Annotated in this window: 29 protein-coding genes and 2 pseudogenes; 18 read left to right on the forward strand and 13 right to left on the reverse strand. The window is 71.7% G+C overall.

The window, feature by feature from the left end; genetic code table 11:
- Positions 1–224 (reverse strand): annotated as a pseudogene (locus tag ACZ5D2_RS24125) (hypothetical protein); the annotation flags it as partial.
- 686 nt (positions 225–910) lie between these two features.
- Here ACZ5D2_RS24125 and ACZ5D2_RS24130 point away from each other — a divergent pair.
- The 3 genes from ACZ5D2_RS24130 to ACZ5D2_RS24140 all read left to right on the forward strand — a co-directional run bounded on the left by ACZ5D2_RS24130 (position 911) and on the right by ACZ5D2_RS24140 (position 3,208).
- A complete protein-coding gene (locus ACZ5D2_RS24130) occupies positions 911–1,831 on the forward strand; it encodes a hypothetical protein (RefSeq protein ID WP_468931858.1) in 921 nt (306 codons plus the stop codon).
- Between the two features lie 205 nt (positions 1,832–2,036).
- Positions 2,037–2,303: a PLD nuclease N-terminal domain-containing protein gene (locus tag ACZ5D2_RS24135; protein ID WP_371675480.1), complete on the forward strand. Its 267-nt coding sequence runs from the start codon at positions 2,037–2,039 to the stop codon at positions 2,301–2,303.
- A 497-nt stretch (positions 2,304–2,800) separates the two neighbouring features.
- Complete coding sequence (locus ACZ5D2_RS24140) at positions 2,801–3,208, forward strand: transposase (protein WP_468931860.1); 408 nt, start codon at positions 2,801–2,803, stop codon at positions 3,206–3,208.
- 341 nt (positions 3,209–3,549) lie between these two features.
- Here the strand turns inward: ACZ5D2_RS24140 and ACZ5D2_RS24145 are convergent, their stop codons facing one another.
- The 4 genes and pseudogenes from ACZ5D2_RS24145 to ACZ5D2_RS24160 form a co-directional block, all read right to left on the reverse strand.
- Positions 3,550–3,813 (reverse strand): ABC transporter permease subunit, encoded by a 264-nt coding sequence (locus tag ACZ5D2_RS24145; RefSeq protein ID WP_468931863.1) that lies wholly within the window; start codon positions 3,811–3,813, stop codon positions 3,550–3,552.
- Positions 3,814–3,889: 76 nt separating this feature from the next.
- Positions 3,890–4,186 (reverse strand): annotated as a pseudogene (locus tag ACZ5D2_RS24150) (DUF5994 family protein); the annotation flags it as partial.
- A gap of 227 nt (positions 4,187–4,413) precedes the next feature.
- Positions 4,414–5,583 (reverse strand): acyl-CoA dehydrogenase family protein, encoded by a 1,170-nt coding sequence (locus ACZ5D2_RS24155; protein ID WP_468931865.1) that lies wholly within the window; start codon positions 5,581–5,583, stop codon positions 4,414–4,416.
- A 213-nt stretch (positions 5,584–5,796) separates the two neighbouring features.
- Positions 5,797–6,045, reverse strand: a complete 249-nt coding sequence (locus ACZ5D2_RS24160; protein WP_371675484.1) for a hypothetical protein — start codon at positions 6,043–6,045, stop codon at positions 5,797–5,799.
- A 1,362-nt stretch (positions 6,046–7,407) separates the two neighbouring features.
- On the opposite strand from ACZ5D2_RS24160, the gene ACZ5D2_RS24165 reads away from it, so the two are divergent.
- Positions 7,408–8,580, forward strand: a complete 1,173-nt coding sequence (locus ACZ5D2_RS24165) for a type III PLP-dependent enzyme (protein WP_468931979.1) — start codon at positions 7,408–7,410, stop codon at positions 8,578–8,580.
- Positions 8,577–9,134, forward strand: a complete 558-nt coding sequence (locus ACZ5D2_RS24170) for a GNAT family N-acetyltransferase (protein WP_371675485.1) — start codon at positions 8,577–8,579, stop codon at positions 9,132–9,134. The genes ACZ5D2_RS24165 and ACZ5D2_RS24170 overlap by 4 nt, the downstream gene beginning before the upstream one ends.
- Before the next feature lie 905 nt (positions 9,135–10,039).
- On the opposite strand, the gene ACZ5D2_RS24175 is transcribed toward ACZ5D2_RS24170, so the two are convergent.
- On the reverse strand, positions 10,040–11,380 hold the full coding sequence (locus tag ACZ5D2_RS24175; protein ID WP_468931870.1) for a type I glutamate--ammonia ligase: 1,341 nt from the start codon (positions 11,378–11,380) through the stop codon (positions 10,040–10,042).
- Between the two features lie 790 nt (positions 11,381–12,170).
- On the opposite strand from ACZ5D2_RS24175, the gene ACZ5D2_RS24180 reads away from it, so the two are divergent.
- From ACZ5D2_RS24180 to ACZ5D2_RS24210, 7 genes are all read left to right on the forward strand, one after another.
- Positions 12,171–12,479: a DUF5132 domain-containing protein gene (locus ACZ5D2_RS24180; RefSeq protein ID WP_371675487.1), complete on the forward strand. Its 309-nt coding sequence runs from the start codon at positions 12,171–12,173 to the stop codon at positions 12,477–12,479.
- Positions 12,480–12,740: 261 nt separating this feature from the next.
- Complete coding sequence (locus ACZ5D2_RS24185; RefSeq protein ID WP_371675488.1) at positions 12,741–14,987, forward strand: ATP-binding cassette domain-containing protein; 2,247 nt, start codon at positions 12,741–12,743, stop codon at positions 14,985–14,987.
- A 118-nt stretch (positions 14,988–15,105) separates the two neighbouring features.
- Positions 15,106–39,156 carry a non-ribosomal peptide synthase/polyketide synthase gene (locus ACZ5D2_RS24190; RefSeq protein WP_468931874.1) on the forward strand — a complete coding sequence of 8,017 codons (24,051 nt, stop codon included), beginning with the start codon at positions 15,106–15,108 and terminating at the stop codon, positions 39,154–39,156.
- Positions 39,157–39,161: 5 nt separating this feature from the next.
- A complete protein-coding gene (locus ACZ5D2_RS24195) occupies positions 39,162–39,377 on the forward strand; it encodes an MbtH family protein (RefSeq protein ID WP_468931877.1) in 216 nt (71 codons plus the stop codon).
- 11 nt (positions 39,378–39,388) lie between these two features.
- Positions 39,389–40,636 carry a cytochrome P450 gene (locus ACZ5D2_RS24200; RefSeq protein ID WP_468931881.1) on the forward strand — a complete coding sequence of 416 codons (1,248 nt, stop codon included), beginning with the start codon at positions 39,389–39,391 and terminating at the stop codon, positions 40,634–40,636.
- A 27-nt stretch (positions 40,637–40,663) separates the two neighbouring features.
- Entirely contained in the window at positions 40,664–41,407 is a 744-nt protein-coding gene (locus ACZ5D2_RS24205; protein WP_371675493.1) for an SRPBCC family protein, read from the forward strand.
- 31 nt (positions 41,408–41,438) lie between these two features.
- Positions 41,439–41,627, forward strand: a complete 189-nt coding sequence (locus tag ACZ5D2_RS24210; RefSeq protein ID WP_364744387.1) for a hypothetical protein — start codon at positions 41,439–41,441, stop codon at positions 41,625–41,627.
- A gap of 77 nt (positions 41,628–41,704) precedes the next feature.
- Here ACZ5D2_RS24210 and ACZ5D2_RS24215 read toward each other — a convergent pair whose 3' ends face one another.
- The 5 genes from ACZ5D2_RS24215 to ACZ5D2_RS24235 form a co-directional block, all read right to left on the reverse strand.
- Complete coding sequence (locus ACZ5D2_RS24215) at positions 41,705–43,063, reverse strand: NAD(P)/FAD-dependent oxidoreductase (protein WP_371675495.1); 1,359 nt, start codon at positions 43,061–43,063, stop codon at positions 41,705–41,707.
- Entirely contained in the window at positions 43,060–44,121 is a 1,062-nt protein-coding gene (locus tag ACZ5D2_RS24220; protein WP_468931885.1) for an oligopeptide/dipeptide ABC transporter ATP-binding protein, read from the reverse strand. The genes ACZ5D2_RS24215 and ACZ5D2_RS24220 overlap by 4 nt, the downstream gene beginning before the upstream one ends.
- Positions 44,118–45,971, reverse strand: coding sequence for a dipeptide/oligopeptide/nickel ABC transporter permease/ATP-binding protein (locus ACZ5D2_RS24225; protein ID WP_468931888.1), 1,854 nt, complete (start codon positions 45,969–45,971; stop codon positions 44,118–44,120). The genes ACZ5D2_RS24220 and ACZ5D2_RS24225 overlap by 4 nt, the downstream gene beginning before the upstream one ends.
- Before the next feature lie 94 nt (positions 45,972–46,065).
- Complete coding sequence (locus ACZ5D2_RS24230) at positions 46,066–47,052, reverse strand: ABC transporter permease (RefSeq protein WP_468931890.1); 987 nt, start codon at positions 47,050–47,052, stop codon at positions 46,066–46,068.
- Between the two features lie 49 nt (positions 47,053–47,101).
- Entirely contained in the window at positions 47,102–48,574 is a 1,473-nt protein-coding gene (locus ACZ5D2_RS24235) for an ABC transporter substrate-binding protein (protein WP_468931893.1), read from the reverse strand.
- Positions 48,575–48,855: 281 nt separating this feature from the next.
- Between ACZ5D2_RS24235 and ACZ5D2_RS24240 the strand changes: the two genes are divergently transcribed.
- The 5 genes from ACZ5D2_RS24240 to ACZ5D2_RS24260 all read left to right on the forward strand — a co-directional run bounded on the left by ACZ5D2_RS24240 (position 48,856) and on the right by ACZ5D2_RS24260 (position 54,218).
- Positions 48,856–50,616: a DUF885 domain-containing protein gene (locus ACZ5D2_RS24240; RefSeq protein ID WP_468931896.1), complete on the forward strand. Its 1,761-nt coding sequence runs from the start codon at positions 48,856–48,858 to the stop codon at positions 50,614–50,616.
- 234 nt (positions 50,617–50,850) lie between these two features.
- Positions 50,851–51,243: a DUF5132 domain-containing protein gene (locus ACZ5D2_RS24245; protein ID WP_468931898.1), complete on the forward strand. Its 393-nt coding sequence runs from the start codon at positions 50,851–50,853 to the stop codon at positions 51,241–51,243.
- A 357-nt stretch (positions 51,244–51,600) separates the two neighbouring features.
- Positions 51,601–52,368, forward strand: a complete 768-nt coding sequence (locus ACZ5D2_RS24250) for a thioesterase II family protein (RefSeq protein ID WP_468931901.1) — start codon at positions 51,601–51,603, stop codon at positions 52,366–52,368.
- Between the two features lie 250 nt (positions 52,369–52,618).
- Positions 52,619–53,761, forward strand: coding sequence for an alpha/beta fold hydrolase (locus ACZ5D2_RS24255; protein ID WP_468931904.1), 1,143 nt, complete (start codon positions 52,619–52,621; stop codon positions 53,759–53,761).
- 196 nt (positions 53,762–53,957) lie between these two features.
- Positions 53,958–54,218: a DUF5132 domain-containing protein gene (locus tag ACZ5D2_RS24260; protein ID WP_371675508.1), complete on the forward strand. Its 261-nt coding sequence runs from the start codon at positions 53,958–53,960 to the stop codon at positions 54,216–54,218.
- Between the two features lie 434 nt (positions 54,219–54,652).
- On the opposite strand, the gene ACZ5D2_RS24265 is transcribed toward ACZ5D2_RS24260, so the two are convergent.
- Positions 54,653–55,126 (reverse strand): SDR family NAD(P)-dependent oxidoreductase, encoded by a 474-nt coding sequence (locus ACZ5D2_RS24265; RefSeq protein ID WP_468931908.1) that lies wholly within the window; start codon positions 55,124–55,126, stop codon positions 54,653–54,655.
- Positions 55,127–56,187: 1,061 nt separating this feature from the next.
- Complete coding sequence (locus ACZ5D2_RS24270) at positions 56,188–57,153, reverse strand: pirin family protein (RefSeq protein ID WP_468931911.1); 966 nt, start codon at positions 57,151–57,153, stop codon at positions 56,188–56,190.
- Positions 57,154–57,283: 130 nt separating this feature from the next.
- Here ACZ5D2_RS24270 and ACZ5D2_RS24275 point away from each other — a divergent pair, with 130 nt between their 5' ends.
- Positions 57,284–57,664 carry a tetratricopeptide repeat protein gene (locus ACZ5D2_RS24275; protein ID WP_371675511.1) on the forward strand — a complete coding sequence of 127 codons (381 nt, stop codon included), beginning with the start codon at positions 57,284–57,286 and terminating at the stop codon, positions 57,662–57,664.
- Positions 57,665–57,671 lie beyond the last annotated feature (7 nt).

Raw genomic sequence — 57,671 nt, forward strand, 5'->3', positions numbered from 1 at the left:
AGCACGATGTGACCGTCACCTCGCTTCAGGGTGATGCCCCGCTCCGCCAGGATCTTGTCGGCGTTCGGATAACCGAAGTCCTCGATCGCGTAACCAGGACCCTCGTCCGCGACGGAACCCATCGCCGAGGCGCCGACCGGTGCGCCCGTTCCGGCGACTCCGCCCGCGACCGCGAGCCACGCCAGGGCACCCGCCCCCAGAGCCGCGCCAACAGCGCTGAGCATCGTCTTCCGTGCCTTCATCACTGTCCTATCCGTCGGTTCGGGAGAGCCCCGAAGCAATGGGTCAAAGCGGAAGAGAAGGCCGCCGTACGGCGCGGATGGATGAACGCGTACATGAGTCCATCGCCCCGCGGAAGCCCCCCGCTCCCGGAATGAGCGTAACTGCACGTTCGGTTTTCGATAACCCCGGAAGAAGTCGGGGTTACGGACTCGGCGGCGGTAAGGGCGGCCGTCGAGAGCCCTCCATATGTAAACACTCGGCTTGAATTTTCGTCCAACGACATCGAAGTGACGTGCGCCACATCCGGGATTGCAGAGGCCTCGGAGCGTGGGGTTCCGAAAGTGTCATTCCGGAGCATCGGAATGCTTCATTCCGAAGCATCTGCATAAATTGTTTCGGAGTGCCGTATTCCAGGAATGCAGCCCGGCCGAATGATTCCCCAAGATGGGCATGGCGGCGCGAGTCCCGGGAGGCCGGACCCCAGCCATGCGGTGAAGCCGGTTCCGAGGCCCACGGGGAGCCCGCCCCGGTACGAGCACTCCCGGCCGGATCCTTCGAGCAGCCCGCCAGGCCGCTGACGACGACGGGGTCCCTGTCGGGCGGGGACCCCGTCAAAATCTCATGGCCGTCGCATCAGCAGCACATCAGGGTCCCGCACCAGCGCTTCAGTCGGCCCAACGTGGCGCTCATGGAACGAGGCTTCGCACAAGACACCCACTGGGCCGGTGAGCTGCGCTCGGCGATCGGGGTCGCGTTCCTCCTCTTCACTGTCCTGATCACCCTGGACGCGGGCCTGGGCGAGCTCGACGTGACCCGCGGCCTGCTCTGGACCGGCCTGGCCGGGCTGGTCTTCGTGATCCTGGTTCCGTCGCGGGTCTCGGTGCGTCCGGGGCTGCTGAGCAAGCGCGGAGTACTGGTGGAGGAAACAGTCCGTACCGACTCCCTGATCTCGGTCCGGTGGAACGACGGGGTGGCCCAGCGGATGGTCCTCCGCGACACGGAGGGAAGCCGGGTCGAGATCGACCCGACCGTCCTGATCCGGAACCCCGCGATGTGGCACCTCCTCGACATGGACGCCCGCACATCGATCCGGGGCGGCACCCTGCTGAGCGGCGCGGCCGCCCTGCGTGAACTGTCGGAGCGCATCGACGGCCGTGCGTGGGGAGCCCGCTCCGCTTCGTTACGCCGGTTCAGAGCGTACGCGGGCATCACCGAGCTGAAGGCCGCGCGGGCAAAGGGCTTGAAGTCGCCGGGCCGCGACCGGTCCCGCCCGGGCACCGCGTGGCAGGCGTCCACGACGAGGTACGTCAGCGGCATCGCCTGCCTGACCTTCGCCGGCGGGAAGATCTGCCACCTCGCGGCCGTGATCGACCTGCGCTCACGCCGCCTGGCCGGCTGGGCGATCACCGGCCGCACTGCGTACCTCGCAGGTCATCGACGCCCTGACGGCGGGCCGAGAGGCCCCGCGGCAGCCCCTCCGGGGCGATCATGCACACCGCCCACAGAACCCAGTGCACGAACGGGCGCTCGCAGAAGCCTGCCGCACGCAGGCTCCCCTCGCGCCGGGCCCGACGCGTCGTGCTGCAGGCCTGGCCCGCACGAAACCTGACCCACGCCGCCCGCCGTGTTTGAGATGCGGCTGCGGTCAAAGGCCGACGCATCAGCTTGAGCGCTCTGGGCCTACTGTCCGACCTCCGGATGATCGGATCGAGCGCAAAGTATGACGCATCGGGCATCTCGGTGCAGTCATGCTGGTGTCAGTTGAGGTTGCCCAACCGGCGAACTCTGAGGACCCCCAGCACGAGGAAACAATGATGAATCCGCAGCTTGCACACCAGATGACACTTGCCGCTACGGGCGAGAACGCGGTTGGAATCGCAGCCGTGGTCGTGGTCGTGGCCGTCGGTATCGCCTACGCGGTGTTGTTCATCGGGGCCCTGGTCAGCATCGCCAGGTCTGGTCTCACCGGAGCGATGAAGCTGGCCTGGGCCGCTTTCGCCGTCGTGGCCCCCTTCCTCGGGAGCGTGATCTGGTTCCTCATTGGCCGTCGCGACGCCCAACGCCAGCCGCGTACGGTCTGATCCCGGGTGATGAGCCTCGTCTCCTTGGCGAAGGCCGCGGGCTCTGCCCTCGGATCCTGGGCACTCGCATCACTTGGATCTTGAGTCCAGGAGAACGACGGTAGCCGCTGACCTGCGGGACCGTGGTGCAGGACGCGCCCGTCCTCGCGACCCGGTTGCCCTGGTCGAACAGGTCCTGAACGCCCCGGGTGGGCAAGGCCGCTTTCAGGTCGGTCACGTGGCGGCTCAGAAGCCGCATCTCAACCGCTCATGGAACGTGCAGGTCGAACAGGCTTCCCGCTGGGGTGATCTTCCCGTGGTGCGCGCATGAAGTCAGGGCCTCTCGGTAGCTCGGGGATGCGAATCCGACCGAGCAGTACCGGGAGGCCCTGCTGTCCTTGTTGTACGCGTCCGAGTCCATCCAGTTCGACTCGGCCGCACCATCGGTTGATTGCCTCGCGCACGTGTACGGCAACGCGGCCGACCATCCCGATCGGGTGCGCCGGTATCCGTCGGACATGACGGACGAGGAGTGGGCGGCCGTGCGGCCGTTGTTTCCGGTGCCGGCCTGGCTGCAGGGGCGGGGAGGGCAGCCCGAGGACTACTGCCACCGGCGGATGTTGGACGCGATCCGGTACCTGGTCGCGGGCGGGATTTCCTGGCGGGCGATGCCTGCGGACTTCCCCGCCTGGGGCCGGGTCTACGCCTTCTTCCGCCGCTGGCGCGAGCACGGGCTGAGCACCGAGTTCCACGACCGGCTGCGCGGGAAGGTCCGGATGCGCGAGGGCCGCGAGGCGGAGCCCACGGCAGGGATCACCGACGCGCAGTCGGGGCGGGCCGCAGCGACCGTGCCGGCCGCTTCACGCGGCTACACCGGCGGCCTCGTCGACTGGCCGGAGGCCGTCGCGGCACGTCCGGCAGCCTGAAATGAGGAGCCGGAAACGGAGGGCCGTCGTAGCCCTTCACCTCGCCCAATCGGGACCCGTTCATCCAGTCTTCCCGGGCCTGCGCGATATCGTCGTGTGACCGTCCGATCCAGTTCCAGAACCATTGGATCCTTCGGCATTGCCGCAGGTCAGAGCGTTACGAGTCCCTGGAAGTCAGCAAAAGTCAGCATCGGAGCACTCAACCACGGGTCTGACCAGGGGGATTTATTCCTTCCGGAACTGGATCGGCGTGGTTCCGCCGCCCCGCTTACCCGGCGACAGCCCATGGCTGCATTCGTGGCAGCCTGGGCGGATCTGGCCAGGCCCGGCAGCGTCGATGGTCACCAGGACGTCGCCACATAGTCGCGCCCATCCGCCACCAGCAGGCCCCGTTCGGGTGTGGGCGGGTCGGCGCCGTAGCCGAGGAAGCTCAGGCCGGAGACCGGGAGGATCCCGATGCCGAGTTCGAGTGCATGCGGGGAGAGCAGCGGGCCCTGGGCGTGCGGCAGGACGTGTCGGGCGAGGATCCGGCGGCTGACGCCCAGGGACCGGGCCGCCTCAACGAAGCCAGAGCGACAGGCTCGCAGCGTCTCGGCTCTCGTCACCCGGGCGAATGCAGGGGCAGGAGGCAGCTGTTTTGTCGACGCGCATCTCGCATACCGGCATGGAGGCGTCGTGCGGGGCCCGGTCGGCGGTGATGAGCACGCTTGCGGTCAGTGGCGTGCCGCCGTATTCGGATGCCGCCGCCATCAGACGTGCTGCTGCTTCCGGGCCGGTCTTGGGCGGGATCACCAGCAGGTCCCAGCGGCCGGTGCCGTAGGACGGCAGCAGAAGCTTGTGCGGGTCGATCTCCGGGGTGAACCAGCCGACCTTCACGACATGGCCGCTGACGGGCACCTTGTGCGGGATGACCGGCCAGTGCTCGGGGTTGACGGCGGCATGGGTGATGCGGCCCCACAGGGGGTCCAAGACATCAGTCTCCCGGGCGCTCTCGCGTGCGCCAGTGACGGATGTCGCGGAGCGGGCTGTTGCGACGCCGACGCTCACCGCGGCCACCAGGTCACCTTGGTCTCTGGGTCGTCAATGCCGGGTCCTGCTCAGCCGGTGCTTGTGACCCGGCCTGCGGCCGCTGACCCGGCGGTGACGGCCTCGTCCGTCCCTTCGCCGTTCGAGGTCGATCTTCCGATCAGTTTCAGAACCAAGTCTCAAGGAGCCAGGGTGAGGTCACCATGGTTGGACTTCGCGAGCGACCGCCCGATGACCATGCGCTGAATCTGGTTCGTGCCTTCGAAGATCTGAGTCAACTTGGCCTCACGCATGTACCGTTCGACCGGGAACTCGCGCGTGTAGCCGACCCCGCCGAGGACCTGAACCGCATCAGTGGTGACACGCATCGCGTTGTCGGTCGCGACGAGCTTCGCGACCGACGCCTCACGGCTGAAGGGCAGTCCCGCGTCCTTCAACCGGGCGGCATGGAGGGTCGCAGCACGCGCTGAAAACACCGCGGCCTCCATGTCGGCGAGCAGGAACGCGACTCCCTGGTGGTCGATGATGCGTGATCCGAACGTCTCCCGATCGCGTGCATAGGCGATCGCGTGGTCGAGAGCACCCTGGGCGAGACCGACCGCGACGGCCGCGATACCGAGACGGCCGGAATCCAGGCTCGCGAGAGCGATACGCAGGCCGCCGCCCTCGGCACCGATACGCCGCTCGACCGGGACACGGACGTCCCGGAGGACCATGGTCGCCGTCGTGGACCCGGTCAAGCCCATCTTCCGTTCGGGTACATCAGCGGTGAGGCCCTCGGTGCCAGCGGGGATCATGAAGCACGAGATGCCCGTGCGGTCCTCCGAGGTGCGGGCCATGACCTTGTAGTAGTCTGCGTGGCCACCGTGGGTCGTCCAGGCTTTCGCACCGTTCAGGACGTAGTGATCGCGGTCCAGACGGGCCCGGGTCCGCAGCGCGGCCGGGTCCGAGCCGGCGTGCGGCTCCGAGAGGCAGTAGGCACCCAGCAACTCGCCACCGAGCATCGCGGGCAGCCACTCCTGCTTCTGCTCCTCGGTGCCCGTCGTCGCCAGGCCGAAACACGACAGCACGTGCACGGAGACACCTACGCCGACCGAAGCCCACACGGACGCGATCTCTTCGACAACCTGCAGGTACACCTCGTAGGACAGGCCGCTGCCGCCGTACGCCTCGGAGTACGGCAAACCGAGCAGGCCGACGCGTCCGAGGAGCCTGAACACGTCACGAGGGAATGCCTCGTTCGCCTCATCGGCATCCGCTCGCGACGCGAGTTCATCGGCCGCCAGCTTCCGGACCAGCCTGATGAGGTCAAGGGATTCATCGTTCGGTAGCAGACGACGCGCGCTCATGGCACCTTCCAGCTGGCGGGGCGAAACATCGTTCGGAGACGTCTGCGGGCCAAGGCACGCAAGACGCTCTTCATGGACAGAGATCGAGACGCTCAGGGAAGGCCGGCCGCCGCGTGGGTCTCGGCGGTGGCGCGGGTGGTGTCCCTCAACCCGGACGGGATCATGTTCACGCCGGTGGCGTCACAGGTGAGCACCAGCAGCTCGGCGGCGTCGTTACGAGCTGCCGGGTACGTGCAGGTTCGGCGCCGGCGAGCGGTACGCGACCCGTGAGATGTCCACGCGTTCGACGGTGGTGGCCAACTGCCGCGCATGCCCACGCTCCGCGCGCGTGCGCGCCCGCCCGTCCGCGCCGTCACATCCCGGCGGCGCCGCGGCAGCACGAATATCGAGCCGGTCCTGCACCAGCACCCGCCCCGCGAACGTGACGTAGTCCTCGTGAAGGCATCGGCGGAGCTCGGACACTTAAGGCGCCACCAGGTCTTCTTCCTTGCGCGGTCAGGCAGATCAGCCCGTCCGACGAGGAGAAGACCGTCCTCTTGCCACACGTTCACCCGCTCGCCGCGACGGCCTTCTTCGAACGGTGTCGGATCACTTCCGTCCGGCGGGGCAGCACCTTCGGACCAAGCCCCTCCACCGCCTGCCGACAACACACCGGACCGGCATACCGGGCCTCCCGCACCCGGAGCAGCCGCAGCACCTCATCACAGCTCATCCGACCCACCTCTCGCGCCAGCTGATCAACCAGCTACCGCAACGAGACGGGCATCACGCCGGACACGGGCGACCCCGCTAACCTCACCCAACGGGGACACGCACCCGAGGTGAAGAACGTCCCCGGCCGGCCCGACACCGACAAGCTGGATACGGTCCGGCTGCCCAAGGTCGCCTGCGGCATTTGGCCAGTGCGGTGATCGAGTCGATCGAGCGTGCGGCGGGGACGGTCGCGTTCTGTGTGTACTCCGCAGTGCCGACGGCGAGGTGCTCAAGATGAGGAGTGGTGTCGCGGCGTGTGCACGGCCGATGGGCACGCCGGCTCGCTGACGTGCGCGTCGAAGGAGTCCCGGCGGGCGTCGAACTCGTGGTGCGCGGTCGAGATGGCTCAATCCGCCGTGTCCGGCGACGACGTTCGCCGAGCAGGTCGAGGGGCCGACGAGCCCGCAGCATCCGGTGGTATCTGATCGTCAAGGTCATGGAGGCTCACACCGACGCCGTTCGGGTGGTTCTGTATGCCGAGCGGTCACTCAAGGCGCGCTGCAACTGCCCGGCGGCACCTTGCGGGAGTGGGATCGGGGGACCCGTCAAGGGCCCTCTGCCTCCCCAGTGTCGGCAAACATGTTCGTGCAGTACGCGTTCGACACCTGGTTGGACCGGGCGTTCCCCACCGCCCAGTTCGAGCGCTGTACCGATGACGCGGTGGCGTGCTGCGTCAGTGAGCGGCAGGCCGGACAAGGGCTGGCCGCGCTGGGAGACAGGCGTGATCGTCGGCCTTTGCGTTGGTCAGCGCGAAGGTGGCAGGCCGCGCAGGGTGCAGAGCAGGTGCAGGTGCACGCCGCGGAAGTGCATAGAGTGCGGCGTGGAGGGAGTCCAGGTCAGGCGTCACAGCCGGCCTTTGGACTCCCTCGCTTCATCTCATGCGTGCCAGCAGGCCCTTGGCATCATTCATCCAGTCGGAGCGGGAGTTCACACGTGAGGCTTCAGACCACTGACGTGCGCCAGATCGCCGAACCGCGTCGGACGGCCGACCATGGCAGAACCGGCCACCGCGCCCCGACCGCGCAGGCCACTGTCCACGCATCCACCGCGCCCCTCCGCGACCACCCCGCCCTGCGCGCCGCGCTCGCCGCCGCCATCGAGGACACCATCATCTACGACCTGGACGGCATCGGTCGCCAGTACGCCGCCCTGTGCGCCGAACTGCCCGGCGTCGCCCTCCGGTTCGCGATGAAGGCCTGCCCGGTGGACGAGGTGCTCGGCCACCTCGCCCGGCTCGGCTCCGGCTTCGACGCGGCGAGCCCGCAGGAGATCGCCCAGGCGCTGCGCACCGGGGTGGCCCCCGGGCTGATCCACTACGGCAACACCGTCAAGTCCGACCGCAACATCGCCGAGGCCTACCGGCTGGGTGTACGCGACTACGCCACCGACTGCCTGGAGGACGTCGGCGCGATCGCCGAACACGCCCCCGGCTCGCGGGTGTTCTGCCGACTGGCGACCACCGGCGAGGGCGCGCTGTGGGGCCTCAGCCGCAAGTTCGGCTGCTCGCCCGAGGACGCCCTGCGGGTGCTCGGCGCCGCCCGGAGCGCCGGGCTGGTGCCCTCCGGCCTGTCGGTGCACGTCGGCTCCCAGCAGATGACCGCCGAGGCCTGGGTTGCGGCGGTCGACTCGCTGGCGGCGGTCATGGAGGCGCTCGGCCGGCGCGGCATCACCCCGGACCGCATCAACCTCGGCGGCGGACTGCCCGCCCTCGGCGTCCTCGACCGGCGCGGCCGGCCGTTGGAACCGCCGCTGGACAAGATGTTCGTGGTGATCCGCGAGGGCATGGAACGGCTGCGTGCCGTCAACGCCGCCCCGCTGGACTTCCTGCTGGAGCCCGGTCGCCACCTGGTCGCCGACCACGGAGCGATCCGCGCCCACGTCGCCCGGCTCTCTTCCCGACATCGGCTCGACGGCACCCGCGAGGACTGGCTCTACCTGAGCTGCGGCAAGTTCAACGGCCTGTACGAGATGGACCAGTTGCAATACCGCCTGGAGTTCCCCACCCATTCCGGCGGGCAGTTCGTCGACGCCATGGTGGCCGGCCCGACCTGCGACAGCGACGACGCGTACGCCCAGGAGGACGGCCTGGTACGGGTCCCGTGCGCGATCACCTCCGGCGACCCGGTGTGGGTCCACTCCTGCGGCGCGTACGCCGCCGCCTACGCCACCCGGGGGTTCAACGGCTTCGCGCCGCTGCCGTACACCTGCGTCGGAGGCCCGGCTCCGGACGGAGGAGACGCATGACCGACACCCGGCTCCGGCTGTTTCGGGAGGAGGACTGGGACGAGGTGGTCGCGCTGGAGGAACGCGCCTACGCCGCGAGCGGCCTGTCCGAAGGGCGGGAGGCGCTCCGCTCCCGACACCGCGCCTCGCCCTCGACCTGCTTCGTACTGGAGCACGCGGGTGGCTTCGGAGGCTATCTGCTCGCATTGCCTTACCCACTGTTCCGCTGCCCGGACCTGAGCCTGGCCGAGGAAGGCGCGGCACAGGAGAGCAACGGGGGAAGCAACCTGCACACCCACGACCTGGCGATCGTCGAGCGGGCGCGCGGCCGGGGCCTGGCCCGCCGGATGCAGCGGCATCTGGAGGAGACCGGGCGGGCGGCCCGCTACCGGACCCTTTCTCTGGTCGCCGTGCGCGGCTCCGAGGCGCTGTGGTCCCGGCTGGGCTACCGTGCCCGGCCCGAGATCGGGCTGCCCGCGAGCTACGGTACCGAGGCGGTCTACATGGCGAAGCCGCTGGAACCCGCTGATACCGGTTCGACTCTCGGATCCTCTCCCAGAGCCGAAGTGGGCTGATGCGGATGTCCTCCGTATCCGACGAGTTCCGCCGCTCTCAACCGGCCGTCAGGGCACTGCTCTTCGTCCACGGATTCCAGTACGCCACCTGGGTCTTTGGACACTTGCCGAGTCGTGAACGCGTTCGTCCTGCCCGGACAGGCCGGCCGCAGCAGCAGCAGCAGCACAGCTGATCAAAATGCCGGGGTAATCGCCGGTCTCGGCAGCAGTACCGCCGACGCCACCGCGACCATCCCCGGCGCCCTCGCCACCGTCGGCACTCCACCCGAGGCCACGGCTGTCTTTCGCCGAGGACCTGCTCGACCACCCTGCCGGGACGGTGAGACGTGGTACCTCAAAGGAGCTGACTCCCCTCTCGGTGGGGTCGGCACCACTACCCACGCCGGAAGTCCCACCGAACGCACGAGTCGTCGAGCGCTGACAAGCGGGCCTCGCCTCTCGCCACGCGCGACAAGCGTCCACACACCGAGGTGGCCGGCAGTCGCCTCGGGCAGGAACGTGGCGAGGGTCGTACGAAATGAACTTCGCCATGCGGAGCGGCCGTCGCTCACGCGGTCCGGAGCGTGGGCGCCACGTGTGGTGGGTGCGGGGCTGCCGCCGCAGAACGCCTGGTGTGTTGCCCGGTACCGGGGTCTGGTGCACACGTACGACGCCCCCAGCTCGCGCAGGTCCCCCGCGGCCTATGTCGGCAGGTGTGGCGCTCGACGGCAACGGCGCGTGGCCCGATCCCCTCACCTCGGATGACGCCGTGCCTGCGACCACTTCGCCACAGGCACAGGCACGGTCAAGGATCTGCTCCGCGCCATCCGGGGCCGCATCCTGCTGAGCCCCGTGAAGCTTGACGGCGACCAGCAGGCCTTTGACCAACTCATGGACCAGGAGCCGAGGAGCAGAGCCCGTGCTCGTCAGTAGCGCCAGCGGACGGCCTCGATGACGTCCGCATCCGTGTGCATCGCGAACAGCTCCGCCTCCGCCCGCCGGACGGCCAGCACGGCCTCGTACAACTCGGGACCGAGAGCCTGCCGCAGCAGTGCGGACTTCTCGTAGGCGTCGATCGCCTCCGGCAGGCTCGCCGGGAGGCGCTCGGCCGCGCCGAGGGAGGCGGGGTCGCTCGGGGTTTCGGGCGGGAGGGGCAGGCCGGCGTCCAGGCCGGCGAGTCCGGCGGCCAGCACGCCGCCGATCTCAAGGTACGGGTTGGCGGCGGCGTCGAAGCACTTGAACTCGGCATTGGCCTGCCCGGCGGCGGAGCCGGTGATCAGGCGCAGCGCCGCCTCACGGTTCTCCAGACCCCAGCAGCGGTAGGCCCCGGCAAAGCGGGAGGGGACCAGCCGCAGGTAGGAGGCGACGCTGGGCGCGCCGAGGGTGAGCAGGGCGGGAAGCTCGGCCAGTACGCCCGCGAAGAACTGCTCGGCGTCGGGGTGCAGCCCGTGGCGGCCGGGGCCGCCGTGCCCGAGGTTCCGGCCCTCTCGCCACAGGCTGAGATGCAGGTGGCCGCCGTTGCCGACCGAGCCCTCGGTGAAGACGGGCGCGTACGAGACCCGCAGGCCGTGCCGGGCGGAGACGGCCCGGATGGTGTGGCGCACCAGCATCGTGGTGTCGGCCGCCTCGACCGGCCCCTCGGCGGCGACCGAGACCTCGAACTGCCCGGCGGCGTACTCGGGGTGGAGCTGGAGTACGGCCAACCCCTGGGCGGTGAGGGCGCGCAGCACCTCCCGCAGGTAGTCGGAGTGCTCGATGAAACGGGTCATCCCGTACGCGGGCCCGACCGACGCGGGGGCCTCGCACGCGTCGGCCACCACCCACTCGACCTCGATCCCGGCCCGCACCGACAGCCCGCGCCGCTCGACGGCCTCGGTGACCTGGCCGGCGAATCGGCGCTGGCAGCCGGGGTGCGGGGTGCCGTCCTGGGTGTAGCGGTCGGCCGGGGCCCAGGCCCAGCCGGGCTGGGCGGCGAGCGGCGTGAGCCGGTCGAGGTCGGGGACGAGCCGCAGGTCGCCCACCGGGCCGGTACTCGAAGGCGCAGTGGTGATGGAGTCGTCGACCAGGGCGACGTCGAAGCAGGGTACGGCGCCGACGCCGTACTCGGCGGCGTGTTCGAGCTGGGCGAGCGGGACGGACTTCACCCGGGTCAGCCCGGCGTTGTCGACCCAGCCGAACACCACCCCGTCGATTCCGTCGGCGGCGAGCTGGGCTCCGGCCGCCCGGGCCTGGGCGGCCCGCTCAGCTCGGGGGTACGTGGTGGCCATGCCGATCATGCTGGCGTTCGCGGCAGCCGGTGCGCCAGTGGCCGGCCGGGAGTTCACTCGTCCGTGAACGGTCGGACCTGCGACGTGACTCAGGACGCGTGCGCGGGAAGTCTCTCCGGTCGCTGAGCTTTTCAGGGCGGGCTGGGTGAGGTGAGTCGGGGGGGCAGTGCGGTGGCGGTGAGGCAACCGCCGACAGGTGGGGCCGGAGGTGGATCCTGCGTAACGCGCGGCTGTGCGGTCGAGGCCGTCGGGTGTGTCGGAGGCAGTGTGGGTCATTGCTCTGCGCGTGAGTGACCGGACGGCGGCCTCGACGGGGTTCAGGCCGGGCGCGTACGGCGGCGGCCGGAACACGGTGAGTGCCGGGGCCGGGACGTGCGGGCCTTCCGCGAGGCGGTGCCGGGAGGAGTCGCGCTGGCTTCTCCCGCCCGGCGCCGGAGGGTGGCGCGCGAACTCGGAAGTCACCATGAAGCAGATCACCGGTAATGGGTAAATCAGAAAAGAATTTCGCTCGGTGAGTTCGCCTCTGCAATTCGTAGCGGTCAGAACAGGGATGGCACTCGCATGAGTGAAACCCGCCGAGACCGTTTGGCCTCGGCAGTCATGACTGGGCTACGGTGATCGACGAGCGGACGGTTTACCTCATCGACAAGGAATTCAACCCGGCGGGGAGTCCGGCACGGGATATCGAGGATTCCGGAAATGGGTGCTTCCGCCTTCCCCGCTGTGCGTGCTCCGGAGTGCGCAGTGCCCTGGGTCCTCTGTCATACATCTGCGTAGAAGTTGGAGCATCATGCCGCCCGTCGTTCCGCCGTTCCTGATCGGTCTCATCGTCGCGCCACTGGCCAAGCGTGTCCTCAAGCCACTGATGCGCGGTGTCGTCACGACGTCCGTCGGTCTTGTCATGGAGGTGAAGAAAGCGGCCCGAGAGGCCGGAGAGAACATCCACGACCTCGCGGTCGAGGTGGCTGCCGAGATGGTGGCGGCGCAGATCGCCTCCGGCGACGACCAACGGCCTGCCGAGGGTGCAGCCTCGAACGCCGAGAAGGACGAGGCCAGGACTCCGAAGATCCGCGCGACCGTCGGTGCCGCGAAGGCGTAGTGACGCCCTGATGCCCGCCCGCCGCCTGGGCGCGTCTTCCTGCCGACCTCGGAAGACGGGTCCTCGCGGCGGTCGGCCGTGGGCCTTCCGGCCGCGCCTCTTCCTCTCTCTCGGACTTTCCGCTCCGTCGCAGTGAATCCGTCGTGCGCCGAATTCCGTCGCGCCCGTTGACGGATTATCCGCGACCTCCGCAAACAGGTGATTGTACGCATGTCATCGCTACTGGGTGCCGCAGCCGGATTCCGGTCCGCGGAATGGGATGTGAACCCGCGCTCGGTCACTCCGGGCCGTCAGCGTTGGGACGTCAAGCTGGTGCTCGGACGGCCACGGACGGCCGAGTTCCTCGCCGCCGCGCTGCGCCGCATTCCCGGGATCACCGAGGCCCGGGCCAACCCGGTCACCGGTGGGGTGCTGGTCCGGCACGATGCACGGCTGCGCGCCACGGACGTCGGCCGGATCGTCCGCAAAGCCGTCACCCTGGTCGCGGAGGATCCGACCGGAGCGGGACGTCCGACACCGGTCCGACCCGTCGCCGCACCGGCCCCGCAGGCGGACCGCGGCCTGGTCGTGCGACCGGTGCTTGCCGTCGGCGGCGGGGTCGCGGCCGGGGTCGCGCTGATCAAGGGGTCGGCGCTGAGCAGGCAACTGGTGGCAGTGGGCGGGGTGGCCGCGTTGACCACGGCCGTCCTCCGGAAGGCCTGGCGCGGAACGGTCGACGCGCCCCAGGAAGCGGCCGGGCCCGGCGTCGAACGTCATCCCCTGCTGGAGATCGTCGGACCGCACCGACGCCGTCTCTACGGGGCCGTTGCCCTGTCCGTCGCCTGCCAGGTCTCGGAGATGGCGCTCGGTACCTTCCTCGGCTGGACCGGACTGGTCCTCATCAAGGGTGAGGCAGCTCCACTGGCTCGCCTCGGCCTGACCACCGCGTCCACCCAACTCTTCGGACTGGCTGGGCTGATGGCCGCCGCCTGTGCCGCCGTGGCGGGCCTCTCGTACGCCTCGAACCTCCAGTGGCGCCGACTCGGCCAGGACATCGAGCACGACTGGCGCAACCGGACGTACGCCCACGTGCAGCACCTCGAACTACGGCACCTGGAAGGCGAGCGGACCACCCGGATCGCCGGCGCGCTCACCGACGACGTCCGTCAGCTGGGCACCTTCTTCGCCACCTCGGCGGGCGACCTGCTGCACCTCGGCACCAGCCTGGCCCTCCTGGTGCCACTGTTCCTGCTGCTGGCGCCACAGATCGCCTGGATCGCGTTCCTGCCCATCCCGGTCATCGCCTGGCTGTCGTTCCACTACCAGGACAAGGTCGCGGCCGACTACGCAGTCTCCGGCGAGCACCGGGCCAAGCTGCACAGCCAGCTGGTGAACACGCTGGACGCCGGTGCCACCGTCAAGAGCTTCTGCACCGAGGATTACGAGGCCGAGCGCATCGACCGGCTGAGCGGGGAGGTCCAGGACAGCAGCCAGCGGACCGACCGGAGCACGATCCGCCACGCCGAGATCGTACGGGTCTGCACGACCAGTTCGATGGCCGGAACCCTGCTGATCGGCGGCCGGTCGGTACTCAACGGCAGCCTGCCGTTCGAGGTGTTCAGCCCGCTCATCGGGCTGCCCCAGATGGTGTTGCTGCGGATGAACCGGCTCGGCGGCATCGTCGACCAGTACCAGCGCACGCTTGTCGCCTACGACCGGGTCCGGCGGCTGCAAGTCCTCCCCCGCGAGGCCGACGGCGACGGCGGAGCGCTCGACGCCCGCAAGGTGCGCGGCGAGATCGTCCTCGACGACGTGACCTTCGCCTATCCCGACCGGCCGCCGGTGCTGGAGGGGCTCTCGCTGGCCATTCCCGCCGGGCAGGTCACCGCTCTCGTCGGTTGCACCGGCTCCGGCAAGACGACCGTCGCCAAGCTGCTGATGCGCTTCCTGGAAACGGAGTCGGGCAGCGTGCTGCTCGACGGGCGGAATGTCCGCGACCTGCCGAGGCAGGATCTGCGCCACGCGATCGGGTTCGTCGCGCAGGACCCTTTCCTCTTCGACGGCACCATCGCCGACAACATCCGCTACGGCAGCTTCGGCGCCTCGGACGAGGCCGTGGTCGAGGCGGCCAGGATGGCCGAGGCCCACACCTTCGTCGCGACGCTGCCGGACGGCTACGACACGGTGATCGGCGAACGCGGCGCAGCCCTCTCGGGCGGCCAGCGGCAGCGGATCGCGCTGGCGCGCGCGATCCTCAAGGACGCGCCGGTGGTGATCCTCGACGAAGCCACCTCCGCCGTGGACAACGAGACCGAGGCCGCCATCCAGCGCACGCTCCGTGTCTTCGCGGCCGACCGGACGATGGTGATCATCGCCCACCGGCTCTCCACGGTCCGCCACGCCGACCGGATCTACGTCATGGACACGGGCGGCGTCGTGGCCGAGCAGGGCACCCACGATGAACTCCTCGCCCTGCACGGACTCTACGCATCCCTCTGGCAGCTCCAGGCCGGAGAGCTCGTCGCCTGACCCCACCAGCCGTACCGCCGGCCGCCCGCCACGTGACGTCACCGCGGCCGGTGCTCCCTGGCGCGCCCTCCCCCACCCTCCCCCCACGTCTGTCCCACTCCCGGAGGTATTCCCCCCCATGCCCCGTCTCGACGGCGACTCCCTTCCCCTGACAGCGGCCCAGCGCGAGATCTGGCTTGCCGAGCAGAGTTCCCGGACGCCGATCCCGGGCTACCGCGTCGGCGAGTGCCTGGAGATCCACGGGCCGGTGGACCGGGAGCTGTTCGAGACCGCGCTGCGCCGGGTGGTCGGCGAGGTCGACGCCCTGCACGTGACCTTCGTCGACGGCGGCGAGGGCCCGCGCCAGGTCCTCAGGGAGAGCTGGGACTGGGCTCCGGCCCACCTCGACCTCAGCGGGGAGCCCGACCCCCGGGCGGCGGCCGTGGAATGGATGGAGCGGGACCTGCTGCGCCCGCTGGACCTCGCTCGTGACCCGCTGTTCGGCCACGCGCTGATCAAGGCGTCGCCGACGGAGTACCTCTGGTACCTGAACTACCACCACGTGGTGCTGGACGCGATCAGCAGCTCCATGCTCCGGCAGCGGGTCGGCGAGGTCTACTCGGCACTGGCCGAGGGCGGCGCCGTGCCGCCCTGCCCGTTCGGCTCGCTGCGGGACCTGGTCGACAGCGACGCCGCCTACCGCGCCTCCACCGACTTCGCCGCCGACCGCGCCTACTGGACCGAGCGCTTCGCCGACCTGCCCGCCCCGACCCGGCTCACCGACGCCTCCGCGACCGACCCGCACCGCGCCCTCCGGCTGGCCGAGGAGCGGGAACTGCGCCGCCCGGACGCCCTGCGGGCGGCGGCTGGACGTTCCGGCGTCCGGTGGTCCCGGCTGGTGGTCGCGGCGACGGCGCTCTACGCCCACCGGCTGACCGGCAACCAGGACGTGGTGCTCGCCCTGCCCGTCACCGCCCGTCGGGGCGCCGACCGCGACCTGACGGCGGTGCCGGGCACGACGTCCAACGTGGTGCCGCTGCGGCTGGCGGTGCGGCCGGACATGCCGTGGCGCGAACTCGTCGCCCAGGCGGCGCGGGAGGTCGAGACGGCCGTCGCGCACGAGCGCTACCGCAGCGAGGATCTGCTGCGGGACCTCGGCGCCCCCGGCAGTATCGGGACGGCGTTCCCGCTGATCGTCAACATCATGGCCTTCAACTCCAGGCCGAGCTTCGCCGGGCACCCGGCGTCCGTGCACCACTTCGTGTCCGGGTCGACCACCGACCTCGCCGTCTGGGTCTTCGACTACCGGGACGGCAACCCGCCGCTGCTCCGGCTGCACGGCTCGCCGGAAGCGTACGGCGACGACGACCTCGCCGCGCACCAGCAGCGGCTGCTTGCCCTGTTCGACACCGTCGCGGACTGCGACCCGGACGAGCCGGTGGGGCGGATCGAACTGCTCACCGCCGAGGAGCGCCGCGAGCTGGCGGTGCTCGGCGCCGGCCCGGTGGCGCCGGCCCCGGCCGCGAGCCTGCCAGAGCTGTTCCGGGAGCACGTCCGGGCGACTCCGGAGCTGGTCGCGCTGGTGTGCGGCGACGTCTCCCTGACCTACGCGGAGTTGGACGCGCGGGCGAACCGGCTGGCGCACGCTCTGATCGCGCGGGGTGCGGGGCCGGAGCGGCTGGTGGCGGTGGCGCTGCCGCGCTCGGCCCAGCTGGTGGTGACGATCCTCGCGGTGCTGAAGACCGGCGCCGCGTACGTTCCGGTCGACCCCGAGTACCCGGCCGCGCGGATCGCGTACCTGCTCGACGACGCGCGGCCGATGCTGGTGGTCACCGACTCCCGCAGCGGGGACCGCCTGCCGGACAGCGGTCCGGTCGACCGGCTGGTGCTCGACGCCCCTGAGACGGCCGCCCTGGTGGCGGATTGCCCGGCGGCCGACCCGATGGTGGCCGTCGACCCGGGTCACCCGGCGTACGTCATCTACACCTCCGGTTCCACCGGCAGGCCCAAGGGCGTGCTGCCGACCCACGGCGGCCTGCTCGACCTGCTCGCCGACCTCCGGCAGGTGCACTTCGCGCCGGTGCTGAAGGCGCGGCAGCGGCTGCGGGTGGCGCTGACCACCTCGGTGTCCTTCGACGCCTCCTGGAACCAGTTGTTCGCCCTGTTCGAAGGCCACGAGCTGCACGTCCTGGAGCACGCGACCTGGACCGACCCCGACGCCTTCGTCGGTTATGCGGCGCGTTGCGGACTGGACTACATCGAAGCCACCCCGTCCTATCTCCACGTGCTCGTCTCCCACGGGCTGTTGAATGACCCGCAGTGGCGCCCGGCACTGGTCGCGGCGGGCGGCGAGGCCGTACCGGAGCGGCTGTGGGAGCAGCTGCGGGCGGCGGAGGGGGCATCCTGCCTCAACCTCTACGGGCCGTCGGAATGCACCGTCAACTCGGTGGTCGGGCAGATGGGTTCGAGCGCACGCCCGGTGATCGGCCGGCCCGTCACCAACGCCCGGCTGTACGTGCTCGACGGTGCCCTGCGGCCGCTGCCGACCGGCGCGGCGGGTGAGCTGTACATCGCGGGCGCGGGGCTGGCCCGCGGCTACCTCGACCGGCCGGGGCTGACCGCCGGGCGGTTCGTCGCCGACCCGTTCGGGCCGAGCGGGTCGAGGATGTACCGCACCGGGGACCTGGTGCGGTGGGGGTCGGACGGGAACCTGGAGTTCCTCGGCCGCACCGACGACCAGGTCAAGATCCGCGGCTTCCGGGTCGAGCTCGGCGAGATCGAGGCCGTCCTCGCCGAGCACCCGCAGGTCGCCCGGGCCGCCGTGATGGTGCGCACCGAGGGAGAATCCCGGCTGGTCGCCTACGCGGTGCCCGAGCCCGGTGCCACCGTGACCGACACCGCCCTGCGCGACCACCTGCAGGACCGGCTGCCCCGGCAGCTGGTGCCGGCCGCGTACGTGCTGCTGGACGCGCTGCCGCTGACCCCGAACGGCAAGCTCGACCGGCGGGCCCTCCCGGCGCCCGAGCGAGCGCCCGCCGCGCCGGGCCGGGCACCGCGCACCGCGACCGAACACCTGCTCGTCGGGCTGTTCGCCGAGGTGCTCGGGGTGTCCGAGCCCGGGCTGGACGACAGCTTCTTCGACCTCGGCGGGCATTCCCTGCTGGCCACCCGACTGGTCGCCCGCGCCCGCTCGATCCTCGGCGTGGAGCTGCGGCTCGGCGACCTGTTCGACGCGCCGACGGTCGCGGAACTGGCGGCGGCGGTGGACGTCGCGGGCCGGGCGCGGCCGGCTCTGCGGCGGTGTGAGCGGCCCGAGGCGGTTCCGCTGTCCTTCGCGCAGCGCCGGCTGTGGTTCCTGCACCGCATGGAGGGCCCGAGCGCCACGTACAACATCCCGCTGGCGCTGCGGCTGTCCGGGAACCTGGGCCAGCGGGCCCTGGAAGCCGCTCTGGCGGACGTGGTCGAACGGCACGAGAGCCTGCGCACCGTCTTCCCGGTGCTCGACGGCGTGCCCTGCCAGCGGGTGCTGGACCCGGGCGCGGCACGGCCGCGGCTGCGGGTGACCGAAGTGGGCGAGCGTGACCTGCCGGAGCGGCTGGCGGAGGCGGCCCGGCACGGCTTCGAGCTCTCCGAGGAGTCGCCGCTGCGCGCCGAGCTGTTCCGGCTCGGCGCCGAGGAGCACGTGCTGCTGCTGGTGGTGCACCACATCGCCGGTGACGGCTGGTCGACGGGGCCGCTCCTGCGGGATCTGACGAGTGCCTACGCGGCCCGTGCCGAGGGGGCGAAGCCGGAGTGGTCGCCGCTGCCGGTCCAGTACGCCGACTACGCCCTCTGGCAGCGGGAACTGCTGGGCGACGGCGCGGACCCGGGCAGTCTGCTGAACAGTCAACTCGCCTACTGGCGGGATCAGTTGGCGGATCTTCCTGAGCAGGTCGAGCTGCCGTTCGACCGGCCCCGGCCGGCGGCGATGTCCTACCGGGGCGCCCACCTGCCGGTGCGGATCGACGCCGAGCTGCACCAGGGCCTGCGCGCGCTCGCCCGGGACGGCGGGGCCAGCCTCTTCATGGTGCTCCAGGCCGGACTGGCCGCCCTGCTGGGCAAGCTGGGCGCGGGCACCGACGTACCCGTGGGCACGCCGATCGCCGGACGCACCGATGAGGCCGCGGACGACCTGGTCGGCTTCTTCGTCAACACCCTGGTGCTGCGCACCGACCTCTCCGGCGACCCGTCGTTCACCGAACTGCTGGGCAGGGTGCGGACCGACGCGCTGGCCGCGTACGCGCACCAGGACGTGCCCTTCGAGCACCTCGTGGAGGCGCTGAACCCGACCCGGTCGCTGGCGCACCACCCGCTGTTCCAGACCATGCTCGCCCTGCAGAACGCGCCGCTGGGCACGTTCGACCTGCCCGGACTGCGGGTGGCGAGCGGCCTGGTCCACACCGGGACGGCCAAATGCGACCTGACCTTCATCCTGGCCGAACAGCCAGGTGAGGACGGCCTGTCGGGCGTGGTCGAGTACAGCACCGACCTGTTCGACGAGGCCACCGTGACCGGGATCGTCGAGCGGTGGCTGCGACTGCTGCGCGCCGTCGTCGCCGACCCCGGCCGGCGGATCGGCCAGGTGGACGTGCTGTCCGCCGACGAGCTCCGCGCGCTGTTCCCGGCGCGTACCGACCGGAGCGAGGGGGCGTCGGAGAGCGGCCTGACCGCGCTGTTCGAGCGACAGGTACGGGCGAACCCGGCCGCCGTCGCCCTCACCGACGGCGAAGTCACGCTGACGTACGGCGAGTTGAACGCCCGCGCGAACCGGCTCGCGCACGCCCTGATCGACCGGGGGGTGAGGCCGGAGCAGCGCGTGGCGCTGGCCCTGCCGCGCTCGGCGGAGCAGGTCGTGGCGGTGCTCGCCGTGCTGAAGGCGGGCGGCGCCTACCTGCCGGTGGACCCGCAGTACCCGGCCGCCCGGATCGCCTACCTGCTCCAGGACGCCCGGCCCGCGCTCCTCGTGACCACGAGCCGGACCGGCGACCTGCCGGGCGCGGACCCGGTGGACCGGCTGCTGCTGGACACCGCCGACCTGGACGGGCTGCCGGACACCGACCCGGAGGTCTCCCTCGACGCGGGCCACCCCGCCTACGTCATCTACACCTCCGGGTCCACCGGCAACCCCAAGGGCGTGGTGGTCACGCACCGGAACGTGGTGCGGCTGTTCGGCACGACCGAGGAGCTGTTCGGCTTCTCCGCAGAGGACGTCTGGACGCTCTTCCACTCCTACGCCTTCGATTTCTCGGTGTGGGAGTTGTGGGGCCCGCTGCTGTACGGCGGCCGTCTGGTGGTCGTGGACCACGAGACCAGCCGCTCGCCCGGCCGCTTCCTGGAGCTCCTCGCCCGCGAGCGGGTGACCGTGCTCAACCAGACGCCGTCCGCGTTCTACCAGCTGATGCAGGCGGACGCGGAGGCCCCGGAGACCGGCCGCCCGCTCGCGCTGCGCACGGTGGTGTTCGGCGGTGAGGCGCTGGAGCACGCCCGGCTGGCGAGCTGGTACGAGCGGCACCCGGACGACGCGCCGCTGCTGGTCAACATGTACGGCATCACCGAGACCACGGTGCACGTCACGTACGCGGCGCTCGACCGGTCCGGCGGCGCCGTCGGCGGGATCGGCACGGCCATTCCGGACCTGCGGACGTACGTGCTGGACGCCCACCTGCGGCCGGTGCCCCCGGGCGTGCCCGGCGAGCTGTACGTGGCGGGCGCCGGGCTGGCCCGCGGTTACCTGAACCGGCCCGGCCTGACCGCCGGGCGCTTCGTGGCCGACCCGTTCGGACCGCCGGGATCGCGGATGTACCGCAGCGGCGACGTGGTGCGCCGCGCGGCGGACAACAGCCTGCACTACGTCGGCCGGGCCGACCAGCAGGTGAAGGTGCGCGGCTTCCGGATCGAGCTCGGCGAGATCGAGGCGGCGCTGGCCGAGCACCCCGGCGTCGCCCAGGTCGCCGTCCTGGCCCGGCAGGACCGGGCCGACGACACCCGGCTGGTCGCGTACCTGGTGCAGGCCACGGGCGCCGTACCGAGTCCGGCCGACCTGCGTGGGCACCTGTGCGAGCGGTTGCCGGAACACATGGTGCCGTCGGCGTTCGTCGTGCTGGACACGCTGCCGCTGACCGCCAACGGCAAGCTGGACCACCGGGCCCTGCCCGCCCCCGACCTCGCCCCGACGGCCACCGCCCGCGCGCCGCGCACCCCGCAGGAGCAGGTCCTCTGCGAGCTGTTCGCCGAGGTCCTGGGCGTGGCGTCGGCCGGTGTCGAGGACGGCTTCTTCGACCTGGGCGGGCACTCTCTGCTGGCCACCCGCCTGGCCGCCCGGATCCGCGCGACGCTCGGTGTGGAAATGCCGCTGCGCACCCTGTTCGAGGCGCCGACCCCGGCCGGCCTGGCCGCCGCACTGGTGGCGGCCGGACCGGCGCAGACCGCCCTGGCACGGCGTGAACGCCCCGAGGCGATCCCGCTGTCGTTCGCGCAGCGGCGGCTGTGGTTCCTGCACCAGCTGGAGGGCGCCGGCGCGAACTACCACATCTCCCTGGCCTGGCGGCTGTCCGGGGATCTGGACCGGCGCGCCCTGGAGTCCGCCGTGGCGGATGTGGTCGAGCGGCACGAGAGCCTGCGCACCGTCTTCCCGGCGGTCGACGGAGTGCCGCACCAGCAGGTGCTGGACGTCGAGGCATCCCGCCCGCGGCTGCTCGTCAGCCGGACCACTGAGTCCGAGCTGCCGAACGTCATGGCGGAAGCGAAGGCCCGTCGGTTCGACCTGGCGGTCGATGTGCCACTGCGTGCCGGGCTGTTCGAGCTGGCGGCGGACGAGCACGTGTTCCAGGTGGTCCTCCACCACATCGCGGGTGACGGCTGGTCGCTGGGCCCGCTCGCGCAGGGCCTGACCAGCGCCTACGCGGCGCGCCGCCGCGGCGAGGAGCCGCAGTGGGAGGAGCTGCCGGTCCAGTACGCCGACTACACCCTGTGGCAGCACGAGCTGCTCGGCGACGCGGCCGACGGGGACAGTCTGTTCGCCCGCCAGGCGGCCTACTGGACCCGGCAGCTGGCCGATCTGCCCGAGCAGCTCCAGCTGCCCGGCGACCGGCCCCGCCCGGCGGTCGCCTCGCACCGGGGCGGTTCCGTGCGTGCAGGGCTGGACGCCGAGCTGCACCGCGGGCTGCGCGAACTCGCCCGCGCCCACGGCACCAGTCTGTTCATGGTGCTTCAGGCCGGGCTGGCAGTGTTGCTGAGCAAGCTCGGCGCGGGCGACGACATCCCGGTCGGCAGCCCGGTCGCGGGCCGTACCGACCAGGCGCAGGACGAGCTGGTCGGCTACTTCGTCAACACCCTGGTGTTCCGTACCGACACCTCGGGCGATCCGACGTTCGCCGACCTGCTGGGCCGGGTCCGGGAGACCGCGCTGGCCGGGTACGCGCACCAGGACCTTCCGTTCGAGTACCTGGTCGAGGCCCTCAATCCGGTCCGGTCGCTGGCGCACCACCCGCTGTTCCAGGTCATGCTGGTGCTACAGAACGCGCCCCGGGCCGACTTCGCGCCGTCCGGGCTGCGCGTCGGCGACATGCCGTCGACGTCGACCACCGCCAAGCTCGACCTGATCTTCACCATGTCCGAGCGGCACGCGCAGGACGGCTCCCCGGAGGGGATCGACGGGTGCGTCGAGTACACCGGCGACCTGTACGACCCGGCCACCGTCGAGACGATGATCGAGCGGTGGGAGCGGCTGCTCCGCGCCGTGGTCGCCGACCCGCAGCGGCGGCTCAGCCGGTTCGGCCTGCTCACCGCCGAGGAGCACGGTGAGTTGGCGGCGCTGGGTACCGGCCCGGCGGCCCAGGCCTTCACCGAGAGCCTGCCGGAGCTCTTCCGGGCTCAGGTGCGTGCGACTCCGGACGCCGTCGCGCTGGTGGGGCCGGAAGCATCGCTGACCTACGCGGAGTTGGACGCGCGGGCGAACCGGCTGGCGCACGCTCTGATCGCGCGGGGTGCGGGGCCGGAGCGGCTGGTGGCGGTGGCGCTGCCGCGCTCGGCCCAGCTGGTGGTGACGATCCTCGCGGTGCTGAAGACCGGCGCCGCGTACGTTCCGGTCGATCCGGAGTACCCGGCCGCGCGGATCGCGTACATGCTCGACGACACCCGACCGGTCCTGGTGGTGACCGACACCCACACCCGGGGCCGGCTGCCGGACACCGGTCCCGCCGGATGGCTGGTGGCCGACGACCCGGAGACGACCGCGCTGGTGGTGGGGTGCCCATCGACGGACCCTGCGGTGGCCATCGACCCGTGCCATCCGGCCTACGTCATCTACACCTCCGGTTCCACCGGCAGGCCCAAGGGCGTGGTGGCGACGCACGGCGGCTTGCGCAACCTGTTCGCCGACCAGTGTCCGCTGGTCTTCCGGACGGGGAAGCGGATGCGGATGGGGCTGACCACGTCCGTGTCGTTCGACGCCTCCTGCGACCAGATGTTCGCCCTGTACGCCGGCCACGAGCTGCACGTCCTGGACGAGGCGACCTGGACCGACCCGGACGCCTACCTCGAGTACGCGGCGCGGGCCGGGCTGGACACGGTCGGCGGTACCCCGTCCTACCTGCAAGTCCTCGTCGACCACGGCCTGTTGGACAACCCGCGGTGGCGTCCGTCGCTGGTCGGGCTGGGCGGGGAGACCGTTCCGGACCAACTGTGGGAACGGTTGCGGGCGGCCGACGGGGTGTTCGCCCTGAACTACTACGGGCCGGCCGAGTGCACGGTGGACTCGACCTTCGCACCGCTGGAGTCGAGCCCGCGCCAGGTGATCGGCCGCCCACTCGGCGGTGTCCGGTTGCACGTGCTCGACGCCGCGTTGCAGCCGGTGCCCGCGGGTGTGCCGGGCGAGCTGTACATCGCCGGTGCGGGGCTGGCGCGCGGCTACCTGAACCGGCCGGGCCTGACCGCGGGACGGTTCGTGGCGGACCCGTTCGGTCCCGGCGGTTCGCGGATGTACCGCACCGGTGACCTGGTGCGGTGGGGATCGGACGGGAACCTGGAGTTCCTCGGCCGCATCGACGACCAGGTCAAGGTCCGGGGATTCCGGATCGAGCTCGGCGAGATCGAGGCGGCACTGGCGGAACACCCGCAGGTCGCGCAGGCCGCCGTGACCGTCCGGCAGGACCGGGCGGGGGACACCCGCCTGGCCTCCTACCTGGTGCCCGCCACCGGGGCGGAGCCTCGGCCGGAAGACCTGCGGGCCCACCTGCGCGAGCGACTGCCCGACTACATGGTGCCGGCCGCGTTCGTCTCCCTTGACGTACTGCCGCTGAACGCCAGCGGCAAGCTGGACCGGCGCGCACTGCCCGAGCCCGAGTACGCGGGGTCGCGGGCCGGCCGGGCCCCGCACACTCCTCAGGAACACGTGCTGGCCGGGCTGTTCGCAGAGGTGCTGGGCCTGCCTCAGGTCGGTGTCGACGACGACTTCTTCGACCTCGGCGGGCACTCCCTGCTGGCCACCCGGTTGGTGGCCCGGGTCCGTGCGGCCCTGGGCGTGGAACTGGCTCTGCGCACCCTGTTCCAGACCCCGACGGTGGCCGGGCTGGCCGCCGGGCTGGGCGGCGCGGACCGGGCCCGGCTCGCCCTGGGGCGGGCGGAGCGGCCCGTGGGGGCACCCCCGGCCGAAGGCCGGGGGATGGTGCCGCTGTCGTCCGCTCAGCGGAGGCTGTGGTTCCTGCGCCAACTGGAGGGCGCCGACTCGGTCTACAACATGCCGCTCGCGTGGCGGCTCTCGGGGCCACTGGACCTGGCTGCCCTGGAGGCGGCGCTGGGCGACGTCGTCGACCGGCACGAAACCCTGCGCACGGTCCTCCCGGCCGTGGACGGAGTGCCCCACCAGCAGGTGCTGGCCACCGCAGAGGCGTGCCCGAGGCTGTCGGTCACCACGGCCGACGAGACGGTCCTGCCGGAACTGCTGGCGGAAGCCGCGGCGCGCGGATTCGACCTCGCGGCCGAACCTCCGCTGCGCGCCGAGGTGTTCGAGGTTTCGGCGGACGAGCACGTGCTGCTCCTGGTGATGCACCACATCGCCGGTGACGGCTGGTCGCTGGGCCCGCTGGCCGCCGACCTGGCCACCGCGTACGCGGCACGCCGACAGGGCGAGGAACCGGGGTGGGCACCGCTGCCGGTGCAGTACGCCGACTACACCCTGTGGCAGCAGGAGCTGCTCGGCGACCCGGCCGACCAGGACAGCCTCTTCGCCCGCCAGCAGGCCTACTGGACCGAGCAGTTGGCAAACCTGCCGGAGCAGATCCGGCTCCCCGCCGACCGCCCTCGCCCCGCGACCCCCTCCTGCTCCGGCGGCCACCTCGCGATCGAACTCGACGCCGAACTGCACGCCGGGCTGATCCGGCTGGGCCGGGAGCGCGGCGCCAGCGTGTACATGGTGCTGCAGGCCGCCCTGGCATCGCTGCTGGACAAGCTCGGCGCGGGAACGGACATCCCGGTCGGCAGCCTGATCGCGGGCCGGACCGACGAGGCCCTGGACGACCTCGTCGGATTCTTCGTCAACACCCTGGTGCTCCGCACGGACACCGGTGGCGACCCGACCTTCGCCGAGCTCCTTGGCCGGGTCCGCGAGGGCGCGCTGGCCGCGTACGCGCACCAGGACCTGCCGTTCGAGCACGTCGTCGAGGCCCTCAACCCGTCCCGGTCGCTCGCCCGTCAGCCGCTGTTCCAGGTGCTGCTCGCGCTGCAGAACGTGCCCCGCACCGAGTTCGCGCTGGACGGTCTGGCCGCTGAGATCGTCCTGGTGCGGACGCCGACGGCGATGTTCGACCTCGGTTTCCACCTGCTGGAGCGCGGCGGCACCGGCGGGCCGGCCGAGGGCATCGTCGGGCGGGTCGAGTACAGCACCGACCTCTTCGACCCCGCCACGGTGGAGGCACTGGTCGCCCGGTGGCTGCGTCTGCTGGCGTCGGTGGCCGCCGAGCCGGACCGGCCGCTGAGCCGGATCGACGTCCTCACCGCCGAGGAACGGCACGAACTGCTGGTCGTACGCAACGACACCGCCTGCCCGGCTCCCGATGCCGGCCTGCCCGCTCTGTTCGAGGCGCAGGTACGGGCGACCCCGGAGGCTCCGGCGGTGGTGTTCGAGGACACCGTGCTGACCTACCGGGAGCTGAACCGAAGGGCCAACCGCCTGGCGCACGGACTGATCGCGCGCGGGGTGGGGCCGGAGCAGGTCGTCGCCCTGCGGCTGCCGAGGTCGATCGAGCTGGTGGTCGCCGTCCTCGCGGTCCTCAAGACGGGTGCGGCGTACCTGCCGGTCGACCCGGACTATCCAGCCGCCCGCATCGCGTACATGCTGGACGACGCCCGGCCTGCCGTGGTGCTCGACGACCTCGCGGCCGTCACACCGGACGGGGACCTGCCGGAGCACGATCCGGCCGTCGCCGTGGACCCGCGGCACCCGGCCTACGCCATCTACACCTCGGGCTCCACCGGCAGGCCCAAGGCCGTGGTGATGCCCGCCGCCGGGCTGCTGAACCTGCTGGCGTGGCACCACAGGTCCGTCGGTGGCGGACTCGGCACGCGTACCGCGCAGTTCACCGCGATCAGTTTCGACGTCTCGGTGCAGGAGACGCTCTCCGCGCTGCTGTACGGCAAGACCCTCGTGGTGCCGACCGAGGAGCAGCGCCGCAGCGCCGAGCTGTTCGCCCGCTGGCTGGACCGGCACGGGGTCGAGGAGCTGTTCGCGCCCAACCTGGTGGTCGAGGCGCTGGCCGAGGCCGCGGAGGAGGCCGGGCTGGAACTGCCCGGCCTGCGGCTGGTCGCCCAGGCCGGTGAGGCGATGCGCCTCGGCGGTGCCGTGCGCCGCTTCCAGACCCGCCGGCCGGGCCGGGAACTGCACAACCACTACGGGCCCGCCGAGACCCATGTGATCACCGCCTACCCGCTGCCGGCCGACCCCGCCGACTGTCCGCTGCCGGTGCCGATCGGCCGGCCGATCGCCAACTGTCAGACATACGTGCTGGATTCGGCGCTTCGACCGGTCGCCCCCGGCGTGCTGGGTGAGCTGTACCTCGCCGGGGCGGGACTCGCCCGCGGCTACCTGAACCGGCCCGGGCTCACCGCGACGCGGTTCGTCGCCAACCCGTACGGTCCGGCCGGCGCGCTGATGTACCGCACCGGTGACCTGGTCCGCTGGCAGGCCCACGGCGAGCTGGAGTTCGCGGGCCGGGTGGACCACCAGGTGAAGATCCGCGGGTTCCGGGTCGAGCCGGGCGAGATCGAGGCCGAGCTGGCCGCGCACCCGGGTGTCGCCCAGGTCGCGGTGCTCGCCCGGGAGGACCGGATCGTCGCGTACGTCGTCCCGCCGGCCGGGGCCGGGGCGACCGCGGCGGCGCTGGCGGCGTACCTGCGCGACCGGGTGCCGGACCACCTGGTACCGTCCGCGTTCGTACTGCTCGACGCGCTGCCGCTGACGCCGAACGGGAAGCTGGACCGGGCGGCGCTGCCCGCGCCCGAGCCGGGCCCGGCCGCCGGCGGCCGGGCGCCGCGCACGCCGCAGGAGCAGATCCTGTGCGAGCTGTTCGCCGAGGTGCTGGGCGTGCCGCGGGTCGGGGTCGACGACGGCTTCTTCGACCTGGGCGGGCATTCCCTGCTCGCCACCCGGCTGGTCTCGCGGGTCCGGGCGACCCTCGGGATCGAGCTGGAACTGCGCAGCCTGTTCCAGGCGCCGACACCCGCCGGGCTAGCGGCCGGGCTGCACGACGCCGGCACCGCGCGGCAGGCCCTGGTACCCCGGCCCCGCCGCGATCCGATGCCGCTGTCGTTCGCCCAGCGCCGGCTCTGGTTCCTCCAGCAGTTCGGGGCGCCGAGCGCGACCTACCACATGCCGCTCGCCCTGCGGCTGTCCGGCGACCTCGACCGGGCCGCGCTGAGCGCCGCGCTCGCGGACGTGGTGGCCCGGCACGAGACCCTGCGCACGGTCTTCCCGCACACCGCCGGAGTCCCGTACCAGCGGGTGCTGGACGCCGGCGAGGCAGCCGTCCCGCTGACCGTACGCGCGGCCGGCGAGGCGGAGGTGCCCGCCCTGCTGCGCGAGGCGGCGGTACAGGCGTTCGACCTGACCTCGGAAGTACCGCTGCGGGCGGAGCTGTTCGCGCTCGCGCCGGACGAGCACGTGCTGCTGCTGGTGATGCACCACATCGTCGGGGACGGCTGGTCCATGGGCCCGCTGGCCCGTGACCTGGCCACCGCCTACACCACCCGGCAGGGCGGTGGGGCTCCGGCATGGCCGCCGCTGCCGGTCACCTACGGCGACTACACCCTGTGGCAGCACGAGATCCTCGGCGACGAGCACGACACGGACAGCGTGTTCGCCCGCCAGGTCACCTACTGGACCGAGGCGCTGGCCGGGCTGCCCGAGCAGCTGCAGCTGCCTGCCGACCGACCGCGCCCGGCCACCATGTCGTACGGCGGCGACCTGCTGGAACTCCGGATCGACGCCGAACTGCACGCGGCACTGCTGGAGTTGGCCCGAAGGTCGGGTGCCACCCTGTTCATGGTGCTGCAGGCCGCGCTCGCCGCGCTGTACACGCGGCTGGGTGCGGGCACGGACATCCCGATCGGGTCTCCGATCGCGGGGCGTACCGACGAGGCGCTGGACGGGCTGGTCGGGTTCTTCATCAACACGCTGGTGCTGCGGACCGACACGAGCGGTGATCCGAGTTTCGCCGAGCTGCTGGGTCGGGTGCGGGAGACGGCGCTGTCGGCGTACGCGCACCAGGACGTGCCCTTCGAGCACCTGGTGGAGGCGCTGAACCCGTCCCGCTCGCTGTCGCACCACCCGCTGTTCCAGACCGGGCTGGTCGTACAGAACGCGCCGGGCGGCGACTTCGAGCTGCCGGGTCTCCAGGTCTCCGGGGTGACCGTGCCCACCGGGACCGCGCGGCTCGACCTGACCTTCGGGTTCGGGGAGGAGCACGGGACCGACGGCGCGCCGGCCGGGATCGGCGGTGCGGTCGAGTACAGCACCGACCTGTTCGACCGCTCGACGGTCGAGGCCCTGGTCGCCCGGTGGACCAGGCTGCTGGCCGCGGTCGCCGCCGCGCCCGAGCAGCCCATCGGCGGGATCGACCTGCTGTCCGCAGAGGAGCGCTGTGAGCTGCTGCCCGTTGTCCAGGGCGGGGCGGCCGGGGTGAGCCTGCCGGAACTGTTCGCGGCGCAGGTGACGGCGACGCCGGACGCGGTCGCGCTCGTCTGCGGTGGTGTCGAGGTGACGTACCGTCAACTCGACGTTCGCGCGAACCGGTTCGCGCACACGCTGATCGCCCGGGGCGTCGGTCCGGAGCAGACCGTGGCCGTGGCGTTGCCGCGGTCGGTGGAGTCGGTGGTGGCGGTCCTGGGCGTGCTGAAGGCCGGGGCCGCGTACCTGCCGGTGGATCCGGGGTACCCGGCGGCGCGGATCGCGTTCATGCTGGACGACGCGCGGCCGGCCGTGGTGGTCGACGATCCGGCACTGGTGACCGAGGCTTCCGGTCGGCGGGAGACCGATCCGGATGTCGTGGTGGACGCCCGGCACCCGGCCTACGTGATCTACACATCGGGCTCGACCGGCCGGCCGAAGGGCGTCATGGTGAGCCACACCGGCGTGTCGGGCCTGGTGGCGGCGCAGGTCGACCGGCTCGGCGTGGCGCCGGGCAGCCGGGTCCTCCAGTTCGCCTCGCCCAGCTTCGACGCGTCGTTCTGGGACCTGTGCGGCGCCCTGCTCACCGGTGCCGCCCTCGTCCTGGCCCCGTCCGAGGCCCCGCTGGAGGCCCTGACGGACCGCCGGCTCGACGTCACCCACGTGACGCTTCCGCCCTCGGCGCTGGCCGCGTTGGAGAGCTCCGACCTCACGGCCACCACCCTGGTGGTGGCCGGTGAGGCCTGCACGTCGGAGCTGGTGGCCCGGTGGGCGCCGGGCCGGCGGATGATCAACGCGTACGGTCCGACGGAGACGACGGTGTGCGCGACCATGAGCGACCCGCTGTCCCCGGGGCGCGGTGTACCGCCGATCGGCCGATCGGTCGCGGGCTTCCGGGTGTACGTCCTCGACGAGCGACTGCGCATCGTGCCGCCGGGAGTGGCGGGGGAATTGTACGTCGCCGGCCCCGGTCTGGCGCGCGGGTATCTGAACCGGCCCGGGCTGACGGCCGGGCGGTTCGTCGCCTGCCCGTTCGGGGCCGGTGAGCGCATGTACCGCACCGGGGACGTGGTGCGCCGCCGGACCGACGGCGAGCTGGAGTACGTCGGCCGTGCCGATGATCAGGTGAAGGTGCGCGGCTTCCGCATCGAGCCCGGCGAGGTCGAGGCGGCGCTGGCCGAGCACCCCGCCGTCGCCCAGGCCGCCGTCCTCGCCCAGGACGACCGGCTCATCGGCTACGTCGCGGCCCGTCCCGACGTGGCCTCCCACAGCCCCCTGCCGGGGGGACCCCCAAGCCCTGCGGAGCTGGCGGCGTACCTGCGTGGCAGGCTGCCCGACTACCTGGTACCGGCTGTCTTCGTGGTGCTGGACACGCTGCCGCTGACTCCGAACGGGAAGCTGGACCGGGCGGCGCTGCCCGCGCCCGAGCCGGGCCCGGCCGCCGGCGGCCGGGCGCCGCGCACGCCGCAGGAGCAGATCCTGTGCGAGCTGTTCGCCGAGGTGCTGGGCGTGCCGCGGGTCGGGCTCGACGACGACTTCTTCGACCTGGGCGGGCACTCCCTGCTCGCCACCCGGCTGGCCGCGCGGGTGCGCTCGGTGCTCGGAGTGGAGGTGGCGCTGCGCGCGCTGTTCCAGGCGCCCACCGTGGCCGGCCTGGCCGAGGCGCTGGGTGGGGCCGGCCACGCCCGCCCGGCGCTGACCACGCACGAGCGGCCGGAGGCGGTGCCGCTGTCCTTCGCCCAGCGCCGGCTCTGGTTCCTGCACCGCATGGACGGCACCGCCGCGACGTACCACATCCCGCTGGCGCTCCGGCTGACCGGGACGCTCGACCATGCGGCGCTGGACGAGGCGCTGGCCGACGTGGTGGCCCGGCACGAGAGCCTGCGGACGGTCTTCCCGGAGGTCGACGGCGTACCCCGCCAGCTCGTCCTCGACCCGGCCGAGGCCCGGCCCCGGGCGCGGCTGACCGAGATGTCGGAGGCCGAACTGTTCGAGCAGCTGGCCGAGTTCGCACGACAGCCCTTCGGCCTGGAGGCCGAAGCGCCGCTGCGGGCGGAGCTGTTCGTACTCGCGCCGGACGAACACGTGCTGCTGCTGGTGATGCACCACATCGCCGGTGACGGCTGGTCCACCGGCCCGCTGGCCCGCGACCTCGCCGAGGCGTACGCCGCCCGGCGCGAGGGGCGCGCGCCGCAGTGGCCGGTCCTGCCGGTGCAGTACGCGGACTACACGCTGTGGCAGCGCGACCTGCTCGGCGACGCCGCCGACCCTCAGAGCCGGTTCGCCGAGCAGCTCGACTACTGGAAGCGTCAGCTGTCCGACCTGCCGGAGCTGCTCCAGCTGCCCGCCGACCGGCCGAGGCCGGCCGTCGCCGGCTGGCGCGGGGACCACGTCGGCCTGGAGCTGAGCCCCGAACTGCACGCAGCTCTGGTGGAGTTGGCCCGGAATTCAGGCGCGAGCCTGTTCATGGTGCTGCAGGCGGCGCTGGCGGCGCTGTACACGCGGCTGGGTGCGGGCACGGACATCCCGATCGGGTCTCCGATCGCGGGGCGTACCGACGAGGCACTGGACGATCTGGTCGGGTTCTTCGTGAACACGCTGGTGCTGCGCACCGACACGAGCGGTGATCCGAGTTTCGCCGAGCTGCTGGGTCGGGTGCGGGAGACGGCACTGTCGGCGTACGCGCACCAGGACGTGCCCTTCGAGCACCTGGTGGAGGCGCTGAACCCGTCCCGCTCGCTGTCGCACCACCCGCTGTTCCAGACCATCCTGGCGGTGCAGAACGCTCCGATGGGCCGGTTCTCCCTGCCCGGTCTGGACGTCGCCGCCTACGCGGTGGCCACCGGAACCGCCAAGTTCGACCTCGGTGTGAGTCTCGTCGAACAGTTCGGTCCGGACGGCAGCCCGGCGGGGATCGTCGGCGCGGTGGAATACGCCACCGACCTGTTCGACCGCTCGACGGTCGCGGCGCTCGCCGGGCGCTGGACGCGCCTGCTGGAGGCGGTCACCGCCGACCCGGACCGGTCGATCGGACGGATCGAGCTCCTCGACGCCGACGAGCGGCACCGTTTGCTGGAGCGGGGCAACGCGACCGCCCGCGAGGTGGCGGCCGTCCCGGTGCCGCAGGCGTTCGCGGCTCAGGTCGCGGCGACCCCGGACGCCCTCGCGCTGGTGTGCGGCGACGCCGAGTTGACGTACCGGCAGCTGAACGTCCGGGCGAACCGGTTCGCGCACGCGCTGATCGCCCGGGGCGTCGGCCCGGAGCAGACCGTGGCCGTGGCCCTGCCGCGCTCGGTGGAGTCCGTGGTGGCCGTCCTGGGCGTACTGAAGGCCGGGGCCGCGTACCTGCCCGTGGATCCGGCGTACCCGCCGGCGCGGATCGCGTACATGCTGGACGACGCCCGGCCGGCCCTGATGGTCGACGACCCGGCGCTGGTGACCGATGTGTCCGCCTGGCCGGACACCGATCCCGTGGTCGCGCTCGACGTCCGGCACCCGGCCTACGTGATCTACACCTCGGGCTCGACCGGCCGCCCCAAGGGCGTCGTGGTCGGCCACGGCGGCGTCGCGAGCCTGGTCGCCGCACAGATCGAGCGGTTCGCGATCGAACCCGACAGCCGGGTGCTCCAGTTCGCCTCGCCGAGCTTCGACGCCTCGGTGTCGGAGATCTACACCGCCCTGCTGCGCGGCGCGGCCCTGGTGCTGCCCCCGACGGCGGACCCGGTGGCTGCGCTGGCCGACCGGGACCTCGCCGTCACCCACGTGACCGTGCCCCCGTCCGTCCTCGCCGCCCTGCCGGAGGGCTCGGTGCAGGTGCCGACGCTGGTGGTGGCGGGTGAGGCGTGCCCGCCGGAACTGGTGGACCGCTGGGCGCCCGGACGCCGGATGATCAACGCGTACGGTCCGACCGAGACCACGGTGTGCGCGACCATGAGCGCCCCGCTGTCCCCGGGGACGGGCGTCCCGCCGATCGGCTGTCCGATCGCCAACACCCGGGTGTACGTGCTGGACGAGCGGCTGCGGCCGGTGCCGACGGGCGTGGCGGGTGAGCTGTACGTCGCGGGCGCGGGACTGGCGCGCGGCTACCTGAACCGGCCGGGCCTGACGGCCGGACGGTTCGTCGCCTGCCCGTTCGGGTCCGGTGAGCGCATGTACCGCACCGGAGACCTGGTGCGCTGGCTGGGCGACGGCGAGCTGGAGTACGTCGGCCGTGCCGACGACCAGGTGAAGGTGCGCGGCTTCCGCATCGAGCCCGGCGAGGTCGAGGCGGCGCTGGCCGAGCACCCCGCCGTCGCCCGGGCCGCCGTCCTCGCCCAGGACGACCGGCTCGTCGGCTACGTCGTCCCGCACCAGGACGAGGCCCGGGACAGTGGCCTGGAAGCGGACCACGTGGGCGAGTGGCAGGACATCTACGACGCCCTGCCCATCACCCCCGAGGAAGCCGGCTTCGGTCAGAACTTCGTCGGCTGGAACAGCAGTTACGACGCGAGTCCGATCCCCGTCGAGCAGATGCGCCAGTGGCGGGACGCCACCGTGGCCCGCATCCTGGCCCTGCGCCCCCGCCGGGTGCTGGAGGTCGGCGTCGGCACCGGACTGCTGCTCTCGCAGATCGCACCGCACTGCGAGACCTACTGGGCGACGGACTTCTCCGCCACGGCGGTCGACGCGCTGACCGCGCAGGTCGGCCGACAGGACGACCTGGCCGAGCGTGTCGTGCTGCAGACCCGCCCGGCGCACGACACCGAGGGCCTGCCGGCCGGGTGGTTCGACACCATCGTGATCAACTCGGTGGTGCAGTACTTCCCGTCCGCCGACTACCTCGCGGACGTGATCGGGAAGCTGATGCGGCTGCTCGCCCCCGGCGGCACGCTCTTCGTCGGCGACGTCCGCAACCTGCGGCTGCTGCGCCCGCTGGCCACCGCGGTCCAGCTGCACCGCACCGGTGCCGACGGTGACCTCGCGGCGGTGCGCCGCGCGGTGGAGCAGGCCGTCAGGGTGGAGAAGGAACTCCTGGTCGACCCGGACTTCTTCACCGTCCTGCGGGAGCACGGCACGGACATCGGCGCGGTGGCCGTGGAGGTCAAGCGCGGCCGTCACCACAACGAACTGATCCGCTACCGCTACGACGTGACGCTGCACAAGGCCCCGGTCGTTCCGGCGGCCCCGGGCCGGACGGTCGAGCTGGAGTGGGGACACCGGCTCGCGGGACTGGCCGAGCTGCGCGAACTCCTCGCCCAGCCGCCCGCCGACGTGCTGCGGATCACCGGAGTGCCGAACCGCCGGGTGCTGCGCGAGGCCGCCCTTTCCCGGGCACTGCAGAACGGCGACAGCTCGCTCGCCGAACTGCTGGAGCGGCTGCACGGACCGGAGGAGAGCGAACTCCCCGACCCGGAGGACTTCCAGGTCATCGGGCTGGAGTTCGACCGCTGGGTGGGCGTCACCTGGTCGGCCACCGTGGCCGACGCCTTGGACGTCGTCTTCGCCGGCCCGCGGGCGCATCACGGCTCCCCGGCCGAGCCGTACCGGTCGGCCCGGACCACCAGCACGCCGCTGTCGTCGCTGACCAATTGTCCGACCGGCAGCCGGGGCACCGGCGCACTCATCGGCGAACTCCGCGAATGGCTGCGCGGGCGACTGCCCGACTACCTGATCCCGTCGGCGTTCGTGGCGCTGGATTCGTTGCCGCTGACGGCCAGCGGCAAGCTCGACCGCCGCGCGCTGCCCGCGCCCGACCTGGGGCAGGCCGGAGCCGGGCGGGCGCCGCGGACCCCGCAGGAACAGCTCCTCGCCGAGCTGTTCGCCGAGGTGCTCGGCCTGGCCCAGGTCGGTGTCGAGGACAGCTTCTTCGACCTGGGGGGACACTCACTGCTGGCGACCCGCCTGGCCTCCCGCGTCCGGGCGACCCTCGGCGCGGAGCTCGAGGTCCGGACTCTGTTCGAGACGCCGACCGTGGCCGGACTGGCGGCCTGCCTCGACGGCTCCGGCACGGCCCGGCCCACGCTGACCGCCCGGCCGCGACCCATGGGGGCACCCCCGGCCGAAGGCTGGGGGAAGGTCCCGCTGTCCTTCGCCCAACGCCGCCTGTGGTTCCTGCACCGGATGGACGGCCCGAGCGCCACCTACAACATGCCGCTCGCGCTGAGCCTGACCGGCGAACTCGACCGCCCGGCCCTGCACGCCGCGCTCGCGGACGTGATCGCCCGGCACGAGAGCCTGCGGACGGTCTTCCGCGAGACGGACGGTGTGCCGTACCAGGTCGTGCTGAGCGCTTCACAGGCGCACCCGGAACTGCCGGTGGTCGAGCTCGACGAGAGCCGGCTGGCCGAGCGGCTGGCGCAGACGGCCCGGCGCGGCTTCGACCTGGCAGCGGAGCCGCCGGTCCGGGCGGAGCTGTACGCGCTCGCCCCCGACCGGCACGTGCTCCTGGTCGTGGTGCACCACATCGCCGCCGACGGCTGGTCGATGGGGCCGCTTTCCGACGACCTCGCGGCCGCCTACACGGCGCGCTGCCGTGGCGAGGAGCCGCAGTGGTCCCCGCTGCCGGTGCAGTACGCCGACTACACCTGCTGGCAACGCGACCTGCTCGGCATCGCCGCCGACCCGGACAGCCTGTTCGCCCGGCAACTGGCCTACTGGAAGGACGAACTGGCGGGCATTCCGCAGCAGGTGCGGCTGCCCGCCGATCGGCCCCGGCCGCCGGTGGCCTCCCAGCGGGGCGGCCGGGTCGTGGTCCGGCTGGACCCCGAACTGCACCAGGCACTGCGGGACCTGGCCGCCGAGCGCGGCGCCAGCATGTTCATGGTGCTCCAGGCCGGCCTCGCCGCGCTGCTCACCCGGCTCGGTGCCGGTACGGACATCCCCGTGGGCAGCCCGATCGCCGGCCGTACCGACCAGGCGCTGGACGACCTCGTCGGCTTCTTCGTCAACACCCTGGTGCTGCGCACCGACACGAGCGGCGATCCCGGCTTCGCCGAACTGCTCGGCCGGGTGCGGCAGAAGGCGCTCGCCGCGTACGACCACCAGGACGTGCCGTTCGAGTACCTGGTCGAGGTGGTCAACCCGGCCCGTTCGCTGTCGCACCACCCGCTGTTCCAGATCATGCTGGCCCTGCAGAACGCGCCGGTGGGCGAGTTCGCCCTGCCGGGCCTGGAGACCGGCCACCTGGAGGCGTCGACCGGGACCTCGCGGGTCGACCTGACGTTCAGTCTGACCGAGCAGTTCCGCCCGGACGGTCCCCCTGGGCCTGGCGGCCCGGGAGGTGCCCCCAGCCCCGACGGCCTGGTCGGCGCGGTGGAATACGCCACCGACCTGTTCGACCCGGCCACCGTGGAGCTGCTGTTCGAGCGCTGGGCGCGGCTGCTGCGCGCGGCGGTCGCCGACCCTGACAGGCCGATCAGCCGGATCGACATCATGTCGGGCGAGGAACGCCGCCGGCTGCTGTCCCGGTCCACCGGCGCCGCGGTCGAGCTGCCCGAGGCCGCGTTGCCGGAGCTGTTCGCCCGCCAGGTGCGCGCCACCCCGGACGCGGTGGCCGTCGTGGCGGGCGCCACCGAGCTGACCTACCGGGAACTCGACCAGCGGTCCAACCGCCTCGCGCGGGCACTGATCCGCCAGGGCGTACGACCGGAGACACCGGTCGCGGTGCTGCTGGACCGCTCGGCGGACCTCGTCGTGGCGCTCCTGGCGATCATCAAGGCGGGCGGCGCCTACACGCCCCTCGACTCGCGCTTCCCGCAGTCCCGGATCGACCTGATCCTCCAGGAGGCCGGGGCCGCCCTGGTGCTCACCGAGGACGTGCTGACCGCCTCGATCGAGGGCGAACCCGACGCGTCCGACATCCAAGTACGCTGCGACCAGCGGCAGTTGGCGTACGTGATGTACACCTCCGGCTCGACCGGCCGGCCGAAGGGCGTGGCCGTCACCCACCGAGACGTGGTGGGCCTCGCGCTCACCCCTGAATACCACGGCGGCGGACACGAGCGGGTGCTGATGCACTCCCCGACCGCCTTCGACCTCTCGACCTACGAGCTGTGGGTGCCGCTGCTGGGCGGCGGCCGGGTCGTGGTCGCACCGCCCGAGCGGCTCGACCTCGACCTGCTGCAGCACACGATCAGCACGCACGGGGTGACCGGACTGTGGCTGACGGCCGGGCTGTTCCGCCTGGTCGCCGAGGAGCGGCCGGCCCTGCTCGCGGGGGTCCGCGAGGTGTGGACCGGCGGTGACGTGGTCTCCCCGGCCGCCGTCGCCCGGGTGCTGGAGGTCTGCCCCGGCATCGAGGTGGTCAACGGCTACGGGCCCACCGAGGCCACGACCCTGGCTACCCGCCACCCGGTGCACAGCCTCCCCGAGCACGCCGCGACCGTGCCGATCGGCGGGCCGATGGCGAACATGCGCGCCTACGTCCTCGACGACCGCCTGCGGCCGGTGCCCACGGGCCTGGTCGGCGAGCTGTACCTCGCGGGGACGGGCGTGGCCCGCGGCTACCTCGGCCGACCCGGCCTGACCGCGGAGCGCTTCACCGCCGACCCGTACGGGCCGCCCGGGAGCCGGATGTACCGCACCGGCGACCTGGCGTGGTGGCCGGCCGAGGGCACACTGGAGTTCGCCGGACGGACCGACCACCAGGTCAAGCTCCGCGGTCTGCGGATCGAGCCCGGCGAGATCGAGGCGATCCTCGCGAGCTGCCCGGGCGTCGCCCAGGCGGCCGTCGTCGCCCGCGAGGACCGGCCCGGCGACAAGCGGCTCGTCGCCTACCTGGTGCCCGGCCCCGAGAGCACGCCCGAGACGGGCGAGCTCTCCGGGCGACTGCGCCGTGAACTGCCCGACTACATGGTGCCGTCGGCGTTCGTCACCCTGGACACGCTGCCGTTGACCGCCAACGGCAAGCTGGACCGGGCCGCCCTGCCCGCCCCCGAGTACGGGGCACAGGGCACCGGACGCGGCCCCCGGACGCCGCGGGAGCAGCTGCTGTGCGGCCTCTTCGCCGAGGTCCTCGGCCGGGAACAGGTGCACATCGACGACAACTTCTTCGATCTGGGCGGGCACTCGCTGCTGGCCGCCCGCCTGGCCTCCCGCGTCCGCGAGACCCTCGGCCTGGAACTTGGCCTGCGCATGCTGTTCGAGGCGCCGACCGTGGCCGGACTCACCGAGCGCCTGGTCATGGACGACCCCGCCGACGCGCTGGACGTGGTGCTGCCGCTGCGTTCGACCGGGACCGGCACGCCGCTGTTCTGCATCCACCCCGGCGGCGGCATCAGCTGGTCGTACAGCGGGCTCCTGAACCACATCGGCCCCCAGCACCCGGTCTACGCGATCCAGGCGCGCGGCCTGGGCCGGCCCGAACCCCTGCCGACGTCCTTCGAGGAGATGGCTGCCGACTACGCCGACCAGATCCGCAAGATCCAGCCCGAGGGCCCGTACCTGCTGCTCGGCTGGTCGGCCGGCGGGCTGATCGCCCACGCGATCGCCTGCGAGCTGCAGGCGCGCGGCGAGCGGACCGCGCTGCTGGCCATCCTCGACGCCTATCCGGTGAAGGACGTGCAGTTCGAGGAGATGCCCGTGCCCACCGAGCGGGACGTGCTCGTCGGTGTGCTCGACGTCGACCCGGACGAGCTGGGCGACCGGGAGCTGACCTACGCCGAGGTCGCCGAGGTCCTGAACCGGCGGGGCAGCGCGCTGCAGGGCCTGACGGAGCAGCAGATCGAGGTCATCGTCCACATCATGATCAACAACGCGAGGCTGGCGGTCGACTTCGTCCCCGCCGGGTTCGACGGCGACCTGCTGCTGTTCAACTCCACGATCGACCGTGACGGGGACGACGCCGGGCCCGCGACCTGGCGCCCGTACATCGCGGGCCGGATCGAATCGCACGAGATCACCACCCGGCACAACCGGATGACCGAAGCCGGCTCACTGGCCCAGATCGGACCGGTCCTGGCCGCCCGCCTCGCCGAGGTCACCGGTGACACCCCAACCCACCACCAGGAGGACTGATTCCCATGACCAACCCGTTCGACGACGAAAACGGCACCTTCCTCGTGCTCACCAACGACGAGAACCAGCACTCGCTGTGGCCGCAGTTCGCGGGCGTCCCCGACGGCTGGAGCGTCGCCCACGGACCCGACACCCACGCCGCCTGCCTGGAGTACATCGAGCGGAACTGGACCGACATGCGGCCCAAGAGCCTCGCCGACGCCATGAACGCCCAGCGGTAGCGCGTCTCGCAGTGAACCTGACCGACACCACCGACGAGGCCCGCGCCGGCGCGGGCCTCGCCCGGTCCGATGACCTCGCCGCGGCCCTGCTCACGCCCGAGGCCCGCCGGGACCCGTACCCGTTCTACGCCCGCATGCGCCGCGAGGACCCGGTCCACCGCAGCACCCGGGGCATCTGGTACCTCACCCGGTACGCCGACGTCGAGGCGGCCCTGAGCGACCTGCGGCTGTCCAACGACCGGGACCGGATGACCCGCGCCTACAGCGCCCTCGGCGGCGACCTCAAGGCCTTCAGCCGGCTCACCGACCGGCTCGGCCGGGTGATGAGCAACACCGACCCGCCGGACCACGCCCGGCTGCGCAGGCTGGCCAACCGTGCCTTCACCGCGCGGCGCGTCGAAGCCCTGCGCGACGGCATCCAGCGGATCGTCGACCGGCTCATCGACGAGGCGGTCGCGGCCGGGCCGGCCACGGACCTGATCGAGGCGGTAGCCTCCCCGCTGCCGCTGTCCGTCGTCTGCGAGCTCTTCGGCATCCCGCCCGAGGACCTCCCGCAGGTCAAGACCTGGTTCCACCGCTTCGGCCGGCTGAGCGAGGACATCGACAAGTCCGAGGCGGCGATCGAGCAGTACGAGGAGTACCTCGCCCGGCTCGTCCGCCGCCGCCGGGCCGACCCCGGCGACGACCTCATCAGCGCCCTGGTCGCCACCCAGGCGCAGGACGACCGGCTCACCGACTCCGAGCTGCTGTCCACCTGCTTCGTCCTGATCACCGCCGGCGACGAGACCACCACCCACCTGGTCGGCAACGGCATGCTCGCCCTGCTGCGCCACCCCGACCAGCTGGCCCGGTTGCGCGAGGACCCGATGCTGATCCGCACGGCCGTCGACGAACTCGCCCGCTACGACACGCCGACCCAGGCGATCGTCCGGGTTGCCGCCGAGGACGTCGAGATCGGCGGGCGGACGCTGCGCGAGGGCGAGCTGGCCTACCTGTTCCTCGCCGCGACCAACCGGGATCCCGAGCGCTTCGAGGACCCCGACCGGCTCGACCTGACCCGCCCGGGCAACCGGCACCTCAGCTTCGGCAACGGCCCGCACTTCTGCCTCGGCGGCCCGCTGGCCAAGCTCCAGGCGGAGGTGGCCGTCGGCACGCTGGTCCGTCGGCTCCCGCACCTGCGGCTCGCTGACGGCGCGGTACTCGACTGGCGGCCCAACCCGCTGCAGCGGCGGCTCACCGCGCTTCCGCTCACCTACTGACCCATGAACGACGAAGGAGAAGTGACCATGGCCCGAGAGCTCAAGGTCCGCCGGGAACAGGACCTGCCCGCCACGCCCGAACAGGTCTGGGACGCGGTCGCCACCGGCGCCGGCAACCTCGGCTGGCTCTACCCGATGGAGGTCGAGCCGCGCGTCGGCGGAAAGGCCACGCGCGGCGACAGCACCGTCGTGGCGTGGGAGCCGCCGCACCACTTCGCGGTTCGGGCCACCCAGGACGGCGGGTTCTCCAACACGCTCACCTACCGCATCGAGCCGGCCGACGGCGGCGCGAGCCATCTGCGGATGGGAATCCACTGGGTGCACACGGGCGTCGTCGACGACACCTGGAACTGGGACACGAAGGCGGACGCGGCCGAGAAGCACGTCGACTTCTACCAGCACTCCCTCCCCGAGTACCTGAGGCACTTCGCCGGCCGCCCCGCCGTCTACGTCAAGGCCGCCCGTGGCAAGTCCACCGAAGACCCCGCCGACTTCGCCGCTCTGTGCCGACGCCTCGGCCTCGACGACGGCGCGGCCGTCGGCGACCGGTTGTCGCTCGACCTCCCGGGTACGGACGGCGGTTCGACGGAGGTGGTCGTGGACTGGCTGAGCCCTGACTTCGTCGGCCTGCGAGGCCCGGACGCGCTGTACCGGTTCTTCAACGGCAGCTCGTGGAACTGGCCGATCTGGCTGGGCCACCACCTGTTCGCCGAGGACGTGGACGAACAGCAGGCCACCAAGGCGTGGACCGCCTGGCTCAACGGCGCCTGACCCCTCGCACGACACAACTGAAGGACCACTGGTGGAAACACTGCTCTACGCCGCCGAACTCGTCCAGGAAGACGGCACCTACAAGCTCGTCGTGCAGGACGTGGTGCGGGACACGGTCCAGGTCACCCCTGTCCCCAAATCCGCGGTCGACCGGCTCCCGACCTTCCTGTCCGTGCTGACTTCCAAGCTCGGCTCCACACCCGCGCGCGGCCGCTGGTAGATCTCTTGCGACGTCACGCGGCCGGTGCCGTCCGGTGCGGCAACTCCCGGACGGCACCGGCCCCGGCGCATCATGCGTCAGCCCATGACGGTCCGGGAGGCGGCCCCCTCGGCCATGGGCCGTTTACGGGAGAAGGCACCGAGGTTGACGACGATGCCGGTGTGTTCGCCGGTGTACCGCAGCGGATCGCGGTCGTGGTCGTGGCCGGCCTCGACGCGGTCGACCAGGGTGGCGAGGAATCGGCCCGCCAGCGGAGCGTTCTTGAACTGGTTGCCGCTCGTGCCCATCGCGACGTAGAAACCGGGCAGATCGGTGCGGTCGTAGAGGGGGGCCCAGTCGTCGGCGGCGTCGTAGACGCCGGCGATGCCGGTCGGCCGGTTCGGAACGCGGAGAAGCGGGAATCGGCGTGCGGCCCTGGTCACTTGGGTGTCGAACCTGGTGGGCGTCGGGTGCGGGCTGCACAGGTCGGGGTCGTCGAGCCATTCCCTCGGGTCGCAGGCGGGCAGCGTGCTGCCGATGAGAAGGTGTCCGCCGCGGGGGCGCAGGTAGGTCCCGAGGTCGGTATCGGCCACGATCAGGCCGGGCGTGGTCCCGGCGCCGCCTTGGCCGGACGAGGCTGTGTCGCCCTGGTCAACCGGTGCGGCCACCTGGTGGACTTCTTGGCGCAGCGGGCGCACTCCTACGGTGAACTCGGCGCCGACCTCGGCCATCCGGTTGAACGCGCCCGACCAGGGCCCGGCGGCGTTGACCACCACCGGCGCCGTGATCGCGGTGCCGTCGGCGAGCCGGATGCCCGCCACCCGGTCTTCGCGACGCAGGACACCGACGACCGCGCGACGGAAGAGGAAACGCGCTCCGAGGCGGCCCGCAGCGTCCGCGAGATTCTGTGCCGCGAGCTGTGGATCGTCGACGAAGCCCGCGTCGGGTGTGAACAGCGCGCCGAGTTCACCTTCGGGGCCGGAGAAGAACGCCTCGTCCCGCAGCGGCTTGGGAGGGCCGTAGCGTCCCGCGTCGATGCCGGGGATCCGGCTGCGCAGCGTCGCGGCATCCCAGCGCTCGTACGGCACGCCGGCACGCTCGAACAGGGCGATCACCTCCGGCGTCCCGGAGTCCGGCGCGTCGAGGAACACCGCTCCGGTCCGCCGGAACGCCGCCAGGCCCGGGCCGCGCACGGTGCCCAGGTACTCCTCCCATCGTGCCCAGCAGTGCTGGGACTCCCAGGCGGTGGCGACACCGTCCCAGGTCGAGTAGTTGAAACGGATGATCGCGCTCGATGCGCTGGTGGATCCGTGGCCGACGCCGCCGGCTTTGTCGATGACCACGACGCGCCGACCGGTGCGCGCCAGCTCCAGTGCCACCGCGGCACCGATCACACCGGCCCCCACGACGACCGCGTCGGCGCCGGACGGAAGCCTGTCCGGTTCCCTGGCCGTCATGACGGCAGGTCCCCGGGGGTTCGCGGAGCCCGGTCACCGTTCGCGTCCTGGTGCGCGCTGACGGCGTGGGGCGGGCAGGCGTCGGCGGGATACGGGAAGTGGCACGCGGCGCGGTGCGGCTGTCCGGCCGCCTCCTGCTGGGGGTCCCGCGCGGTGCAGACATCCCGTCCCGGAAGCCGGTTCGGCCCGACGGGGCAGCGCGGATGAAAGCGGCATCCGGTCGGTGGCGACGCGGGATCGGGTACCTCTCCGGGCAGAAGCGGCTCCCCGACCGGTCGTCGTCCGGGGTGCAGGCTCGGCACGGCGGACAGCAGCGTCCGGGTGTAGGGATGCCGTGGGCTGCGCAGCAGGTTCTCGGTGGCGGCGGTCTCGACGATCCGGCCGAGGTACATCACGGCGATACCGTCCGACACATGGCGGACGGCTGCGAGGTCATGGCTGATGAACAGCATGGCGAAGCCCATGCGCCGCTGCAGGTCCCGGAGCGTGGTCAGGAGCGCCGCCCGGACCGACACGTCGAGAGCCGAGGTGACCTCGTCGGCGATGAGTACCGCCGGATCGACGGCGAGCGCACGGGCGACGGCCACGCGCTGGCGCTGGCCGCCCGAGAGCTCCCGCGGCACCCGGTCGGCGCAGCCGGCGTCGAGACCGACCAGTTCCAGCAGTCCGCCGATGCGCTGTTCGCGGCTGCGGCGGTCCAGCCGGACGAAGGCCCCGGCCGCTTCGGCGAGCGACTGACGGACCGTCATGCGGGGGTCGAGTGCCGTGTCCGGGTCCTGGAAAACCAGTTGGACCTGTTGGCCCAGCCGGCGTCGACCGACCGCCCGGCGGCCTCGGTACTCCCGTCCGCCGATCGTGATCCGCCCGGCGCACGGGCTGTCCAGCCCGACGACCGCACGTGCCAGAGTGGACTTTCCCGAACCGGACTCGCCGACCAGGCCGACCGTCGTGCCCCGGGGAACCTCCAGTGACACCCCGTCCACCGCCGTGACCGGCCCGAACGGCCCGTGGTGGCGCACGGTGACGTCGTACAGCGCCAGCCCTGCCTCTTCCCTCACTGCTCCACCTCTTCGGTCTCACGCTGTCCGCGGAACGGTGCCGGGGCCAGCGGCCGCCAGCAGGCGACCTCGTGCTCCGGGTCGAGCGGGGACAGCACGGGGCTCTCCACGGCACACCGGTCCACTCGATGCGGGCAGCGGTCATGGAACGGGCAGCCCGGGGCCGTGCCGCACGGATCGGGCGGCCCTCCTTCGATGGTGTGCAGGGGGTGGTCGCGGTCCGTGGCCAGGTCCGGGACCGAGGCGACGAGCATCCGCGTGTACGGGTGCTGTGCGCCGGTCGCCAGCTCACGGGCCGGAAGGTTCTCCACGATCGTTCCCCCGTACATGACCAGAACCCGGTCGCAGGCGCCGGCCACGAGGGCGATGTCGTGGCTGATGATGAGGATCGCGGTGGCGTCGTCGCGGCGGATACGGCGGAGCAGGTCCATGATCTGCCGCTGCACGGTGACGTCCAGGGCTGTCGTCGGCTCGTCCGCGACGATGAGGTCGGGCCGCATCATCGAAGCGGCGGCGATCGCCACTCGCTGGCGTTGACCGCCGGACAGCTGGAAGGGTCGGGAGCGCAGCAACCGGCGCCCGCCGGGGAGCGCGACCCGGTGAAGCTGGGCCAGGGCCTGCTCGACGGCCAGGGCACGAGGGGTGCCGTGGTGTGCGCGTACGGCCTCCATCATCTGCGTTCCGATGCGGAGCGACGGGTTGAAGGCCGAGGCCGGATTCTGGAAGATCATCGCCATTCCCGTCGCCAGCTGCCTGCGTCGCTCTTTGCGTGACAACGACTCGGCGTCCGCGCCGAGGAACCGGTGGGTGCCCCAGGTCGTGCAGGCGCCGTCCGGCAGCAGGTCGGCGATGGCGAGCGCCGTCAGTGACTTGCCGGAGCCGGACTCGCCGACCAGGCCGACCATCTCACCGCGCCGCAGGGCGAGGGAGACACCGCGGACGGGCCGGACCACTCCCTCCGCCGTGGGAAGGGTGACCCGCAGATCTTCCACCTTCAGCACGTGGTCCGCGACTGCCGGAAGGCCGGTGCGTGCCGGGTGTGGCGCGGATTCTTCCGGCTGCCGTGGGCGGACGCGTCGCGCGGCGGCTCCGGCCAGCATCTCGCCGAGCAGTTGGAAGGCCACGGCTGCGTAGACGATGGCGATGCCGGGTGCCACGGCGGCCAACGGTTCGGTGTAGATGCGGTCCAGGCCCTGGCTGAGCAGGAGCCCCCAGTCGTACGAGGGGGGCTGCACCCCCAGTCCGAGGAAGCTCAGTCCCGACAGGGCCACGAGTGCCGAGCCCGCGGCGACCGTGATGTTGAGCATCAGCGGTTCGGCGATGTGGGGCAGGACATGACGCAGGAGGAGCCGGTGGCGGCTCAGGCCCAGCACGCGCGCCGCCGCCATGAAGTCGGTTCCGGCCACTTTGGCGGCAATGGTCTGGGTGATCCGCGCGAAGCCCGGAGCACAGGCGACGGCGAGTGCGCACACCGCCCCGCCCGCGCCCGCGCCGAAGAGGGCCGCGAAGAACATCGCGACGAGGAGCGCGGGGAAGGCCAGCAGGAGGTTGATCAGGGCTCCCAGCAGGCGGCGGGCGCGTCCGCCGACGACGGCGGTGAGCGCCCCGAGTGTGATCCCGGCCGTCGCGCCGAGGAGTGTGGCCGCGACGGCCGGCAGCAGGGAGAGCCAGGTCGCGGAGAGCAGCCGGGCGAGCAGGTCGCGCCCGAGGTGGTCCGTACCGAGCAGATGACTTGCCGTGGGCGCCCGCAGCACCGCCGACGGGTCCGGACGGTCGGCGGCCTGCCCCCACAACACCGCCCCCGCGACGGCCAGTACGGCGAGTGATCCGAGCATCGCCAGGGTGATCACGCCCATCGGTGTGGACCAGCCCGACCGGGTCGCACGAGACCGGCCGGCGGTGGCACGCGGCGTGAGCGGAGAAGGGGAGGACAACACCATCGGATCACGTCTCCCGGATGACGGATCGGGGGTCGAGCAGCGCAAGGGCCAGATCGACCAGGAAGTTCACCGCGAGGACGGCCGAGCCCAGCACCAGGACCGACGCCTCGACGACGGCGTAGTCCTGCGCGGCCACGGACTGCGCCATCGCCGACCCGATGCCCGGCCAGGCGAACACCTTCTCGACCAGTACCGTTCCGGCGATCAGGGCTGGTAGCAGGTTCCCGGCGACCGTCAGCGACGCGGTCAGCGTGTTCGGTGCCACATGGCGCAGGTAGAGCGGGACGGCGGGCAGCCGTTTCGCACGGGCGGCACGCAGATAGTCCGTCGCGAGCACCTTGAGCGTCTCCACCCGGACGATCCGCAGGAGTACCGCGGTCGGAGCGAGGGCCAGCGCGAGCACGGGCAGCACGTAGGACCGGGGACCGAGGTCGCCGGCCACCGGAAAGATGCGCAGGGCGACCGCCAGTCCCGCGGTGAGACCCGCCGCGAGCACGAAGTCCGGCACGCCCGCCATGACGGAGGTGGTGGCGGTGAACGCCAACTCCGCCCGGGGCCGCCGTCCTCCGCGTGTCCACACCGCCGCGAGCAGCCCCCCGGGGAGGGCGACGACGAGTACGCAGGCGAACGCCAGGACAGCCAGCAACAAGGTGGCCGGCAGACGTGCCCTGATCAGCTCGGCCACCGGCTCGCCGGTCACCAGGGAGACCCCGAGGTCCCCGTGGGCCAGATGCCTCAGATACCGCCAGTACTGTGCCGACAGGTCATGATCCAGGCCGAGGTCCTGTCGTTTCGCCGCTACCAGGTCCGGCGGGGCGTCCACGCCCAGCGCGGCCCGGACGGGGTCACCGGGCACGAGCCGGATCATCGCGAAGGAAGCGGTGACGACCACGAAGAGGGAGACCGTCAGCCGCACCGCGCGTCGGCAGCAGAACACCACCCACGGGTGGCGCCGGGCCAGGGCACCGAGCCGTGTGGACACGGTCGTCATGGGAGACCTCCTCGACTGGTGGTGGGGCCGTGTGCCGCTTCCGCCGCCGCTATCTGTGCAGGCGGATGCTGGTCGGTACGACCTGGCCGCCGGGTGCGACGGCGAAGGTCGTCCGGTAGCCGTACACCGTGCTCGTGCCGTCGGCGACGGGCAGCGCGTCGGCCGAGCGGAACAGCGCCGCGGCGGCCCTGTTCCAGTCCGCGCAGCTGGCCGTGCCCGGCGCGCGCAGCGCGAGGGCGACGAAGCGGTCGTAGGTGCGGTTGACGACGTGTGCGAAGTTCAGTCCCTGCGAGGGCGGCGGACCGGAGAAGTACGGGACGAGTTGCGCGGGCAGCGGCGGACCCGGCGAGCTGCCGACCACGACGTCGAAGTCCCCGCTCTGGTACATGGCCTGTACCACCGCGTTGCGGCTCTCGCTGACGAGGTCGACGTCCGCGCCCAGCGCCTCCCAGGTGGCGGCCATCAGTTCGGCGACCGACGGAAGGGTGGAGCCGAAGTCGGCGCTGCTGAGCAGCCGCAGCCGTAGCGGCCGGCCCTGTTTGACCAGCCTGCCCCGTGCGTTCTTCGTCCAGCCCGCGGTGCCCAGGGCTTCCACGGCACTGTGTGGAGGCAGGTTCCGGGCGGCCACGTCGGTGTGGCAGACGGAGCCCGCGGCGGTCAGATGACTCGCGGGCGTTCCGTCGCCGCCGATCGCCACATTGGCGAGGCCCTTGCGGTCCAGGGCCCCCACCAGTGCCTGACGCAGCACGGGATCGCTCAAGGGGCGGCCGGACCGTTCGTTGAAGAAGGTCAGCCCCACCACGGTCGGCACCTGCGCGGTGGCCAGGCCGTGGCCGGTCAGCCGCGCGCGGTCCGGGCCGGTCACCGTCGCGATGTTGACGCCGCCCGTGAGCAGCAGATTGGCCACCGTGGACTCCTGCGGCACCACCGACACCACGATCCGCTCAGGCTGGCCCGCAACCGCGTTCGTCGCTCCGCCCGGTCCCCACGCATACCCCTTGCGCCGGGTGAAGAGGTACGGGCCACCCGAGGAATAGCCGCTCAGCACGTACGGCCCGGTGCCCTGCGTGCTCCTGTCCAGAGCGCCGGGATCCGCCAGGCCGGCGGGGCAGACGACGGGCAGCATTCCGATCGTCCGCACGACGAAGCTGTAGGGCGACGCCATCCGCAACGACACCGTCCGGGCCGCGTCGTCGGCCGACACCGTGAACGGCACACCGGGCAGTGCCGCCCGGGCGCCGACGAGCCGGTTACGGGGATCGCTCGCATAGCTCAGTGACCGGGCCACCCCGGAAGCCGTGAGGATCGTCCCGTCGGAGCAGGTCACACCCCTGCGCAGGGTGAAACTCGCCGAAGTGGCTCCGGCCCGCCACTTCTCGGCGAGGCCCGACACCACCTGCCCGTCCGGCGCCATGGTGACCAACGAGTCGTAGGCATAAGGAGCCAGGGCAGAGCCGAACTGCGAGTACGGGTGGAAACTCGGAGTCTCGGATGCGGTGGCGATCGTGACGGTTCCCCCCACGACGACAGGGGTGCGGGTCGATGACACGTCACCACCACCGCAACCGGCCAGCACTGCTGACGCGACGGCTGCGGACGCCACCGCGGCCGACCGGGCCCTGGGAAACGACACGGTTCGGCGGTGCATGCCGTTCATCGTGCCATCGGGATCGACGGCGTCGGACCGCCTTTTCCCGGCCGGACACGAACGGGGCGGACGAATTCCCCCGTCCGAGTGAGACCCCCGAATCGCGGTTGATCTCCGTGCCCGATGTGGCGTCACCCGGCGCGCACACTGGCACCATGGTGAACCATTCATCGGACCTCCCGGACGGCTCGGCGGCGCAGGAGGCCGACCGGCTCGCGACCTCGTACTGGGACTTCCTGCTCACACGTGAGCCGTCGTTGCGGACCCGCCGCGGGCTGCCGGTCGAGTCGCTGCCGGGGGTGTCCGCCGCGGAGGCCGACGAGCGCGCCGGGTTCGCGGCAGGGGTGCTGGACCGGCTGGACACGCTGCGGCCCGCGGTGCTGCCCGGTCCCTCCGCCGACACCGCGGGCTTCCTCCGGGCGCTGGCCGAACAGGAAGCGGAGGCGGGACGGTTCCACTGGCTCACGCCCACCGCCACGCCGTACCAGCTCTTCAGCCTCCAGCAGTACGGTGACACGGTCTTCCGCCCGTACCGCTTCGAGGACCGGGCCGACGCGGACCGGTATGTGTCCCTCGTACGGGACCTGGCCCGCTGCGTCGCGACGGTCGGTGACAAGGCCGCCGGGCAGGCGGCACGGGGCTTTCGCATCCCGGCCCCGGCGCTGGCCGGGGTCCGCACCACCCTCACCCGGCTGCGGGCGTCGGCGACGCGGTACGTCCGGGCGGACGCCGAGCGGCTCACCCGGCTCGACGCGGCGAGCCGGGGCCACCTGAACGACGCGGTGGCGGGGCTCGTGGCCGCCGAACTGGAGCCGGCGTTCGACTGCCTCCTCGCCCTCGTGGACGACCCGGACTACCTCAGGGAGGCGCCGGAGACCGTCGGATGGGCCCACTACCCGGAAGGCGAAGCGGCGTACCGGGCATTCGTCAGGACGTACACGTCCGGCGACACACCACCCGAACGCCTCCACGAACTCGGCCGGGAGCACTGCCGCGAACTCAGCGAGCGGATGCGGGAGATGCGAGCCACGCTCGGCTTCGCGGGGACGGAAGCGGAGTTCCACGAACGGCTCGCGAGCGAGCCCCGCCTGTACGCCGCCACCCCGGAGGAGGTCGAGGCCCGCTACCGCGGACACCTCGACCGCCTCACGCCGCTGCTGCCACGCTGGTTCACGGTCCTGCCCGATGCCCCGTACGGCGTGGCCCGCCTCGACCCGGCGCTGGAGGCGTCGATGACGTTCGGCTACTACGACCCGCCGACCGCCACGCAACCGGTGGGCCGCTACCGCTACAACGCCTCGGACCTGGCACACCGGTCACTGCTCGGCGCGGCCGCGCTGATCTACCACGAGCTCGCGCCCGGACACCACTTCCACCTCGCCCGTCAGACCGAGAACATCGCGCTGCCCGACCTGCGACGCGAACTGGTGGCCTTCGCCGGGTTCCAGGAGGGCTGGGCGGAGTACGCGGCAGGGCTCGCCTGGGAGATGGGGCTGTACGACGACCCGTGGGACGCGTACGGACGCCTGGCCCATGAACGGTTCACCGCGCAGCGCCTCGTCGTCGACACCGGCCTCAACCTGGGGACCATGACGCTGGAGCAGGCGCGCACCTTCATGCGTGCCCACGCGGCGGCCGAGTCCGAGGAGCAGATCGCGACCGAGTTGCTGCGCTACGCGACCGATATGCCGGGACAGGCGCTGACGTACCGGGCGGGCCATGCGGAGTTCACGGCATTGCGGGCAGCGTGTGAACGCGGCTCCGACGCCGCGTTCGACGTGCGCGCCTTTCACGAGGCCGTGCTGGCCGGCGGCACGCTGCCGTTTCCCGCGCTGCGCCGACGGGTGGCGAGAGAACTGCACAGCGCATCCGGCCGTCAGCAGAGGTACACGTGGTCACCCGAAGAAGGCGGGTGACGTCGGGTTCCGGCCGTCGAATGGTCTGAACAGGCCGTTATGGGCAGGCCGTTCTACTCGAATGAGTGAAGGCCACGGCGGAACCGGTAGCCGTGCATTCACCCTGGATACTCTCTGTAATGAGGGGTGCGGGTTCGATGATGCGGAATCCATGCATCTCATCGCACTTTCCCTGTTCACCTCCAACTGCCTTTCCGCCATCGTTTTCTCGGCAGAAGAGAAGGATGCCCTGCCATGCTGCCTGTAGTACCTCCTTTCCTGATCGGCCTGATCGCCGCGCCCCTGCTCAAAAGGCTGGGTAAACCCCTCATGCGAGGGATCGTCAAAACGTCGGTGGGCCTGGGAATCGAAGTCAAGAGGGCCGTCCACGAAGCCGGCGAGGGAATCCAGGATCTCGCGGCCGAGGCGACCGCCGAAGTGCTTGCCGTCCAGATGGCGCACGGAGCCGAGCACGGCACCGACACCAGCGCCCCGCAGGGCGGTATCGCGGGCCGGGCCGAGGCGGGCACCGGGTCGACGCCCCCGGCCGCGGCGGCCGCAGCGGCCCACGCGGCGCAGGCCGGCAGCGAGAGCAAGGCCGCCGGCAAGGTCCGCGGCGCCGGTTCGACCGCCGCCAAGGTGCACTGAGTCGCCATTCCCGGCACGCCGGATGTCACGGTCCGCCGCGACATGAGTGTTCTCCGCGTGCCGTCGGCTGCTCTGCGGGCATCTCCACGCCGCCTTTTCGTCTGCGCACGCCGTTCGGCGGCGTGGAAAGCATGGCTGGAGAAGAAGGACCCTGATGGAGGCTGGTCAGATGTCTGCGACCGGAACACCCCTGTATTCCGCCGAACTCATCCAGGAAGGCAGCGACTGCACACTCGTCGTGACCGATCGCCTGGGTCACACCGCGCAGACCGCATATGTGTCCAGAAGAGTGGTGGAGCAGCGTCCCACTTTCCTCTCCAAGTTCAACTCCTCACAGCTGGGTGGTCTCCGGCGGCCATGACGACATACGACGCCAAGAAGTGGTTCCGTGTCCACCGGCGCGTGGCGGACCCCAGGCTCCGACTGGTGTGCTTACCGCACGCCGGCGGCACGGCACAGCTGTTCCACGGCTGGCCCGCGCTGCTGCCGGAGGACGTCGAGGTGCTCGCCGTGCGGTACCCCGGCCGCCAGGACCGGCTCGCGGAAGCCTGCATCGACGACATGGCCACCCTGGCCGACGCGATCGAGGACGCGCTGCGGCCCTGGCTCGACCGGCCGCTGGCGCTCTTCGGGCACAGCATGGGCGCCTGCGTCGCCTACGAGCTGGCCCTGCGGCTGGAAGCCCGCGGCCTCGTCCCCGAGCACCTGCTGGTCTCCGCGCACGAGGCCCCCCAGCGGGCCGAACGCACCGCACTGCACAGCGCCGACGACGAGACCCTGATCACCCGCGTCCGGCACCTCGGTGACCTGCACTCCGAGGTCTACGACATCCCGGAGCTGCGTGACCTGCTGCTGCCCGCCCTCCGGGCGGACTACCGGCTCATCGAGGGCTACCACCTCCCGCATCCGACTCCGGTCAAGGCACCGATCACCGCGTACATCGGTCAGGACGATCCGAGTTGCGTGCCCGACCGGGTCCTCGCCTGGTCCGACCTCGCCGCCCCGGGTTTCTTTGAGCTGCGCTCGTTCCCCGGGGACCACTTCTATCTCGTGCCCCGGGAGACCGAAGTGGTCGCGGACGTGGCAGCACGCCTCGCGCGCGCGTACGGCGCGGGCCAGGCCTGACGGTGGTACGCCCGTATCGGGAACCTGGACGGCCACGGCACACACACGGCAAGGGCCGGACGGCGTGTGTGGCGGTACCCGGCCATGCTGGCACCCCGGGCCCTGGCGGCTGCCGTACCGCTGTGACGGAAGGCGGGGCCCGGCATCGCGCATGGCGCCCGCGGGGTTTTCAGGGGACGATGCTTGTGCCGGGCGCTGAGACGCGCGATGTCCCTGGCAGCGTCCACGAAGGCTGGGACGGTGAAGAAACATGCGACCGGGCACACATGTCACCGACGCGATACTCCGGCTGCTCAGCCGAGACTGGGCCGGGCTGGGCATCGCCCTGCTGCCGGCGGCCGCGGGCGCATGGTGCGTCACCCTGGGAACCGGCTGGCGGGTTCTCGGCGGTGTGCTCTGCGCCGTGGCCCTCGCGCTCGGTCTCGGGTCTCTCCGCCATCTGGTGCATGTGGCCCGGGTGCGGGTGAGGTATCCGCCACCCGGGCGAATGATCGACGTGGGCGGCTACCGCATGCACGTCCTCGCCGAGGGGGATGCCGGACCGAAGCCCACCGTGGTCTGGATGCCGGGCGGCCATGCCGGTGGCTACGCCATGTACCGGCTGCACACGCTGACACGGGAACGGACGCGTTCGGTCCTGGTGGACCGTCCGGGCTCCGGCTGGAGCGACCCGGGCCCGTTCCCCCGCACGACGGCAGCCGAAGCCGTCGAACTGCTCACGGCGCTGGAGCAGGCCGGCGAGAGGGGACCCTACATTTTCGTGGGGCACTCCTTCGGGGGACTGCTCATGGCCAACGCCGCCAGGCGTCGTCCCGACCTGGTGGCCGGTCTGGTGCTGCTCGATCCCACTCCGCCCGATGCCGTCGCCTTCGGCCCTTCACTTGCGACCCTGCGGCATGCCGCGAGGGACCAGACCGCCCTCGCGCTGCGCCACCTCTTCGGCCTCCACGCCCTCGCGCCCAAGAACGAAGCGCACTCTCCCGAGGACCCGGCGCGGGTTCTCGCCATGGTCGAGACCAGGACCAAGGCGAACTGCGCCGCGGCATCGATCCTGCGAGAGCTGTCACCAGGTGGCATCACCCGAGTCGGCTGGCAGACGGTCGTACACGATGGCGAGCTCAGCCCGCTCCCCCTCCTCCTCGTGGCGCCACGCGACCTGACGGGCGGTGACAAGATCTTCGACACGGTCGACGATCCGGAGGAGAGCGCCCGAGTACGGCACTTCTTCCTCACCGTGAGAGAACGCTTTCTCTCAGCATCAAGCACTGCCCGGAGGGTCTACACCCCGGAGGGAACCGGCCACGATTTTCCGGACCACGTACCCGAATTCGTTGTGCAGGTGGTGGGCTCACTGCTGGACGAACACGCGCCGGGCGCACCGGACCCGCTGTGATCCCCTTCCGCAGCCGTGGATCTGCTCCGGCGGACCTCCGCCCGAATGAATGAAAGGCGTCGGCCTCCTCGGGCATATCGGCCGAGGTCCGACTACAGTGCTTTCGGTGGGGTGAAATTCAGGCCCAGCGCCACCGGCCGGTGGTATTGGCACACGCGGCGGCAGCCGTGCTGTGTAAACAAGAGAGGCTTCGCACATGCTCCCTGCAGTTCCTCCCTTCCTCATTGGCCTGATCGCTGCCCCTCTGGTCAAGAGAGTGGCGAAACCGCTGGTGCGGGGCATCATCAAGACGTCGGTCGGCCTGACCATCGAAGTCAGGCGCGCAGCCATCGAGGCGGGCGACGAGATCCAGGACCTCACCCGTGAAGTGGCTGCCGAGAAACTGGCGAGTTCGGCTCGCGTGCGTCGTGCGAAAGACAACGGCGAGGTAACGACGCAGGGGGTCATGGCCGGCTGAGAACTGGTGGTCCTCGAACAGTCGGGTACGGGCCGCCCTGGTATTTCCGTGAGACTCGAAGTGACCGACCCAAGAACTCGGCCACAGGATTCCGTGCACAGGCGGATGCGTGACGAACGCAGCTTTCGCACCGCGCGGCTCGGGGCCAGGGTCACCTCGGCAGCGACGGCTGAGTTTCAGTCAGCCGTCGTGCCTCTTTGATCTTTTCGTTTCTCAATGGAACACACCCGCCATCAGCTCGACTTCTCGCGAGGACCTTCCCGAGTTCAGTCAATGTCTCTTCGTCGAGCAACGGAGGATTTGTCTCAAGCAAGCCCTCGTGCCCGCCGCCCGCGCAATACCCAGGCCCCGAGACCTTCTACGTAACCATCGGGGCTGGCGCTACGCGATCCGCGCACGGGAGTCCCCTGTTCGGATTCCCGTCTCGCCCGTTCCTAACGCATCACCAGGCCGCCGTCGACCGTGAGCACCTGGCCCGTGAGGGCGGCGGCGTCCTCGCCGACGAGCATCGCCACCACAGCTGCGGTGTCGTCGGGGGTGAGCGGCCGGGGCAGCGCCTGGCGCGCCGCGATCTCCTCGAACTCCTCCGCCGGCACGAGGCCGGTAGCCGGAGTGCGGGTCAGCCCCGGGGCCACGGCCGTGACTGCGATCCCGTGGCCGCCGAGCCCGACGGCGAGGGCGTGGGTCATGCCGATCAACGCCCCTTTGGACGCCACGTACGCGAGCATGTGCGGGCCCGGGGGACGCCAGAACGTGTTGGACACGATGAAGACCACCCTGCCGAAGCCCCGCTCACGCATCCCCGGCGCGAACGCCTGGGTGAGCAGCAGCGCCGACTCGACGTTCACTGCCTGGACCTGACACCACAGGCCGAGTTCGAAGTCCTCGAACGGCCCGAAGGCGACCATGGCAGCCGATGGACCAGAACATCGCACCTGCCGTAGCGGTCCAACACCAGTTGCGCGGCCCGGCGCACATCGGCCGGATCACCCAGATCGACCGGGTCGTCGCCCGTGCGGTCGACCGCGCGGGCGATCGCACCAGCGCCGCCGGTCACGACCGCGACCCGCCGGCTCCCAGCCGTCTCAATGGACACTGCTCAGCGCTCCTCTCACTGCCGTACCCATCGGCACCCAGGCTGCCCACCTCAACGACCAGCCGCCACAGAGAACCCGTCCGCTGACACAACAAGCCAAGCCTCTTCACGCCCCATCGTCCAAGACCTGCTGCCGGCTCCAGCGATTGCCGCCCGCCATCAAGCTGTTCGGCTCGCAACCCGAGCTGGTCGTGCTCAGGCGGCCGCTTCGATGGGCTCGAGGACGGCCTCGACGTCGACCATGACCCGGGATCTGCTCCTGAGGCATCCGCTGCGCCTCCCTGGCGAGGCTTCGCTCAAATGCCGTTTCGGACGGGGTTTCGGCACTTGGAGCCGAAGTCGAGACGGTTGAACCCGTTCCTCCACCGTAATCGGCGTGGATCAGGCTCGCAGGTCATGGCAGCAGCTCAGTGCAGCGGACCCGCGCTCCTCGTCCTCGTGCACAACCCGCCCGTGCGGCAGGTCTGGACTCTGGCCGCGGTGTGCCAGGCCTGGGCCTCGCAGATCCCCCACACCTGCATCCTCACACCAGCTTCCACGACAGACCGACAGCGGGCTGCGGCCTCGGAGGAGCACCTACCTGGAGCTGCCCGCGGCAGCCGAAAAGTCCGGGGACCAGACCTCTCGGCATGAGGTTCCCCTGCCGAGAGGCGCGCCCACGCTCCCTCTCCAGGAATCTGACCACTCGTCAGTAGAGTCGGCAAAGGGTCAGCATTCGTCCGACTAGACCTGACCACAGCCTGCTTCACATGGCACTCGACCTCAAGACCAGGAAGCACTCCCAGAGGCCTCGCCAACGTCCGACGAGCCTCCGGAAGCGGAGTGGCGTCATGACCACTACACCGAGCCCCGCCTTCAGGACGTACATGCAGTTCAGCGCACTCTTCCCCTAGGCTTCAAGCGAGTTGGAGGAAGCTCAGGGGCCGGAATCGGAGGGCCGTCGTAGCCCTTCACCTCGCCGTAGCGCGTCCCGTTCATCCACTCCTCGCGGAAGCCTGCGATATCCTCTTGGGACCGTCCGATCCAGTTCCAGAACATGACGATCTCCTCCTCGAACGGCTCGCCCCCCAGCAGCATCAGGCCCGCGTCCGAGAGGGCGCGCAGGGGGAGTTCGGTGCGGCCGCAGCCCAGGTAGAGCATCGAGCCCGGGAGGACGGGGACGTCGTCGACGCGGGCCTCGCCCGACATCAACAGGACCGCGTACTCGAAGTCCGGGTCCAGGGGGAGGCGGGTGTCGGTGCCGGCCGCGAGGGTGAGGTCCGCGCCGACGATGGGGGTGTACGCCGTGCCGGGCGAGGTCGCCGTGTCGAGGGTGCCCAGGATCACGGTCGCGGTGAGGCCCGGGGCCGTGACCGTCGGGAGGTCGGCGTGGTGCTGGAAGTGGGGGTCCACGTCCCGGTGGGCGTCCGGCAGGGCCACCCACAGCTGGGCGCCGTGCAGGAAGCGGGCGTGCGGGCGGGGGCTCTCCTCGGAGTGGCTGATGCCCCGGCCCGATGTCATCAGGCCCAGCTCGCGCGGGCGGATCGTGGCGAGGCTGCCGACGCTGTCGCGGTGCAGGACCTCGCCCTCGTGCAGCCAGCTGACCGTCTGGAGGCCGGTGTGCGGGTGCGGGGCGACCTGCATGCCGGGCTCGTCCGCGATGTCGTCCGGGCCGTAGTGGTCGACGAAGCACCAGGCCCCCACCATGCGGCGGCCCAGGTTCGGCAGGAGGCGGCGGACCTCGGTGGCCTCGCCGAGCTTGACCGTGCGCGGGCTGAGGAGTTCGCGGACCGGTTCGGCGACGACGAAGCCGCGGCCGCCGCAGGTGGCGAGAGCGGGCTGGCGATCGAGATTGCTCATACGCCACAACTTAACGCCGACAGGCCCGGCGGCTCCCGTTCCGCTTCCCGGAATGTCCGCGCCCGCGACGGTGTTGCAGCCACCGATGACCGGCAGCGGCCACGAAAGCGAGCGGAAGGAGCCTGCGGGCATGGACGTGAGGACGGGGAAGATGACGGCGGGCACCGGCGGGGACGCCTACCACCTGCACGGGAGTGCCGCCGAGCGCTGGGCTCGCGGGCAGCTGTTCTTCGAGGCCCGGGAGTACGCGACGGCCGCCCGCGTGCTGGTGTCGGTCGCCGAGGAGGCCCCGGAGCAGCTCGCTCCGCGGCTGCTGCTGGCCCGCGCCTACTACCACTCCGCGCAGCTCTCCCGCGCCGAGTCCGAGCTGCGCGCCATCCTGGAGCGGTGGCCGGTGGAGGAGTACGCGCGCCTGATGCTCGGCCGCACCCTGGAGCGGCGCGGCCGGGCCGACGAGGCCCGCCCGCACCTGCGGCTGGCGGCGGCGATGGCCGGCGAGTTCCCGCAGTAGTGGGCCG

The organism is Streptomyces sp. NPDC031479, assembly GCF_055581065.1.

What these genes read in the sequence shown, in the direction of transcription:
- ACZ5D2_RS24130 (WP_468931858.1), top strand. Translation starts at nt 911, where the DNA reads ATGGAACGAGGCTTCGCACAAGACACCCACTGGGCCGGTGAGCTGCGC.
- ACZ5D2_RS24135 (WP_371675480.1), top strand. Translation starts at nt 2,037, where the DNA reads ATGAATCCGCAGCTTGCACACCAGATGACACTTGCCGCTACGGGCGAG.
- ACZ5D2_RS24140 (WP_468931860.1), top strand. Translation starts at nt 2,801, where the DNA reads ATGACGGACGAGGAGTGGGCGGCCGTGCGGCCGTTGTTTCCGGTGCCG.
- ACZ5D2_RS24155 (WP_468931865.1), bottom strand. Translation starts at nt 5,583, where the DNA reads ATGAGCGCGCGTCGTCTGCTACCGAACGATGAATCCCTTGACCTCATC.
- ACZ5D2_RS24170 (WP_371675485.1), top strand. Translation starts at nt 8,577, where the DNA reads ATGACCGACACCCGGCTCCGGCTGTTTCGGGAGGAGGACTGGGACGAG.
- ACZ5D2_RS24175 (WP_468931870.1), bottom strand. Translation starts at nt 11,380, where the DNA reads ATGGCCACCACGTACCCCCGAGCTGAGCGGGCCGCCCAGGCCCGGGCG.
- ACZ5D2_RS24180 (WP_371675487.1), top strand. Translation starts at nt 12,171, where the DNA reads ATGCCGCCCGTCGTTCCGCCGTTCCTGATCGGTCTCATCGTCGCGCCA.
- ACZ5D2_RS24190 (WP_468931874.1), top strand. Translation starts at nt 15,106, where the DNA reads ATGCCCCGTCTCGACGGCGACTCCCTTCCCCTGACAGCGGCCCAGCGC.
- ACZ5D2_RS24195 (WP_468931877.1), top strand. Translation starts at nt 39,162, where the DNA reads ATGACCAACCCGTTCGACGACGAAAACGGCACCTTCCTCGTGCTCACC.
- ACZ5D2_RS24205 (WP_371675493.1), top strand. Translation starts at nt 40,664, where the DNA reads ATGGCCCGAGAGCTCAAGGTCCGCCGGGAACAGGACCTGCCCGCCACG.
- ACZ5D2_RS24215 (WP_371675495.1), bottom strand. Translation starts at nt 43,063, where the DNA reads ATGACGGCCAGGGAACCGGACAGGCTTCCGTCCGGCGCCGACGCGGTC.
- ACZ5D2_RS24230 (WP_468931890.1), bottom strand. Translation starts at nt 47,052, where the DNA reads ATGACGACCGTGTCCACACGGCTCGGTGCCCTGGCCCGGCGCCACCCG.
- ACZ5D2_RS24240 (WP_468931896.1), top strand. Translation starts at nt 48,856, where the DNA reads ATGGTGAACCATTCATCGGACCTCCCGGACGGCTCGGCGGCGCAGGAG.
- ACZ5D2_RS24245 (WP_468931898.1), top strand. Translation starts at nt 50,851, where the DNA reads ATGCTGCCTGTAGTACCTCCTTTCCTGATCGGCCTGATCGCCGCGCCC.
- ACZ5D2_RS24250 (WP_468931901.1), top strand. Translation starts at nt 51,601, where the DNA reads ATGACGACATACGACGCCAAGAAGTGGTTCCGTGTCCACCGGCGCGTG.
- ACZ5D2_RS24255 (WP_468931904.1), top strand. Translation starts at nt 52,619, where the DNA reads ATGCGACCGGGCACACATGTCACCGACGCGATACTCCGGCTGCTCAGC.
- ACZ5D2_RS24260 (WP_371675508.1), top strand. Translation starts at nt 53,958, where the DNA reads ATGCTCCCTGCAGTTCCTCCCTTCCTCATTGGCCTGATCGCTGCCCCT.
- ACZ5D2_RS24265 (WP_468931908.1), bottom strand. Translation starts at nt 55,126, where the DNA reads ATGGTCGCCTTCGGGCCGTTCGAGGACTTCGAACTCGGCCTGTGGTGT.
- ACZ5D2_RS24270 (WP_468931911.1), bottom strand. Translation starts at nt 57,153, where the DNA reads ATGAGCAATCTCGATCGCCAGCCCGCTCTCGCCACCTGCGGCGGCCGC.
- ACZ5D2_RS24275 (WP_371675511.1), top strand. Translation starts at nt 57,284, where the DNA reads ATGGACGTGAGGACGGGGAAGATGACGGCGGGCACCGGCGGGGACGCC.